Source organism: Devosia beringensis (assembly GCF_014926585.1).
Taxonomy (GTDB): domain Bacteria; phylum Pseudomonadota; class Alphaproteobacteria; order Rhizobiales; family Devosiaceae; genus Devosia; species Devosia beringensis.
Map to the genome: position 1 here is coordinate 2,312,947 of NZ_CP045422.1, position 56,599 is coordinate 2,369,545.

52 protein-coding genes and 1 pseudogene (2 of these 53 running past the window's edge) are annotated in these 56,599 nt (G+C 64.0%); 33 read left to right on the forward strand and 20 right to left on the reverse strand.

Annotated features, from left to right (window positions below; all coding sequences use genetic code 11):
* From GDR53_RS11320 to GDR53_RS11355, 8 genes are all read left to right on the forward strand, one after another.
* On the forward strand, positions 1–1,721 hold the 3' portion of the coding sequence (locus GDR53_RS11320; protein WP_193334607.1) for a 3-hydroxyacyl-CoA dehydrogenase NAD-binding domain-containing protein. The gene continues 241 nt to the left of window position 1, outside the view; only the last 1,721 of its 1,962 coding nucleotides appear in the window; its start codon lies off the left edge, out of view; the stop codon is at positions 1,719–1,721.
* A 36-nt stretch (positions 1,722–1,757) separates the two neighbouring features.
* Entirely contained in the window at positions 1,758–3,041 is a 1,284-nt protein-coding gene (locus GDR53_RS11325; protein WP_193334608.1) for an acetyl-CoA C-acetyltransferase, read from the forward strand.
* On the forward strand, positions 3,038–3,202 hold the full coding sequence (locus GDR53_RS11330; RefSeq protein ID WP_193334609.1) for a hypothetical protein: 165 nt from the start codon (positions 3,038–3,040) through the stop codon (positions 3,200–3,202). Before GDR53_RS11325 ends, GDR53_RS11330 begins: the two co-directional genes overlap by 4 nt.
* A 249-nt stretch (positions 3,203–3,451) precedes the next feature.
* Positions 3,452–5,068 (forward strand): peptide ABC transporter substrate-binding protein, encoded by a 1,617-nt coding sequence (locus GDR53_RS11335; RefSeq protein WP_193334610.1) that lies wholly within the window; start codon positions 3,452–3,454, stop codon positions 5,066–5,068.
* A 109-nt stretch (positions 5,069–5,177) separates the two neighbouring features.
* Positions 5,178–6,101: an ABC transporter permease gene (locus tag GDR53_RS11340; RefSeq protein ID WP_193334611.1), complete on the forward strand. Its 924-nt coding sequence runs from the start codon at positions 5,178–5,180 to the stop codon at positions 6,099–6,101.
* Complete coding sequence (locus GDR53_RS11345) at positions 6,101–7,021, forward strand: ABC transporter permease (RefSeq protein WP_193334612.1); 921 nt, start codon at positions 6,101–6,103, stop codon at positions 7,019–7,021. The genes GDR53_RS11340 and GDR53_RS11345 overlap by 1 nt, the downstream gene beginning before the upstream one ends.
* A 1-nt stretch (position 7,022) precedes the next feature.
* Positions 7,023–8,006, forward strand: coding sequence for an ABC transporter ATP-binding protein (locus tag GDR53_RS11350; protein ID WP_193334613.1), 984 nt, complete (start codon positions 7,023–7,025; stop codon positions 8,004–8,006).
* On the forward strand, positions 8,003–9,025 hold the full coding sequence (locus GDR53_RS11355; protein WP_210321319.1) for an ABC transporter ATP-binding protein: 1,023 nt from the start codon (positions 8,003–8,005) through the stop codon (positions 9,023–9,025). The genes GDR53_RS11350 and GDR53_RS11355 overlap by 4 nt, the downstream gene beginning before the upstream one ends.
* On the opposite strand, the gene GDR53_RS11360 is transcribed toward GDR53_RS11355, so the two are convergent.
* Together GDR53_RS11360 and GDR53_RS11365 are read right to left on the reverse strand one after the other, a co-directional pair.
* Entirely contained in the window at positions 9,022–9,519 is a 498-nt protein-coding gene (locus tag GDR53_RS11360) for an HIT family protein (protein ID WP_232846606.1), read from the reverse strand. The genes GDR53_RS11355 and GDR53_RS11360 overlap by 4 nt on opposite strands.
* A complete protein-coding gene (locus tag GDR53_RS11365) occupies positions 9,516–10,025 on the reverse strand; it encodes a response regulator (protein ID WP_193334614.1) in 510 nt (169 codons plus the stop codon). The genes GDR53_RS11360 and GDR53_RS11365 overlap by 4 nt, the downstream gene beginning before the upstream one ends.
* Positions 10,026–10,237: 212 nt before the next feature.
* Between GDR53_RS11365 and ykgO the strand changes: the two genes are divergently transcribed.
* The 3 genes from ykgO (at position 10,238) to GDR53_RS11380 (ending at position 11,439) form a co-directional block, all read left to right on the forward strand.
* On the forward strand, positions 10,238–10,363 hold the full coding sequence (ykgO, locus tag GDR53_RS11370) for a type B 50S ribosomal protein L36 (RefSeq protein WP_046105532.1): 126 nt from the start codon (positions 10,238–10,240) through the stop codon (positions 10,361–10,363).
* Between the two features lie 271 nt (positions 10,364–10,634).
* Positions 10,635–11,033 (forward strand): SRPBCC family protein, encoded by a 399-nt coding sequence (locus GDR53_RS11375; RefSeq protein ID WP_193334615.1) that lies wholly within the window; start codon positions 10,635–10,637, stop codon positions 11,031–11,033.
* A 97-nt stretch (positions 11,034–11,130) separates the two neighbouring features.
* Complete coding sequence (locus tag GDR53_RS11380) at positions 11,131–11,439, forward strand: TM2 domain-containing protein (protein WP_193334616.1); 309 nt, start codon at positions 11,131–11,133, stop codon at positions 11,437–11,439.
* Between the two features lie 80 nt (positions 11,440–11,519).
* Here GDR53_RS11380 and GDR53_RS11385 read toward each other — a convergent pair whose 3' ends face one another.
* The 4 genes from GDR53_RS11385 to GDR53_RS11400 are packed head-to-tail and all read right to left on the reverse strand — an operon-like array spanning position 11,520 to position 15,694.
* A complete protein-coding gene (locus tag GDR53_RS11385; protein ID WP_232846607.1) occupies positions 11,520–12,656 on the reverse strand; it encodes an iron-containing alcohol dehydrogenase in 1,137 nt (378 codons plus the stop codon).
* Positions 12,649–13,578 carry a dihydrodipicolinate synthase family protein gene (locus GDR53_RS11390; protein ID WP_193334617.1) on the reverse strand — a complete coding sequence of 310 codons (930 nt, stop codon included), beginning with the start codon at positions 13,576–13,578 and terminating at the stop codon, positions 12,649–12,651. Before GDR53_RS11390 ends, GDR53_RS11385 begins: the two co-directional genes overlap by 8 nt.
* Positions 13,575–14,525: a 4-hydroxythreonine-4-phosphate dehydrogenase PdxA gene (pdxA, locus tag GDR53_RS11395; RefSeq protein WP_193334618.1), complete on the reverse strand. Its 951-nt coding sequence runs from the start codon at positions 14,523–14,525 to the stop codon at positions 13,575–13,577. The genes GDR53_RS11390 and pdxA overlap by 4 nt, the downstream gene beginning before the upstream one ends.
* Positions 14,522–15,694, reverse strand: coding sequence for a sialidase family protein (locus tag GDR53_RS11400; protein ID WP_193334619.1), 1,173 nt, complete (start codon positions 15,692–15,694; stop codon positions 14,522–14,524). Before GDR53_RS11400 ends, pdxA begins: the two co-directional genes overlap by 4 nt.
* Before the next feature lie 364 nt (positions 15,695–16,058).
* On the opposite strand from GDR53_RS11400, the gene GDR53_RS11405 reads away from it, so the two are divergent.
* The 6 genes from GDR53_RS11405 to GDR53_RS11430 all read left to right on the forward strand — a co-directional run bounded on the left by GDR53_RS11405 (position 16,059) and on the right by GDR53_RS11430 (position 22,775).
* A complete protein-coding gene (locus GDR53_RS11405; protein WP_232846810.1) occupies positions 16,059–17,504 on the forward strand; it encodes an ABC transporter substrate-binding protein in 1,446 nt (481 codons plus the stop codon).
* Between the two features lie 76 nt (positions 17,505–17,580).
* Entirely contained in the window at positions 17,581–18,495 is a 915-nt protein-coding gene (locus GDR53_RS11410) for an ABC transporter permease (protein ID WP_193334621.1), read from the forward strand.
* A gap of 81 nt (positions 18,496–18,576) precedes the next feature.
* Positions 18,577–19,434 (forward strand): ABC transporter permease, encoded by an 858-nt coding sequence (locus tag GDR53_RS11415; protein ID WP_232846811.1) that lies wholly within the window; start codon positions 18,577–18,579, stop codon positions 19,432–19,434.
* The gene (locus GDR53_RS11420) at positions 19,427–21,040 is read left to right on the forward strand and encodes an ABC transporter ATP-binding protein (protein ID WP_193334623.1); all 1,614 of its coding nucleotides are present in this window, start codon (positions 19,427–19,429) and stop codon (positions 21,038–21,040) included. Before GDR53_RS11415 ends, GDR53_RS11420 begins: the two co-directional genes overlap by 8 nt.
* On the forward strand, positions 21,037–22,074 hold the full coding sequence (locus tag GDR53_RS11425; RefSeq protein ID WP_193334624.1) for a four-carbon acid sugar kinase family protein: 1,038 nt from the start codon (positions 21,037–21,039) through the stop codon (positions 22,072–22,074). The genes GDR53_RS11420 and GDR53_RS11425 overlap by 4 nt, the downstream gene beginning before the upstream one ends.
* Before the next feature lie 2 nt (positions 22,075–22,076).
* Positions 22,077–22,775 carry a FadR/GntR family transcriptional regulator gene (locus GDR53_RS11430; protein WP_193334625.1) on the forward strand — a complete coding sequence of 233 codons (699 nt, stop codon included), beginning with the start codon at positions 22,077–22,079 and terminating at the stop codon, positions 22,773–22,775.
* 8 nt (positions 22,776–22,783) lie between these two features.
* Here GDR53_RS11430 and GDR53_RS11435 read toward each other — a convergent pair whose 3' ends face one another.
* The 4 genes from GDR53_RS11435 to dctP all read right to left on the reverse strand — a co-directional run bounded on the left by GDR53_RS11435 (position 22,784) and on the right by dctP (position 26,102).
* Positions 22,784–23,218 carry a type II 3-dehydroquinate dehydratase gene (locus GDR53_RS11435; RefSeq protein ID WP_193334626.1) on the reverse strand — a complete coding sequence of 145 codons (435 nt, stop codon included), beginning with the start codon at positions 23,216–23,218 and terminating at the stop codon, positions 22,784–22,786.
* A gap of 16 nt (positions 23,219–23,234) precedes the next feature.
* A complete protein-coding gene (locus tag GDR53_RS11440; RefSeq protein ID WP_193334627.1) occupies positions 23,235–24,536 on the reverse strand; it encodes a TRAP transporter large permease in 1,302 nt (433 codons plus the stop codon).
* Positions 24,533–25,048 carry a TRAP transporter small permease gene (locus tag GDR53_RS11445; protein ID WP_193334628.1) on the reverse strand — a complete coding sequence of 172 codons (516 nt, stop codon included), beginning with the start codon at positions 25,046–25,048 and terminating at the stop codon, positions 24,533–24,535. Before GDR53_RS11445 ends, GDR53_RS11440 begins: the two co-directional genes overlap by 4 nt.
* A gap of 73 nt (positions 25,049–25,121) precedes the next feature.
* Positions 25,122–26,102 (reverse strand): TRAP transporter substrate-binding protein DctP, encoded by a 981-nt coding sequence (gene dctP / locus GDR53_RS11450; RefSeq protein WP_193334629.1) that lies wholly within the window; start codon positions 26,100–26,102, stop codon positions 25,122–25,124.
* A gap of 225 nt (positions 26,103–26,327) precedes the next feature.
* On the opposite strand from dctP, the gene GDR53_RS11455 reads away from it, so the two are divergent.
* A complete protein-coding gene (locus GDR53_RS11455) occupies positions 26,328–27,017 on the forward strand; it encodes a GntR family transcriptional regulator (RefSeq protein ID WP_193338060.1) in 690 nt (229 codons plus the stop codon).
* On the opposite strand, the gene GDR53_RS11460 is transcribed toward GDR53_RS11455, so the two are convergent.
* A complete protein-coding gene (locus GDR53_RS11460) occupies positions 27,014–27,931 on the reverse strand; it encodes a shikimate dehydrogenase (RefSeq protein WP_232846608.1) in 918 nt (305 codons plus the stop codon). The two genes, GDR53_RS11455 and GDR53_RS11460, sit on opposite strands and share 4 nt — an antisense overlap.
* A gap of 149 nt (positions 27,932–28,080) precedes the next feature.
* Between GDR53_RS11460 and GDR53_RS11465 the strand changes: the two genes are divergently transcribed.
* Positions 28,081–28,767, forward strand: a complete 687-nt coding sequence (locus GDR53_RS11465; protein WP_193334630.1) for a TetR/AcrR family transcriptional regulator — start codon at positions 28,081–28,083, stop codon at positions 28,765–28,767.
* 163 nt (positions 28,768–28,930) lie between these two features.
* Entirely contained in the window at positions 28,931–30,823 is a 1,893-nt protein-coding gene (locus GDR53_RS11470) for a bifunctional sugar phosphate isomerase/epimerase/4-hydroxyphenylpyruvate dioxygenase family protein (protein ID WP_193334631.1), read from the forward strand.
* Positions 30,824–30,877: 54 nt separating this feature from the next.
* Here GDR53_RS11470 and pyk read toward each other — a convergent pair whose 3' ends face one another.
* Positions 30,878–32,317: a pyruvate kinase gene (gene pyk, locus GDR53_RS11475; protein WP_193334632.1), complete on the reverse strand. Its 1,440-nt coding sequence runs from the start codon at positions 32,315–32,317 to the stop codon at positions 30,878–30,880.
* Positions 32,314–32,859 (reverse strand): DUF1036 domain-containing protein, encoded by a 546-nt coding sequence (locus GDR53_RS11480; RefSeq protein WP_232846609.1) that lies wholly within the window; start codon positions 32,857–32,859, stop codon positions 32,314–32,316. The genes pyk and GDR53_RS11480 overlap by 4 nt, the downstream gene beginning before the upstream one ends.
* Positions 32,860–33,051: 192 nt before the next feature.
* Here GDR53_RS11480 and GDR53_RS11485 point away from each other — a divergent pair, with 192 nt between their 5' ends.
* Positions 33,052–33,309 carry a DUF2312 domain-containing protein gene (locus GDR53_RS11485; RefSeq protein WP_193334634.1) on the forward strand — a complete coding sequence of 86 codons (258 nt, stop codon included), beginning with the start codon at positions 33,052–33,054 and terminating at the stop codon, positions 33,307–33,309.
* A 62-nt stretch (positions 33,310–33,371) separates the two neighbouring features.
* Here GDR53_RS11485 and GDR53_RS11490 read toward each other — a convergent pair whose 3' ends face one another.
* Positions 33,372–33,599, reverse strand: coding sequence for a flagellar basal body rod C-terminal domain-containing protein (locus GDR53_RS11490; protein WP_193334635.1), 228 nt, complete (start codon positions 33,597–33,599; stop codon positions 33,372–33,374).
* 229 nt (positions 33,600–33,828) lie between these two features.
* On the opposite strand from GDR53_RS11490, the gene GDR53_RS11495 reads away from it, so the two are divergent.
* Positions 33,829–35,181: a DUF1800 domain-containing protein gene (locus GDR53_RS11495; RefSeq protein WP_193334636.1), complete on the forward strand. Its 1,353-nt coding sequence runs from the start codon at positions 33,829–33,831 to the stop codon at positions 35,179–35,181.
* 2 nt (positions 35,182–35,183) lie between these two features.
* Positions 35,184–36,413 carry a DUF1501 domain-containing protein gene (locus tag GDR53_RS11500; protein WP_232846610.1) on the forward strand — a complete coding sequence of 410 codons (1,230 nt, stop codon included), beginning with the start codon at positions 35,184–35,186 and terminating at the stop codon, positions 36,411–36,413.
* Here the strand turns inward: GDR53_RS11500 and dxs are convergent.
* The 3 genes from dxs to GDR53_RS11515 form a co-directional block, all read right to left on the reverse strand.
* Positions 36,410–38,335, reverse strand: a complete 1,926-nt coding sequence (dxs, locus tag GDR53_RS11505) for a 1-deoxy-D-xylulose-5-phosphate synthase (protein ID WP_193334637.1) — start codon at positions 38,333–38,335, stop codon at positions 36,410–36,412. The genes GDR53_RS11500 and dxs overlap by 4 nt on opposite strands.
* A gap of 138 nt (positions 38,336–38,473) precedes the next feature.
* Positions 38,474–40,168 (reverse strand): DUF882 domain-containing protein, encoded by a 1,695-nt coding sequence (locus GDR53_RS11510; RefSeq protein ID WP_408639757.1) that lies wholly within the window; start codon positions 40,166–40,168, stop codon positions 38,474–38,476.
* Positions 40,169–40,385: 217 nt separating this feature from the next.
* Positions 40,386–42,080, reverse strand: coding sequence for a L,D-transpeptidase family protein (locus GDR53_RS11515; protein WP_193334638.1), 1,695 nt, complete (start codon positions 42,078–42,080; stop codon positions 40,386–40,388).
* Between the two features lie 298 nt (positions 42,081–42,378).
* Here GDR53_RS11515 and GDR53_RS11520 point away from each other — a divergent pair, with 298 nt between their 5' ends.
* The 3 genes from GDR53_RS11520 to GDR53_RS11530 all read left to right on the forward strand — a co-directional run bounded on the left by GDR53_RS11520 (position 42,379) and on the right by GDR53_RS11530 (position 46,484).
* On the forward strand, positions 42,379–44,322 hold the full coding sequence (locus GDR53_RS11520) for a putative bifunctional diguanylate cyclase/phosphodiesterase (protein WP_210321320.1): 1,944 nt from the start codon (positions 42,379–42,381) through the stop codon (positions 44,320–44,322).
* Positions 44,323–44,376: 54 nt separating this feature from the next.
* Positions 44,377–45,918, forward strand: coding sequence for a tryptophan halogenase family protein (locus GDR53_RS11525; protein WP_193334639.1), 1,542 nt, complete (start codon positions 44,377–44,379; stop codon positions 45,916–45,918).
* A gap of 332 nt (positions 45,919–46,250) precedes the next feature.
* Positions 46,251–46,484 carry a hypothetical protein gene (locus GDR53_RS11530; RefSeq protein WP_193334640.1) on the forward strand — a complete coding sequence of 78 codons (234 nt, stop codon included), beginning with the start codon at positions 46,251–46,253 and terminating at the stop codon, positions 46,482–46,484.
* 134 nt (positions 46,485–46,618) lie between these two features.
* On the opposite strand, the gene GDR53_RS11535 is transcribed toward GDR53_RS11530, so the two are convergent.
* On the reverse strand, positions 46,619–48,103 hold the full coding sequence (locus GDR53_RS11535) for a sigma-54-dependent transcriptional regulator (RefSeq protein ID WP_193334641.1): 1,485 nt from the start codon (positions 48,101–48,103) through the stop codon (positions 46,619–46,621).
* A gap of 379 nt (positions 48,104–48,482) precedes the next feature.
* Here GDR53_RS11535 and GDR53_RS11540 point away from each other — a divergent pair, with 379 nt between their 5' ends.
* The 6 genes and pseudogenes from GDR53_RS11540 (at position 48,483) to GDR53_RS11565 (ending at position 55,800) form a co-directional block, all read left to right on the forward strand.
* Positions 48,483–50,285: a M3 family oligoendopeptidase gene (locus GDR53_RS11540; RefSeq protein ID WP_332872316.1), complete on the forward strand. Its 1,803-nt coding sequence runs from the start codon at positions 48,483–48,485 to the stop codon at positions 50,283–50,285.
* A gap of 79 nt (positions 50,286–50,364) precedes the next feature.
* The gene (locus GDR53_RS11545) at positions 50,365–50,532 is read left to right on the forward strand and encodes an aa3-type cytochrome c oxidase subunit IV (RefSeq protein ID WP_193334643.1); all 168 of its coding nucleotides are present in this window, start codon (positions 50,365–50,367) and stop codon (positions 50,530–50,532) included.
* 65 nt (positions 50,533–50,597) lie between these two features.
* Positions 50,598–51,884 (forward strand): annotated as a pseudogene (locus tag GDR53_RS11550) (Re/Si-specific NAD(P)(+) transhydrogenase subunit alpha); the annotation flags it as partial.
* 333 nt (positions 51,885–52,217) lie between these two features.
* Positions 52,218–52,520 carry a proton-translocating transhydrogenase family protein gene (locus GDR53_RS11555; protein ID WP_193334645.1) on the forward strand — a complete coding sequence of 101 codons (303 nt, stop codon included), beginning with the start codon at positions 52,218–52,220 and terminating at the stop codon, positions 52,518–52,520.
* Positions 52,521–52,524: 4 nt separating this feature from the next.
* Positions 52,525–53,955 (forward strand): NAD(P)(+) transhydrogenase (Re/Si-specific) subunit beta, encoded by a 1,431-nt coding sequence (locus GDR53_RS11560; RefSeq protein WP_408639758.1) that lies wholly within the window; start codon positions 52,525–52,527, stop codon positions 53,953–53,955.
* Between the two features lie 102 nt (positions 53,956–54,057).
* Positions 54,058–55,800, forward strand: coding sequence for a hypothetical protein (locus GDR53_RS11565; RefSeq protein WP_210321321.1), 1,743 nt, complete (start codon positions 54,058–54,060; stop codon positions 55,798–55,800).
* Between the two features lie 16 nt (positions 55,801–55,816).
* On the opposite strand, the gene GDR53_RS11570 is transcribed toward GDR53_RS11565, so the two are convergent.
* Together GDR53_RS11570 and soxR are read right to left on the reverse strand one after the other, a co-directional pair.
* Positions 55,817–56,023: a SlyX family protein gene (locus tag GDR53_RS11570; protein WP_193334647.1), complete on the reverse strand. Its 207-nt coding sequence runs from the start codon at positions 56,021–56,023 to the stop codon at positions 55,817–55,819.
* On the reverse strand, positions 56,020–56,466 hold the full coding sequence (soxR, locus tag GDR53_RS11575; RefSeq protein WP_193334648.1) for a redox-sensitive transcriptional activator SoxR: 447 nt from the start codon (positions 56,464–56,466) through the stop codon (positions 56,020–56,022). The genes GDR53_RS11570 and soxR overlap by 4 nt, the downstream gene beginning before the upstream one ends.
* 91 nt (positions 56,467–56,557) lie before the next feature.
* Between soxR and GDR53_RS11580 the strand changes: the two genes are divergently transcribed.
* On the forward strand, positions 56,558–56,599 hold the start of the coding sequence (locus GDR53_RS11580; protein WP_193334649.1) for a hypothetical protein. 351 nt of this gene lie beyond the right edge of the window; the window shows 42 of its 393 coding nt (coding positions 1–42); the start codon lies at positions 56,558–56,560; the stop codon falls past the right edge of the window.

Consider the following 56,599-nt stretch of genomic DNA (forward strand, 5'->3'; position numbering starts at 1 on the left):
AATTCGACGCGATGAGCGATTTCACCGTTCTGCCGGGAGCGCTGCAGCGCACGCATGCGCTGCTGAGCCGGATCGAGGCGCTGAAAATCCCGGTGGTGGCCGGCATCCACGGCTTCTGCCTGGGCGGTGGGCTCGAACTGGCGCTGGCCTGCCACTATCGCGTGGCGGTCAATAACGACAAGACGCGGATCGGCTTTCCCGAGGTCAATCTGGGGATCTTTCCCGGCTTTGGTGGCACCGGGCGCTCGATCCGCCAGGCCGGGCCGGTCGATGCCATGGGCATCATGCTGACCGGCCGCATGCTCAAGGCGGGAGCGGCGCGGGGGTTGAACCTGGTCGACAAGCTGGTGCGGCATCGCGACAATCTGCGCTGGGAAGCGCGCAAGGCCGTGTTGCAGAACCGCAAATCCAGCGAAGCGGGCTTTGTCAAAAAGGTGATGGCGATGGGACCGCTGCGCGGCTATGTCGCCAACAAGATGCGGGCCGAGGCGGGCAAGAAGGCGCGCAAGGAACATTATCCAGCGCCCTATGCGCTGATCGACCTGTTCGAGGCGCATGGCAATAACTGGCAGGCCATGAGCCATGGTGAGATCGAGCGCTTCGTGCCGCTGATGGGCAGCGCTACGGCGAAAAACCTGCGCCGGGTGTTCTTTGCCTCGGAGGCCCTCAAGAAGCAGGGCGCCAAGGGCGTCAAGTTCGCCCGGGTGCATGTGATCGGCGCCGGGGTGATGGGCGGCGATATTGCCGCCTGGTGCGCGTTGCGCGGGATGAGCGTGACGCTGCAGGACCTCGACATGGCCCGCATCCAGCCGGCGCTGGATCGCGGCAAGAAACTGTTCAAAAAGCGGCTGAAGAAAAAGCACGAGGTCGATGCGGCCGTGCTGCGGCTCGAGGCCGATCCGACCGGCAAGGGCGTTTCGCGCGCCGATGTGATCATCGAGGCGGTGGTGGAAAAGCTTGAGGTCAAGCAGGCCATTTTCGGCGGGCTGGAAGACCGGCTCAAGCCCGGCGCGATCCTGGCCACCAATACCAGTTCCATCGAGCTCGAACGCATTGCCGAAAAGCTCAAGGATCCGGCGCGGCTGATCGGGCTGCACTTCTTCAATCCGGTAGCGCAGCTGCCGCTGGTCGAGGTGATCCGCTCGAGCTTCAATACCGATGCGGAAATCGGCAAGGGCGCGGCCTTTGCGCTGGCCATCGGCAAGAGCCCGGTCGTGGTCAAGTCGGCGCCCGGCTTTCTCGTGAACCGGGTGCTGATGCCCTATATGCTGGGCGCGGTGGAGCGGGTGGAACGCGGCGAAAGCAAGGAATTGCTCGACGCTGCCGCGGTGGCCTTCGGCATGCCGATGGGGCCGATCGAGCTGATGGATACGGTGGGGCTCGATGTCGGCAAGTCGGTGGCGACCGAACTGGGGCATGCCGTCGCCGAGGGCAGCAATTTCGACACACTGGTCAAGGCCGGCAAGCTGGGTCGCAAGAGCGGCGAGGGCTTTTACAAGTGGGTCGACGGCAAGGCGGTCAAGGGCGACGTCCCGGCGCATGCCGATCTGGCCGGGCTGGGCCGCGAACTGGTCAAGCCTTTGGTCGACATGACCGAGGTGGTGCTGGCCGAAGGCGTGGTGGCCAATGCCGGGCTGGCGGATATCGGCGTGATCATGGGCACCGGCTTTGCGCCGTTCCTGGGCGGGCCGTTGCAGGCACGCCAGGATGGCAAGGCCTGATGGGCACTGCATTTAAGATTGGCGGAGACCAACAACATGACTGAACTTCGCAGAGTGGCCATTGTCGGGTCGGCGCGCATTCCGTTTGCGCGGGGCAATACCGCCTATGCCGAGGAAACCAACCTGTCCATGCTGGGCACGGTACTGACCGGGCTCGTCGACAAGTTCGGCCTCAAGGGGGTCAAGATCGACGAGGTGGTGGCCGGGTCGGTGATCGCCCATAGCCGCGATTTCAACATTGCCCGCGAGGCAAGCCTTGATGCCGGCCTGTCGCCGCGCACGCCCGGCACGACCATGCAGATCGCCTGCGGCACGAGCCTGCAGGCCGCTTTGATGCTCGGGGCCAAGATTGCCAGTGGCGAGATCGACAGCGGCATTGCCGCCGGCTCGGACACGGTGAGCGACAGCCCGATCGTCTTTGGCGACAAATTCCAGCACCGGCTGCTCAATGTGAACAAGGCGCGCTCGACGGGCGAGAAGTTCAAGGCGTTCAAGGGCTTTTCCTTTGGCGAGCTGACACCAGTGGCGCCATCGGTGAACGAGCCGCGCACGGGTATGTCGATGGGCCAGCATTGCGAACTGATGGCGCGGGAATGGGGCATTACCCGGCAGGCACAGGATGCGCTGGCGGTGGCCAGCCATGTCAACGCCGCCAAGGCCTATGACGAGGGTTTTCACGACGACCTGCTGGTGCCCTGTGCGGGACTGGTGCGCGACAACAATGTGCGCGCCGACGCCAATGTCGAGAAGATGGCGACGCTGAAGCCCGCCTTCGACAAGGCGAGTGGCCTGGGCACGCTGACGGCGGGCAATTCGACGCCGCTGACCGATGGCGCCTCGGCGGTGCTGCTGGCCAGCGAAGACTGGGCAAAAGAGCGCGGTCTGCCGATCCTGGCCTATTTGACCATGGGCCGGGTGGCGGGCAATGACTTTGCTCATGGCGAGGGCCTGCTGATGGCGCCCACCATCGCGGTGAGCGAGCTCTTGGCGCGGGCCGGGCTGGGCTTTGCCGATATCGACTATTTCGAGCTGCATGAGGCCTTTGCGGCGCAGGTGCTGTCGACGCTCAAGGCCTGGGAAGATGCCGATTATTGCCGGAACGTGCTGGGTCGGGATGTGCCGCTGGGGCCGATCGACCCAGCCAAGATCAACGTCAAGGGATCCAGCCTGGCCTATGGGCACCCCTTCGCCGCGACGGGTGCCCGTATCCTGGGGCTGACGGCCAAGCTATTGTCGGCTGAACCGGGCAAGAGAGCGCTGATCTCGGTATGCACCGCGGGCGGGCAGGGGGTAACGGCGCTGGTGGAGAGTGCAGCATGAGCGACAATGTCGTCAGATTCCGGCAGCCGGAAAAGAAAAAGCCTGAACCACCGGTGAAGAAGCCGCGCGGGCCGATGCCCGGCTGGGTGCCCTTTGCCGGATTGATCGTGCTGGCGCTGGTCATCTATGCGGCGCAGAATGCCGGTTTGCTGGGCGGCTAGCCTAAATTTCTGTCATTGTTAAATTCTGCGCAAAGATTTTGCGTGCCGACATCGCTTTGCGCAGTGAAGAAAGTGCAAAAGGCATGCCGTTTACGTCAATCTTTTGCTTGTCAGTGGACGGATTTGCGTAATAGCGTCCATCAATCTTGGCGGGGGGGACGGTGTTCCCGGCCACAGAGTACGGTAATCCGCGGCATTTCGATCGCGGGAATAAGACTTTTCAGGATTCCACAAGGAGATGGGACGAGCATGAAAATCACTCAAACCCTCACAGCGGTAGCGACCGCCAGCGTCATGGCGCTGATGATGAGCACGGCTGCTTCGGCCGTGACGCTCAATATGATGAACGGCTCTGAGCCCGGCTCGATCGACCCGCACCAGGCGTCGGGCGATTGGGAAAACCGCATCATCGGCGATTATATTGAAGGCCTGATGACGGAAGATGCCAATGCCGAGGCCATTCCCGGCCAGGCCGAGAGCTTCACCGTCTCCGATGACGGCCTGGTCTACACATTCAAGCTGCGTGACGGCATCCAGTGGAGCGATGGCGAGCCCGTGACGGCAGAAGATTTCGTCTTCGCCTTCCAGCGCCTGTTCAACCCGGCGACGGCTTCTGATTATGCCTATCTGCAGTTCCCGATCCTCAATGGCTCGGAAATCGCCGAAGGCACCGTGACCGATTTCAACGAACTCGGCGTCAAGGCAATCGACGACAAGACCGTCGAGATCACCCTTGAAGGCCCGACGCCGTTCTTCCTGCAGGCGCTGACCCACTATACCGCCTATCCCGTGCCAAAGCATGTGATCGACGAAGTGGGCAATGACTGGACCAAGGTCGAGAACATCGTTTCGAATGGCGCCTATACCCCCACCGAATGGGTGCCGGGCAGCTATATCAAGTCGGTCAAGTCCGAGACCTACTGGGATGCCGCCAATGTCCAGATCGACGAAGTAAACTACTTCGTGCAGGACGACCTGGCCGCCGCCCTGTCGCGCTATCGCGCCGGCGAATATGACATCCTGGTCGACATTCCATCGGACCAGGCCGAGTGGATCAAGACCAATCTGCCTGGCCAGGACTATTTCGCCCCGTTCCTGGGCATCTACTACTACGTGATCAACCAGGAAAAGGCGCCCTTCGACAATCCGGAAGTGCGCAAGGCGCTGTCGATGGCGATCAATCGCGACGTGATCGGTCCGGACGTGCTGGGCACGGGCGAACTGCCGGCCTATGGCTGGGTGCCTGACGGTACCGCCAATTATGAAGGCGTCGAGCCCTACCAGCCCGAATGGATCGGGCTTGATTATGGTGCGCGCGTGGCGGAAGCCAAGGCGATCATGGAAGGCCTGGGCTATACGGCGGAATCGCCACTGCCCGTCCAGCTCAAGTACAATACCAATGACAACCACCAGCGCATCGCCGTGGCGATCAGCTCGATGTGGGAACAGATCGGCGTCAAGACCGAACTGTTCAACTCCGAGACCGCGGTGCATTACGATGCCCTGCGTGCCGGCGACTTCGAGGTTGGCCGTGCCGGCTGGCTGCTCGATTATTCCGATCCGTCCAACACGCTTGACCTGCTGCGTCAGGGCATCGAGCAGGAAGGCACGATGAACTGGGGCAACAATTACGGCCGCTATTCGAACGACGAGTTCGATGCCCTGATGGACCAGGCCACGACCGAGCAGGATCTGGTGGCGCGCGCTGCTCTGCTCGCCCAGGCCGAAAAGATCGCCATGGATGAAACCGGCGCGATCCCGATCTACTGGTACATTGCCCAGAACGTGGTTGCCCCGTCGGTGACCGGTTTTGTCAGCAATGCGTCCGACATCCATCGCACGCGCTGGCTGACCAAGGCCGAGTAAGCTTGTAGAACCCGGCGGCGCCGCTCTTTACCGGAGCGACGCCGCTATTTTTATCCACCCGATGACGCCTGACGATCAAGGCGCGGTGGATGTGAAAGGTCCCTAATCCATGTTTGGATATGTAACGCGGCGCGTGCTGTCGGCCATCCCGATAGCACTGATTGCCGTTACAGCCTGTTTCTTCATTCTGCGGCTGGCGCCTGGCGGTCCGTTTGACGGGGAACGCGCGCTGCCGCCGACGACGCTGGCCAATCTGCGCGCCCACTACAATCTGGACCTGCCGCTGATCCAGCAATATTTCATCTATGTCGGCCGGCTGCTGCAGGGCGATTTCGGCCCGTCCATGGTCTATAACGACTTTACCGTCGCCCAGATGCTGTGGATCGGCCTGCCCTTCACCCTGATGCTGGGCTTTTCGGCCTTCATCATCGGCACCGCCATCGGGCTGGTGGCTGGCGCGCTCAGCGCCGTCAACCAGAACAAGTGGCCCGATTATGTGCTGGTCATGCTGGTGATGATCGGGTTGGTCATTCCCAATTTCCTGATGGCCGCGGTGCTGCAGCTGGTATTCGGGGTCTATCTGGACTGGTTCCCGGCGGGCGGCTGGCAGAATGGCTCGATCGCCCATCTGGTGCTGCCTATTACCGTGCTGGTGCTGCCCCATGCCGGGCGCACGGCGCGGCTGATGCGCGGCTCGATGATCGAGGTGCTGGGCACCAATTACGTGCGCACGGCGCGCTCCAAGGGGCTCGGCCAAAGGCTGATCCTGGCGCGGCATGCCATCAAGCCGGCGCTGCTGCCGGTTGTCTCTTATCTGGGGCCTGGCCTGAGCTATCTGCTGACCGGTTCGCTGGTGGTGGAGCAGGTGTTCGCCCTGCCCGGTATCGGCAAATATTTCATCAGCGCCGCGCTCAATCGTGACTATGGCCTCGTGCTGGGAACGACCATTTTGTACATGTTCATCATCCTGGCGGTGAACCTGCTGGTCGACGTCCTCTATGCCTGGCTCGACCCCAAGGTGAGGTACAACTGATGGTCGGCTTTACTGGCAAGGACGCGCTGCTCACCGAATATGCGCAGCGGCTCGAAACCCTCGACGCCCCCAAGGGGCGCTCGCTGACCCAGGATGCCGTGCGGCGCCTGGTGCGCAATACGGCGGCCGTCGTCTCGGTGTTCGTGGTTATCGCCATCGTGCTGTTCGCCTTTGCAGGTCCCTATCTGCTGCCCTGGACCTATGGCGAAATCGACTGGACCAATATCCGCAAGCCGCCCAATTTCGAGGCCGGCCATTTTGCCGGCACCGACCAGAACGGCCGTGACATGCTGGCCCGCATCATGCAGGGCACGCAGATGAGCCTGATCGTGGCGGGCGTTGCCACGCTGGTCTCGGTGATCATCGGGGTGGTCTATGGCGCCGTCGCCGGCTATTTCGGCGGCAAGGTCGATGCGGTGATGATGCGCTTTGTCGATATCATGTATGCGCTGCCCTATATCCTGTTCGTCATCATCCTCGTGGTGATCTTCGGGCGCAATCCGGTGCTGCTGTTCGTGGGTATCGGGTGCCTGGAATGGCTGACCATGGCGCGCATCGTGCGCGGGCAGACACTGTCGATCAAGGAACGCGAGTTCATCGAGGCAGCAAAGGCCGGCGGGGCCAAGCCCTGGACCATCATCATGCGACATATCGTGCCCAACCTGACCGGTCCCGTGGTGATCTATGCCACGCTGACGGTACCTGAAATCATCCTCACCGAGAGCTTCCTCTCCTATCTGGGTCTGGGCGTGCAGGAGCCGCAGACGTCATTGGGCACGCTGATCAGCTTTGGTGCGCCAGTGGCCGAGACGCTGCCCTGGATGCTGATCGGACCGGCCGTGGTGCTGGTCAGTCTGCTGCTGTGCCTGACCTATATCGGGGACGGGCTGCGTGACGCACTGGACCCCAAGGATCGCTAATATGAAACAAGTCCTCAAAGTCGAAGACATGTCGGTCACGTTCGATCTGCACCAGAGCGAGGTGCAGGCGGTGCGGGAGATGAACTTCACGCTGTCGGCGGGGGAAACCCTGGCCGTGGTGGGCGAATCGGGTTCTGGCAAGAGCCAGGCATTCCTCGCCATTATGGGCCTGTTGGCCCGCAATGGCCGCGCCGGTGGCCGCGCCATGATGGGCGACATCAACCTGATCGGCATGGCGCCCAAGCAGCTCGATGCCTATCGCGGCAAGGACATCGCCATGATCTTCCAGGATCCGATGACCTCGCTGAACCCGACGCTGCGGGTCAAGACGCAGCTGGCCGAAGTGCTGGTCAAGCATCGCGGCTTCAACCAGTCCGATGCGGTCAAGACCTCGATCGAGATGCTGGAGCGGGTGGGCATTCCCGAACCGGTCAAGCGGGCCAATGCCTATCCGCATGAGCTCAGCGGCGGCATGCGGCAGCGGGTGATGATCGCCATGGCGCTGCTGTGCCAGCCCAAGATTCTGATCGCGGACGAGCCCACCACGGCGCTCGACGTGACGGTGCAGGCGCAGATGCTGGACCTGTTCAAGTCGCTGACCGAGGATTTCGGCACCGCGCTGGTGCTGATCACGCATGATCTGGGCGTGGTGGCCGGCGTCGCCGACCGGATGATGGTGATGTATGGCGGACGGGCGGTGGAAACGGGCGGGGTCGACGACCTGTTCTACGATCCGCGCCATCCCTATACGCTGGGGCTGCTGCATTCGACGCCCCATATCGCCAAGCGCGCGGCGCGGCTGGACCCGATCCAGGGTCTGCCGCCGAGTTTCGAACACCTGCCCAAGGGCTGTTCGTTCAACCCGCGCTGCGCCTTTGCCTTTGACCGGTGCCTCGTCGAGCGGCCGCCGCTGACCGATGCCGGTAATGGCCGCGAAAAAGCGTGTTTCTATGAAGGCCCGATGGCCTATGGCGAGGTCGCATGATGAACCAGGCTCCCATCGACTTGCTCGAAATCCGCAATCTCAAGAAGACCTTTTCCATCTCTGGCGGCCTGTTCAGCCGACCGCTGACGCTGACGGCGCTGGAAGACATCAACTTTTCCATCCGCCAGGGCGAGACGCTGGGCATTGTGGGGGAAAGCGGCTGTGGCAAGTCCACTTTGGGCCGCTGCATCCTGCAGCTGCTGGCGCCCGACGAGGGCCAGGTGCTGTGGCTGGGTCAGGATCTGACCCGACTGCCGGCCGAGGAAATGCGGATGCGGCGGCAGGACCTGCAGATCATCTTCCAGGATCCGCTGGCCTCGCTCAATCCGCGCATGACGGTGGGCGAGATCATTGCCGATCCACTGCGCACGCTGCGGCCGGAGCTCAACAAGACCGAGCGCCGGGCCCGCGTGCTCAAGACCATGGAATCGGTCGGGCTGCTGCCCGAAATGATCAACCGCTACCCGCATGAATTTTCCGGCGGGCAGGCGCAGCGCATCGGCATTGCCCGGGCGCTGATCACCGAGCCCAAGCTCATCGTCTGCGACGAGCCGGTATCGGCGCTGGACGTCTCGATCCAGGCGCAGATCCTCAACCTCCTAGCTGACCTCAAGGACGAGTTCGGGCTGACGCTGATCTTCATCAGCCATAATCTGAGCGTGGTGCGGCATGTGTCGGACCGTATCCTCGTGCTCTATCTGGGGCGCATCGTCGAACTGGCCGAGGGTGACGAAATCTACCACGATCCCAAGCACCCCTATACACGGGCGCTGCTGACGGCCGTGCCGATCCCCGACCCGAAACTGGCGCGGCAGCGCAATATCGACGCGTTGAAGGGGGAAATTCCCTCGCCGATCAATCCGCCATCGGGCTGTACCTTCCGGACGCGCTGCCGGTTTGCCATGCCCTATTGCGCCGAAACGCGTCCGCCATTGGAGCGGATCGAAGGTGACCGGCTGGTGGCGTGCCATCGTTGGCGCGAAATCGAAGTGCCCAAAGAGGCGGTGATCGCCGGCTAGACCTCCAGCGCCGCATAGGCCGCCGCGATCATCGCGGCGGTTGCTGCCATTTCCGTCTCGGTGAATTCGAGCACGCCGTGCTCGGCCATCAGGGCGTGATATTGCTGGCGCTCATAGGGCACGCCGCGGGGCAGGGGCACGACGTGCCAGTGCAGATGGCTGTTACCCTGCTGGCTGCCCAGCGAGAGCACATAGATGCGCTCGGCGTCAAAGACCTGCTTGAGCGCCCGCGCCAGGCGGTGGACCACGGCGTGCAGCGCCAGATACTGCGCCGGGGAGATATCCTCGGCCAGATCCTCGACATGGGCGGTGGGGCAGACCAGGGCATAGCCGGGCTGGGTGGGGAACTTGCTCAGAAAGGCGATGCTGTCACCGTCCCGGGCGATGACGTGGTGCGCATAGTCCGGATTGCCGGCAATCATCTCGCAGATGAAGCAGGGGCCATTGCGGCTGCGCTCGACATGGCCAGCCAGGTCAAACGGTTGACGGCTCACGTGGCGGGCTGGTCCGGATCGGCCTCGCTGCGACGGTCATTGGCGCCGACATCGACGGTCTTGCGGCGGCGGTCGGGGCCCTTGAACTGGGGAGCCTCGATGAAGCTGCGCGGATTGGCCTCGATGCTGTCGAGGCGGGTCTGCAGGTGATTGGCGGCAAAGGGCTTGCGCAGGAATTCGGTGACGCCGGCGTCGCGGGCGGCGGCAATGCGCTCGGCATCGGGGGCGGCGCTGATCATGATGATGGGCACCAGCCGGTTGGGGCATTCGGCATGGGCGCGCAGCTTTCTGGTAAAGGCCACGCCATCCATGCCGCCGAGCACGTCATTGATGATGACCACGTCAAAGCTGCGGCGCATCAGTTCGATCATGGCCTTGCTGGCGTCATTGACCTCACGGATGTCCTTGCGACCCAGGCCACGCAGCATGGTGGTGACCAGGCCGGCCATATAGGCGGAAGGATCGGCGACGAGCACGCCGCGCTTGGTGATTTCCTCATTGGCCATGTCGGCGTCCCGTCAGAAAGTTTGGGGGCCAGCTTAGCGCGGCTTTGCCTATGAGGCGTTAATAGGCTAAGCGGATGCATGCCGATGGCTTGACGACATTTGCATGAAAACACCGGCCAAGCCGCGTTGACAGGGGGGGGCATTTTCCCTATGTATGCCGGCAAGTTTCCGGGCGCCAAGGCGCCCCTTTTGTTTGACCAAGGAATCATCTGATGAAGATCCGCAACTCGCTGAAGGCGCTGATGACTCGCCACCGCGCGAACAAGCTCGTCCGCCGTCGCGGCCGGGTTTACATCATCAACAAGGTAGACAAGCGCTTCAAGGCCCGCCAAGGCTGAGCTTTCGCCTGATATCGACTTGACTGACAAGGCCCGCGCAAGCGGGCCTTGTTGCGTTTGGGGCCAGCCAGTCCGCTAGCAGAGCGTTAGGGATGACATGCGGCCGTGCTTCACCTCGCCCCGCCTGTGGTGCTAAGGGCTTTTTGCTTGCCACCGTTCACACCACTCCACTGCCAATAAATACAATTTTATCAATAGCTTGTGTTGTCCCCGGCCGCAGATGGCCGTTTTTTTATGTGCTGTCTTCCAGCGTTTTTCGCGAGGTTGGACCATGCTGAAGACCCGGACGCTGACTGTCCTTATCAATCGGTCCGTCGACGATGTTTATGGCTTTCTGACCAACCCGGCCAATCTGGCGCGCTGGACCTTGCTGGGTGAGGGGCGGGCCGAACCGGCAGAAGGCCCGCTCGTCTGGTCCTATGTCGGCGCGGACGGGCATGTGCTGGTGCGGTTCAGCCCGCCCAATCCCTATCATGTGCTGGACTATTCGCTGCAGTCGGGGGTGCATGTGTGGCAGTCGTCAAGCGTGCGGCTGATCCGTAATGGCAATGGCTGCGTGCTGGTGCATACCTCGGTCCAGCAGCCGCTGGTGTCGGACGCGGCCTTCGATTCCGAGGCAGAATGGATGCAGGCCGACCTGCTGGTGCTCAAGACACTGATGGAGCGCTGAAATCGGTGATGCGGCCGGGGTGATCGTGCCTTGCCGCGGGTCCGGTCTTGAAACGGGGGCGAACCATCCCATCTTGGCTGGGAATGGAGACCCTGCAATGACCACAGACCGCGTTTCGGCCCAATATGACATCGAGAAGAAGTCGCTCGTCGTTGCCTATGTGCTGTGGTTCTTCCTGGGCTATGTGGGGGCGCATCGCTTCTATCTGGGCCGGCCGCTCAGCGGCGTCATCATGCTGGCCCTGTCGGCGGTGACCCTGCTGCTAACGCTGGTCTCGTTCGGCGTGCTGAGCTTTTTGTGGTTCGTGGTCGGCCTGTGGTGGCTGATCGACGCGCTGCTGATCCCCGGCATGGCCGCAGGCCGCAACAGCCGCATTGCCGACCGGGTATTTGGCCGCCGGTACTGACCGCGTGAACGGGCGCCCGAGCACAGCATAGCCCAGTCACCTTGATGCGGGGACAGCTGTCCCGGCATCAGGTGACTTGGTCAGAACGCTGCCTGGTAGATCGAGAGAATATCGGCAATGCCCAGCGGGCGGGGGTTGTTGTCGATCAGGCGCTTGATGGCAAAGGCCTCCTCGGCCCAGGCGGAAAGATCGGCCTGCTGCGCGCCATGACTGGATAGCTGCATGTCGATGCCCAGGCCCTGGCAATAGGCGAGGCTGCCGGCCAGGATGCTGGCGACGTCGGCCGTGCCGGTGAGGCCCAGCGCGCTCGCGACGGCGCCGGTCTTTTCCGGTCGGACTTCGGCGTTGAAGGCCAAGACATGGGGAAAGATGATGGCATTGGCCAGGCCGTGCGGCAGCTTGAGGCGCGTGCCGAGCGGATAGGCCAAAGCATGGCCACCGGCGGTATTGACCGGCCCCAGGCAGATGCCGCCGTAATAGGAGGCCAGCATCATGCCGGAACGCGCCTCGGTATCGGTGCCGTCGGCCACGGCGCGGGCAAGATAGCGCCCGACCAGGGCAATGCCCTGGCTGGCATAGCCATCGATCAGCGGATGCGCCTTGATATTGGTGAAGGCCTCGACGCAATGGGCCAGGGCATCGACACCGGTAGCGGCGGTGACGGCGGCGGGGACCGAATAGGTGAGTTCCGGATCGAGCACGGCGATGTCGGCCAGCATGAACGGGCTTTCGACCGCCAGCTTGGCCAAGGTATCGGGATTGGTCACCAGCGCGCGGATGCCGGCTTCAGAACCGGTGCCCGAGGTGGTGGGCACCTGGGCCAGGGCGGTGCGGCGGCCGTTGACCTTGCCGGAGCCGACAATGTCGATCACCGATTGCTCGCTGTCCCACAGCACGGCAATGAGCTTGGCCACGTCCATGACCGATCCCCCACCAAGGCCGATCACCAGATCGGGGCGGAAGGCGCGGGCGGCGGCCAGCACGGCAGCCACGGCCGGCAGATCGGGCTCGGGCGGCAGGTCGATGAAGGTCTCGACCGTGCCGGAAAGGCCGATGCGCTCAACAAAGCCCATAGTGGGCGCCATGGCGACGACGAAGACGCGGCTATAGGGGGCAGCCCATTGGGCAATGCGGGCGACAGCGCCGGCGCCGATTTCGAGCCGCGCCGGTTGCAGCAGGGTGATGGGGCGGGCCATGGACAGCGTGGGCTCAGACATTTTCCTGCGCCTCAAGTGCGGCCATCTGGACCCAGACATTGTCGATTTCGGCCTGGCCGAGTTCAACCAGCGGCGGGCGGACGCGGGTCCAGCCGGGATGGTTGCGGCGGCGGGCCAGCATGGCCTTGATGGTGGGCAGCTGGACATAGGCGTTGGAGAGGTCGCGCCAGGCATTGATGCGCGCCTGGGCGGCGTCCACCCTGGCGTCCTGCGCGGGATCAAAAAAGTTGTCGAAGACGACGCGCAGATGCGCCCCGATGAGGTTGGAGCTCGACGTGATGCAGCCGGCGCCGCCGGAACGCAGCAGTGGCAGCATGAAGGGATCGGCCCCGGCCAGGACCGGAAAATTGGCAAAGCTGCTGGCAAAGGTCTGCATGCTGTCGAGCTTGCCCGAACTGTCCTTGATGCCGACGACAATGCCGGGAAAGGCTTCGAGCAGTCGGCCGACCAGTTCCACCGACAGCCCGACCTGGGCGATGGGGGGGATGTGGTAGAGCACCACGCGCAGATCATTGCTGCCGACCGCCTCGATCACCTCGGCATAGAAGCGGAACAGGCCCTCATCGCTGACGCCCTTGTAGTAGAACGGCGGCAGCACGACGGCTGCCTTGACGCCGGCGTCGACGGCATGGCGCACCAGGGTCACGGTATCAGGAACATTGGTCTGGGACGTGCCGGGCAGCAGGCGCTGCGGATCGATGCCGGCGGCGATGACCTGGTCGAGCAGGGCCTGGCGGTGGGCGATGGAAAAGGAATTGGCCTCGCCGGTGGTGCCGAGCATGGCGATGCCGTCACAGCCTTCCTGCAGCAGCGCCTGGCAATGGGTGGCAAAGGCGGCGTGGTCGGGCGTGCCATCGGCGAGCACGGGGGTGGCGGCGGCGCAGAAGACGCCGTGAATGGGCAGGCTGGCAGCGGGGTTCATGGCTTTTTTCCTGCAACCAGGCGCCTTGCATAGGCGATGGCTTCATTCATGTTGGTGTGGTTGGCCTTGCCGGAACCGGCAATGTCGAAGGCGGTACCGTGATCGACCGAAGTGCGGTCGATGGGCAGGCCGAGCGAGACGTTGACGGCGGTGTCGAAGGCGACGAGTTTGATGGGGATGTGGCCCTGGTCGTGATACTGGGCGATGACCAGGTCGAAGGCGCCGTTATAGGCGCGATAGTAGAGCGTATCGGCCGAGATGGGGCCCTGCACGTCGATGCCCTCGGCGCGGGCCATGGCCACGGCCGGCACGACCTGGACATCGTCTTCGCTGCCGAAAAGGCCATTCTCGCCGCAATGGGGATTGATGCCGGCCACGGCGATGCGGGGTGCCGCATAGCCGATGCGCTTGAGGTGATCATTGCCGGCGCGGATGGTGGCGAGGATCCGTTCGGGCGTGGCCCGGTCGATGGCGGTCTTGAGCGAAACATGGGTCGAGACGTGGATGACCTTGAGGCGCTCGGAAGCGAGCAGCATGAAGGCTGATTTCTGTCCCGTCAGCGCGGTCAGCATGCCGGTATGGCCATCATAGTGATGGCCGGCCAGGTTGAGCGCTTCCTTGTTGATGGGGGCGGTGACGATGCAGCCGATGCGGCCGGCTTCGGCATCGCGGACGGCCCTTTCGATGAAGCGGAAGGCGGCGTCGCCGCCGCGCGGGTCAAGCTTGCCCCAGGGCAGGGGCCCGCCTTCGATGGGCAGGTCCTCCACCATGCCATCGAGATCGACGTTGGCGCCGGTGGCGGCAACTGCCAGGTCCAGGGTGGCGCGGTTGCCATAGATGCGGGCGCGAGCGCGGTCGGTGGGGCTCATATCCGCCAAGGCGCGGACCGCGATCTCGGGGCCGACGCCGGCCGGGTCGCCCATGGTGATGCCGATAAGGTCGCTCAACTGTGTTCTCCGTCGATCCATCCCCGGGGGAGGCGGACATATTTGATGGCCCGCCGGAAATAGGTGTAGGCGACATGCAGCGCGCCGTCCGGCCCTTCCAGCAGATAGGGATAGGATAGTTCCTGGTTGCGGCCGTCGACCGAATTGTTCGACAGGCATTTGCCGGAGCTGTCGTCGATGATGCGGCGCAGTGGAAAGCTCAAGCCGCCATCGGTGGAGATGCAGAGCGAAAGCGGCGCGCGGGGCACGCCCCAGACCGGGGCACAGCCGCCCGATGCGTCGGGCCGGTCATCGCCGGCCTCGATCTCGTCATAGAGCGAGACACGGCGATCGGCAGAGGTCGCGGCGGAGGCCGGGTTGCAGACCATGGCCAGGCGCCCGTCGGCGAGGCGGATGACATTGATGGAGGAATTGTTGTTGGGCACGTCGGTGGGCTGGGGCGCCGACCAGGTGACGCCGCCATCAAGGCTCTCCGAGCGATGCACGAAGTCGGACTGGCGGCGGCGATAGTAGGCCACCATGTGCCCGCCATCGAGCGGCACGATGGTCATATGCACCGAACCGATGGAGCCGGGCACTTCGCTCAGCGACCAGGTGGCGCCATCGTCATGGCTGACGGCGACGCCTGCAGTATCGTGGCTGCCGTTCCAGCGCTCGCCGGGGCGGGAGATGCAGCGGAAGACCGGCATCATCCAGGCGCCATCGGTGCGGCGCACGAAACGGCCGCGCACGAAGGTGCCGAGCGGCAGATCGACAAGGCGCGGTTCGGCGCCGGTCAGCGTCGCGCCATCGACGCTGATGTCGCGGACGCGCAACAGGCATTCGTCCTGATTGCCGGAGGGCTGGGCGGTGTGGAACAGCTGCCAGCCGCCCTGTCCGTTTTTGGTCAGGACCGGATTCTGCTCGGACCGTTCGGGATCGTTGCTGAGCTGGATGGCCGGGCTCCAGCGCTCGGCGCCGGGCGCCAGGGTGGACGCATAGATAGAGATATCGGACTTGCCCTCGAGCGTGCCGCCGAACCACAGGCAGGCCAGGGTGCCGTCGTCCAGTAGTTCGATGAAGGCGGCATGATTCTGCACCATGGGGGAGGGCAGATAGGCCTCGACACGCCCGGCCGGCACCGCAGCCAGCTGGCCGGTCATGCGGGCTTCGATCTCTTGCGGAGTCATGCTTCCCCCTCGCTTGTTGGTGGTGCCAAACTTTACAGTGATGCCAATGTTGTCAAGTTATTATTTTGCCATTTCAAGCGTCGGCGACGATCTAAAGCGGCGTTATAATGTTTATTATCAGCTGCTTAGATTGATATTGAGCGGGGCTGCGGGTGATGGTGCTGAATTATGTTTGACAACTATGGGTTGTAACATGATAGTGCAGGCCATGGCCGGGCCCGTTCGAGGCCTGCCTGGAGGAATTGCGCGAACGCCCCTGCAGCGTCGTTCACGCCACCGAACAAGCTGCAAAGGGAGGAAGAACTTGACCATCAAACACATTCTGATCGGCGCACTCCTGGCGTCGACGTCCATCGGGCCAGTAATGGCCCAGGACAATACCGCCATCACCGTAGTGCTGAGCGAAGAGCTCGACCTGGTGGAGCCCTGCATGGCGACCCGCTCCAATATCGGGCGCGTCATTCTGCAGAATATCAGCGAGACGCTGACCGAACTCGACGTGCGCGGCGACAAGGGCCTGATGCCCCGCCTGGCCGATAGCTGGGAAGACAAGGGCGATGGCACCTGGCAGTTCAAGCTGCATCCGGGTGTCACCTTCTCGGACGGCACCACGCTCGACGCCGCCGATGTCAAGCACTCGTTCGACCGCGTGTTCAGCGACCAGCTGACCTGCGAGAGCGCCCGCTATTTTGCCGATACCGCGCTCAGCTTCAATATCGTTGATGACACCACCATCGACATCACGGCGGTGCCGGCGCAGCCGATCCTGCCGCTGCTGATGAGTCTCGTCACCATCGTGCCGTCGGAAACGCCGATGGAATTCGTGCGCGATCCGATCGGCACCGGCCCCTATGTGATGACCGAATGGACCGCCGGCCAGCAGATCGTGCTCGACCGTCGCGAAGACTATTGGGGTGCCCAGCCCGAGGTGAGCAAGGCCACCTACCTGTTCCGCTCCGAGCCGGCCGTGCGTGCCGGCATGGTGGCCGCAGGCGAAGCCGATATCGCGCCGCAGATCACGGCCGAAGTCGCCGACAATACCGCTACCGATTTCAGCTATCTCAATTCGGAAACGGTCTATCTGCGTGTCGACGGCCAGGATGCCCCGACCAGCGATATCCGCATTCGCCAGGCGCTGAATGCCGCCATCGACCGCGAGGCCTTTATCGGCACCGTGCTGCCCACCGGCACCGAACTGGCCGTGGCCATGGTGCCGCCGACGACGCTGGGCTGGAACCCGGACGTGGCGGTGCCGGCCTATGATCCCGAGCTGGCCAAGAAGCTGATCGCCGAAGCCCAGGCCGATGGCGTCGATACCAGCCTGCCCATCGAGGTCGTCGCCCGTACCGAGAACTTCCCCAATGTCACCGAGGTCGCCGAGGCCCTGGTGCAGATGTTCAACGAAGTCGGCTTCACGGCAACGCTGCGCATGGTCGAAGTGGCCGAGCACGAGCAGTATTACTCCAAGCCCTATCCGGAGAGCGAAGGCACCCGTCTCGTGCTGGCGCAGCATGACAATAGCCGTGGCGACCCGGCCTTCTCGATGTTCTTCAAGTATGACAGCGAGGGCACCCAGTCGGGCGTCAACGATCCCAAGGTCGATGACCTGATCGCCCGCGCGTCGGCGGCGACCGGCGACGAGCGTGCCGCGCTCTGGTCCGAGCTGTTTGCCTATGTGCATGACGAGATCGTGGCCGATGTCCTGCTATTCCACATGGTTGGTCTCAGCCGCGTCAGCGAGCGCCTCGACTTCACCCCGACCATTGCCACCAACCAGCAGTTGCAGCTGTCGGAAATCGGCTTCAAGTAGGCGCCGACCTAATCCACTCTCGACGGTGCCGGGCTTCTTGCCCGGCACCGCTTCCTTAAAAACCGGGTGAAGAGCAATGATCAAACTGATCGGTCAGCGAGCCATCGCCAGTGTGCTCTCCCTGCTGGGCCTGATGGTCCTGGTATTCTTTCTGTCGCGCCTCACCGGCGATCCGGCCGTGCTGTTTCTGCCCATTGATGCCAGCGAGGCGATGAAGGCGCAGTTCCGCGCCCTGCATGGGCTGGACGCGCCGCTGATCGAGCAGTTCGGTCGCTATGTGCTGGACCTGCTGCAGTTCGATTTCGGCGACTCGCTGCGCAAGGCGCGGCCGGCAATCGACGTGGTCATGGAGGCCTATGCCTGGACCCTGCCGCTGGCGCTGATCACGCTGTGCCTGGTGGTGGTTGCCGCCGTGGTGCTGGGCTCGCTGGCGGCCTTCAATGTCGGCGGCTTTTTTGACCGGATGGTGTCGATCGTGTCGCTGATCGGCGCCTCGGCACCCGATTTCTGGATCGCCATTGTCGCCATCGTGCTGTTCTCGATCAATCTGGGCTGGCTGCCGACCTCGGGCGTCGGCACGCCGCTGCACTGGGTGCTGCCGATCGCGGTGCTGTTCATCCGGCCGTTTGGGCTGATCGTCCAGGTGGTGCGCGGCTCGATGTTGTCGGCGCTGTCGGCCCCCTATGTGAAGACGGCCCGGGCCAAGGGCGTCAAGAACCTGCCCATCATCTTCATCCATACGCTGCGCAATGCCATGCTGCCGGTCATCACCGTGATCGGCGACCAGGCGGCGGCCATGCTCAATGGCGCGGTGATCGTGGAAACCATTTTCGGCTTTCCCGGCATCGGCAAGCTGATGATCGATTCCATCCTGCAGCGCGACTTCAACGTCGTGCTCGCCGCCATCATGGTCACGGCCGTGGCCATCTTCATCATGAACATGCTGATCGACGTCGCCTATGGGCTGCTCGATCCGCGAATCCGGCACTAGGGAGCGCTGCAGATGACCGACTTGTCGCTCGCCAAGCCAGACCACAATGCGCCACGCAGCGGCCTGTCCGTGCTGCTGTCCATGCTGTGGCGGGACAAGCTGGCCTTTGTCTCGGCGCTGGTGCTGATCCTGATCGTGCTCTGCGCGCTGCTGGGGCCAACCCTGCTGGGTGATCTGGCGACCAGCCAGAACCTGCGCGGCCGCAACAGCCCGCCCTTTGACCTGTCGCGCGGCTGGGCCTTCATCCTGGGCGGCGACTCGCTGGGCCGGCCCATGCTGGCGCGGCTGATCGTGGCGGCGCGCAGCACCATGATGGTGGCGGCCGGTGCGGTTGCCGTGGCGCTGCTGGTCGGCGCGACGCTGGGGCTGATTGCCGGCTATCTGGGCAAGAATGTCAGCCAGGCGATCATGCGCCTGGCCGATGTGATCATGTCGTTTCCCTCGCTGCTGCTGGCAGTGGTGGTGCTCTATGTTATGGGGCCCTCGATCCCCAACATGATCCTGGTGCTGGCCATTACCCGCATTCCGATCTACCTGCGCACGACGCGGGCCGAAGTGCTCGAAGTGCGCGAGCGCATGTTCGTGCAGGCCGCCGTGGTGATGGGCGCCTCGCATGGCCGCATCATCCTGCGGCATGTGCTGCCGGTGGTGGCGCCGACGCTGGTGACCATTGCCACGCTCGACTTTGCCTTCGTCATGCTGGCCGAGAGCTCGCTGTCCTTCCTCGGTATCGGCATCCAGCCGCCCGACATTACCTGGGGCCTGATGGTCAGCCAGGGCCGACCCTACCTGACCACCGCCTGGTGGCTGGCGCTGTGGCCGGGCGTCTGCATCGTCATCACCACGCTGGCGCTCAACCTGTTGAGCAACTGGATGCGCATTGCCCTCGACCCCGCCCAGCGCTGGCGGCTGGAAGCCCGGAGCACGACCGATGAATGAAGCCCTGCTCGACGTGCGCAACCTGTCGGTGGATTTCCACACCGCGCGCGGCACCGTGCATGCGGTCAAGAATGTCTCGTGGAGTATCAATCGGGGCGAGACGCTGGCCATTCTGGGCGAGAGCGGCTCGGGCAAGTCGGTCTCTGCCGCGGCGGTGATGAACATTCTCGACGTGCCGCCGGCGCAGATCGTGGGTGGGGAGATCCTGTTCGAAGGCCAGGACCTGCTCAAGGTCAGCTACGAAACCCATCGTGCCCTCAACGGCAAGAAGATCGCCATGATCTTCCAGGATCCGCTAAGCCATCTCAATCCGGTCTATTCGGTGGGCTGGCAGATTATCGAAATGATGACCGCGCATGGGCGACCGGCCGACATGGCGCGGGAGCGGGCGCTCGAACTGATCAGGCGCGTCGGCATTGCCGATGCGGAAGCGGCGCTGCACAAATATCCGCACCAGTTTTCCGGCGGCCAGCGGCAGCGGCTGATGATCGCCATGGCGCTGATGCTCAAACCCGACATCCTGATCGCCGACGAGCCGACCACGGCGCTGGATGTGACCATCCAGGCCGAGGTGCTGGCGCTGCTCAAGGAGCTGCAGGCGGAAACCGGCATGGGCCTGGTGCTGATCACCCATGACCTGGGCGTGGTGGCCGAGATCGCCGATCGCGTCGTGGTGATGAGCGGCGGCGAGATCGTCGAGCAGGGCACGCCGCGCGACGTCTATCACAACGCCCAGCACCCCTATACGCGCCAGCTTATCGGCGCGGCGCCCGGCAAGGGCGAGATCCGGCTGCATGACGAAGCGGCGCCGGTGCTGCTGGAAACGCGCAAGCTGACCAAGACCTATGGCGAATTCACCGCGCTCAGAGATGTGTCGCTGGTGCTGCATCGCGGGCAGACCTTGGCCGTGGTGGGCGAAAGCGGCTCGGGCAAGTCAACGCTGGCGCGGGCCATCCTGCGGCTCGAACAGGCCGATAGCGGGGAGGCCCTGTGGAAGGGCCAGGACCTTCTGGGCCTTAACGCGCGCGACCTGCTCGGCGTGCGGCGGCAGATCCAGATGGTGTTCCAGGACCCCACGCAATCGCTCAATCCGCGCATGTCGGTCTATCAGCTGATCTCGGAGGGCTGGGACATTCATCGCCTGATGCCCGACAAGGCGGCGCGACAGCTGCGGGTGGCCGAGCTGCTTGAGCAGGTCGGGCTGGCGCCGGAAATGGCGCAGCGCTATCCGCACCAGTTTTCCGGCGGCCAGCGGCAACGCATCGCCATTGCCCGGGCACTGGCGCTGGAGCCCGAACTGATCATCTGCGACGAGGCCGTCTCGGCGCTCGACGTCTCCATCCAGGCGCAGGTGATCGCCCTGCTTGACGGCTTGCGGGCGCGGCTGGGGATTTCCTTCCTGTTCATCGCCCATGATCTGGGCGTGGTGCGCGACTTTGCTGATACGGTGATCGTCATGCAGGCCGGGCAGATCGTCGAGCGCGGCCCGACGGCGCAGATTTTCGAGGCACCGCAGCACGACTATACGCGGCGCCTGCTGGAAGCCAATCTCGACCCCGATCCCGATATCCAGGCGCAGCGCCGACGGGCTGGCGCGCATCCATGACACGCCTGGGCGTGGTCGCCGATGACCTCACCGGCGCACTCGACGCCGCCGCGCCTTTTGCGGCGCGCGGCATTGCCACGGTGGTGGCTCTGGGGCCGGAAGGCCTCGTGGCAGCACTGGCCAGCGGCGCCGATGTGGTCGGCGTCTCGAGCAATAGCCGGGAGGCATCGCCCGACGACGCCGGACGGGCCGTGGCGCAATGTCTCGAAAACCTTCCGGCGGGTCTGCCGCTCTTCAAGAAGGTGGATTCCCGCCTCAAGGGCAATATCGCGGCCGAGCTCGACGCCATCCCGTTCAACCGTGCGCTGGTGGTTCCCGCCATTCCGGCCTTTGACCGCTGGGTGCGGGACGGCAGGCTGGGCGGGTTCGGTGTGGACCAGCCGATCGATATCGCGGCGCGGCTCGGCCGCCATGCCGGCAAGGCCAGCATTCCCGATATCGTCACGCAGGCCGATATCGAGCAGGCGCTGGAAACGGGCGGGCATGACCTGCTTGTGGGGGCGCGGGGCTTGGCCGAGGCGCTGGCGGTGCAGTGGGCGCCTGAGGCGGTGGCTCTGGTGCCGCCGCTTGGGGCGCCGGTATACTGCGTCATCGGCTCGACCGATGCTATTACCCTGACGCAGGTCGCGCGGCTGCGTGACGCCTGCCCGGGGCTGACCCATATTGCTGCGCCCGATGGGCAGATGCCTGAGGGGGCCTCGTCCACGGCGCGGCTGACCGTGCTGCAGGCCACAGCGGGCGAGACCCGGGCTGATGGTGCCACCGTGGCGCAGCGCCTGGGGGAGGGGCTGCAGCGCCTGCAGCCGCCGCGGGGTGCAGTGCTGGTGATCTCGGGCGGGGCGACCGCGCAGGTGGTGCTGGGGGCGCTGGGCATCACGGTGCTGCGGCTGGACGGCGAGGCGCTGCCGGGCCTGCCCCTTGCCCATGCCGGCGGCTTCACGATAATCACCAAGTCGGGCGGCTTCGGCGATGCCGATACTTTGCTGACATTGCTCGGCCATCTTGGTGGGCCGGGCCTGGAGAGCGACGGATAGACATGTCGGAAATTCTCAATGTAAGGCGCAGCCTTTCTGACGCGGTGTTCGACCGCATCCAGCGGGCCATCAAGTCTGGTGCCTATGGCGTGGACGAACGCCTGCCGACCGAGCATGCCATGGCCGCCGAATTCCAGGTGTCCCGGCCGGTGGTGCGCGATGCGCTGCAGCGGCTGCGCGACCAAGGGCTGATCTATTCGCGCCGTGGCGCCGGCAGCTTCGTGCGCGAACAGGGGCTGCGCGAGCCGCTCGGCTTCGGGCAGATGGAAAACCTGTCCGACCTGCAGCATTGCTACGATTTCCGCCTCACCATCGAGCCGGAGGGGGCCGCCATGGCGGCCACGCGTCGCTCGCCGGAGGCCCTGCAGAAGATCAAGACGGCGCTGAGCCTGCTGCGCGACGCCACCAATAGGCAGGCGCACCGGGCCGATGCCGATTTCATGTTTCACCTGAGCATTGCCCAGGCCTCGGCCAATCCCTATTTCGCCACGGCAATGCAGGCGCTGGAAGATCATATTGCCGTGGGCATGCGGTTTCATGGCCTGTCGCTGCGCAGCACCAGCGACGGGCTGCAGCATGTGTTTGTCGAGCATACGGCGGTGTTCGAGGCCATTGCGGCCGGCGATGCCGAGGCGGCGCGCCAGCGGATGAAGGCGCATCTCTCAGGCTCGCGCGATCGCCTGTTTGAACCCAAGCGCTAAACCGCCCGTCAGCGCGCCGCGATCATTTCCAGCATGGACCGCATAGCGGTGGCGTAGCCCCTGGCACCCAGGCCCGCCATGACCGCATCGGCGCGCATGGAGACATAAGAGCGGTGGTAGATCGGCTCGCGCTTGTGGATGTTGGAGATGTGGAACTCGATCACCGGACCCTCGAACATCTTGAGCGCATCGAGCAGCGCCAGCGAGGTGAAGGTGAAGGCGGCGGGGTTGATGATGATCCCGGCGCCCTCGTCGATGGCCTCATGCACCAGCTCGACCAGCTTTTCCTCGCTATTGGTCTGGTGGAAGACGATGGGCGTGTCGCCGGCGGTGGACCGGCAGAGCTCTTCGACCTCGGCCAGCGTCGTGGTGCCATAGATGGTGGGTTCGCGCTTGCCCAGGCGGTTGAGATTGGGGCCGTTGAGCACATAGATCGGTTTCATTGTCGCTTTCATGGGCCTAGCCGCCATAGCCGAAGGTGCGGGGGAGCCAGAGCACGGTCTCGGGCACAAAGGTGAACAGCAGCAGCGCTCCGATCAGCGCGAGGAGGAAAGGGAAGACGTCAGTGACCAGCTCGCGCATCGAGGCCCCCGATATGCGGGTCATGATGAACAGCAGCAGGCCGAAGGGCGGGGTGATGAGGCCGAGCATGATATTGACCACCACCACGACGCCGAAATGCACCATGTCGATGCCGAGCGCCTGCGCGGTGGGGATGAAGATGGGCACGATGACGAGGAGGATGGTGGTGCCTTCAAGCAGGCAGCCGAGCACGATCAGCAGGATGTTGACGGCTATCAGGAAGGTGATCGGGTCGAGGTCCCAGGCGATCAGCATGGTGCTGAGGCTGCGCGGGATGTTCTCGACGGTCACCACATAGTTGAACACCAGGGCCCCGGCGATCAGCATGCCGATCGAGGCGGTGGTCTTGGCGCTGGTCAGCAGCGAGGCGTAGAATTCGCGGGCGCTGACGCTGCGGTAGATAACGACGGACACGATCAGCGCATAGAAGGCGGCGATGGCGGCGGCTTCGGTCGGGGTGGTGATGCCGCCATAGATGCCGAACATCAGCACGGCCGGCATCAGCAGGACCGGCAAAGCGTGCCAGGTCATGCGCGGCAGTTCACGCAGCGGGGTTGGCGGTTCAACGGGAAAATTCTTGAGCCGGGCAGTGATTGCGATGAGCACCATCATGGCGCCGGCCATCAGCAGGCCGGGAATGATGCCGGCGAGAAACAGGTAGCCGATCGAGGCGTCCGAGATCAGGGCATAGAGCACCATGGGAATGGACGGGGGAATGATCGGGCCGATCACCGCGGTCACCGCCGTCAGCGCGGCCGCGTAGCTCGGGGTATACTTGCCGTCCTTGGTCATCATGAATTGCATCATCTTGCCGCTGCCGGCCGCATCGGCGACGGCCGAGCCGGACATACCGGCAAAGACGATGGATTGCAGTACATTGACCTGGGCCAGGCCGCCGCGGAACCGGCCGACAATGGCGTCGCACCATTTCAGCAGCCGTTCCGACAGCGAGCCGGAATTCATGATCTCGGCGGCAAGGATGAACAGTGGCACGGCCAGCATGATGTAGTTGGAATACATGCCGTTGAGCAGCTGCTCGGCGACGATGCCCATGTCCTGGCCGCGGATCAGCAGATAAAGGATCGAGCCGCAGATCATGGACAGCCCCATGGGCAGGCCCAGCACGGCAGTCACGATGATGGTGATCAGCGCGGCATTGAAGGCTAGCGACAGGGTCATACGCCCGAACTCACTTTGGTGGGATCGACTTCACGCGCCTGCTCGCCCCAGATGGCGCGGCATCCGGCCCAGAACTGGCGGACAATGACGGCCACGGCAAAGATCGGGTAGATGGCGTAGAGGTAGTCGAACCGGATATCGAGATAGGCGGTGGACTGCACCTTCATGAAGGTCACGTAGTCGACGACCGCCGGCAGCGAGATGGCGAACAGCCCGATGACGATGATGGCGGTCAACACCACCATGACGCGGAAGACACGGTTGCTGGCGGTGCCATAGATCAGATCGAAGCGGATTTCCTCGTGGTCGCGGACGACGAAGGCGGTGCCGAACAGCACCAGCCAGACCCAGAGCACGACGCTGATTTCATGGGTCCAGCCGATGGGCAGGTTCAGCACATAGCGGAACACGATCTGCAGGATGAACACGGCAAACATCACGGCAAGCATGGCGGCGAGGATGTTTTCAGCACGCGCATGCAACCACGCGCCGAGGCCGGCCAGTCGTATCATCAGCAGTCTCCGCAGCAGAGGTTTGGCCAGGGTGGTGGCGCCCATTCGGGCGCCACCACGATCCGGGACAGGTCTAGAGCGCGTTGATGCGATCAACCACGCCTTCCGGCCAATCCTTGGCCAGATCGGAGTCGAGATATTTCTGCTGGGCGGTGCTGCGGAAGGCTTCCAGATCGGGTTCGTAGATCTTGAGGCCGGCTGACTCGAACTGGGTCAGCAGTTCGGCTTCGCGGTCGAGATGGGCCTGCTGGCTGAAGTCGATGGCGGCGGTGGCTGCTGCCTGGACGCTCTGCTGCTGCTCAGGCGTCATGGCATCCCAGGACGGCTTGGCGATGACCAAGAGGTCATAACCCACCAGATGGGAGGTCAGCACGATCTGCTGCATCACTTCGTAGAACTTCATGTTCTCGACGTTGGGCAGGGGATTGTCCTGGCCATCAATGGCGCCGGTCTGGAGGCCCGTATAGACCTCGGCATAGGCCATCGGCGTCGGGTTGGCGCCCAGCGCTTCGCCGAGGAACTGCCAGGCGTCGCCACCGGGCATGCGCAGCTTGATACCAGCCATGTCGGCCGGGGTCTTGATTTCCTTGTCGATGCGCAGGCCCACCTGACGGGCGCCGAAATAGGTTGGCCCCAGAATGTGGATGCCCAGCTGTTCTTCGGCCATCTGCTTGAATTCGGTGCCGACATCGCTGTCAAAGAAGGTGCGCAGATGGGCGGCGTCGCGGAACAGATAGGCCGAGGTCAGCACCGACCAGGCCGGGATCTGGTTGGAGATATCCTGGGGCGCAATATTGCCCATTTCCAGATTGCCGCGCTGCAGGGCGACCAGTTCGGTGCCCTGCTTGAACAGGTTGCCGCCGTAATAGGGCTCGAGCGTAAAGCCGTCCGTGATCTGGCCGGCAAACAGGCCCATCATCTCGGCGCGGATATCCTGCTCCGAGAATACAGCGGAGAATCGCAGCACAGGCTTGTCCTGTGCCAGGGTCGGCACGGCTGCTGCCAGGAGCAGGCTGCCAAGCAGCACCGCACGGCGCGTGAATCCAAAACGCATTTTCATCCTCCCAATTGTTACCCGCCGCAGGCGGGCATCATCTCCGGACGCGCGGCTTGAAGCCGCCGTTTTCCGTCCTGACGCACAATGTACGAAACAGTTCGTTCAAGTCAATGCCTCGTTATGCCCTGCTGGCAACATAACTGCGTAAAGCAGTTTCGTCATGTATTTCTATTTTTATATGATATTATGGATGGAGCGGTCGATGCCTTGACCGCAACGAAGATGGATGTGGAGACGGTGGTGCAGGAACAACGGCAGGACGGCGAAGACGGCGTGGCGGCGGTCGCGTTCAAGCGCATCCGGGGCGACATCATCGCCGGCATCCTGCCGCCGACAAGAAAGCTCAAGCTCGAACAGCTCAAGGCGCAGTACGGCACCAGCGTCAGCACGCTGCGCGAAATCCTCAACCGGCTGGCCAGCGAAAGCCTGGTGGTGGCGGAAGGGCAACGCGGCTTCGAGGTCGCTGCGGCGACCCCGGCCAATCTGCGGGAAGTGGCTGATTTGCGACTTTTGCTGGAGAGCCACGCGCTGCGCCTGTCGCTAAGCGCGGGTGACCTCGATTGGGAGGGCAGAGTGGTCGCGGCCCGGCACAAGCTCTCGGTGGTGGAAACGCAATTGCTCAAGGGCGATATGGGTCGCACGCTGCAATGGGTGCACTATGACTTCGCCTTCCACAATGCGCTCATCTCGGCCTGTGGTTCGCAGACGCTGCTCGATCTGCACGCGTCGGTGTTCGACAGGTTCATCCGCTATCACCTGCTGGCCGCCACATTTCGCGGCGCCGCCGTGATGGACGATCACCGGGCGCTGTTCGACCTGGCAATGGCGCGCGACATCGAGCCCTGCGTGATCAAGCTGACCAGCCATATCAGGGCCGGCGTCGAGCATGTGCTCGGTTCGGGCCGGATCTAGAAGCCGGCCGCGATAGCCGTGCGGAACGTGTCGGCCATGGCATCGGCTTGCGGCTTGATGCCGGCGAAGAGCTCGAAGGCGCGTACCGCCTGGTAGACCGCCATGCCGCCACCGGGCAGGACGCGACAGCCCTTGTCGCGCGAAAGCGCCATCAGTTCGGTTTCGAGCGGGAAGTAGACCACGTCGGCGACCCAGTGGCGGGCCTCGATGCGGTCGGCTGCCAGGGGCAGGCCCGGCATCTTGGTCATGCCCACCGGGGTTGTATTGACGATGCCGTCGGCAATCGCTGCGGCGGCTGTCACGTCATCGATAGCCTCGGCCTCGGCGCCGAGCCGGTCACGCAGGCGCGCTGCCAGCGCGTGGGCCCGGCCAGGGTCGGTGTCATAAATGGCCAGCCGCTCGACGCCCGCCTGCAGCAGGGCCCAGGCGACGGCGGCACCCGCGCCACCCGAGCCGAGCTGGAGAACCTGACCGAGCGGAACGCCGGGCAGGCCCTGGCGGAAGCTTTCGCCAAAGCCCCAGCAATCGGTATTGTGGCCAATGGTGCGGGCGCCCAGCACCACGGTATTGACCGCGCCGATGGCTGCGGCATCGGGCGCCAGATCGTCGAGCAGCGGCAGCATTGCCTGCTTGAACGGGTAGGTGACGTTCAGGCCGGAAAAGCCGAGCGCGCGTGCCTCGGCCAGGATTGCCGGCAGGGCGGCATCGTCGAGATCCAGTCGGTCGAAGTCGATCAGGTGATAGTGGTAGTCGAGCCCCAGGCGTTCGCCCTCGCGCTCGTGCATCAGCGGGGAGAGCGAAGCGGCAATGCCCCGGCCAAGCAGCCCCACCGTTTTGGCGCCCGGGCGCGGCAGACGGCCCTGCAGAATGGCGCTGAACAGCGGCGATTCCCGCGGCGTGCTGGCAATATGCAAGTCCCGTCTCCCTGCCGCCCTGTTGCGCGATACGCAGTGGCGGACTTGTGTTTGGCACGCTGCACCCGATAAATGGCTGACAGACGATTTGGGCAAAATGTACGAACTGGTTAGTTTAGTCAATTGCCGCCGAGGAAGGCTCCGACCGAATGAACATTCCGGTTTCATCATCCCGATCCAAGGCCCGCGACGGGGCGACGCGCGTACAGGATCCGGAAGGGACGCGGCAGAACATCATCGAGGTCGCGGCGCAGGAATTTGCGCTCAATGGCCTGTCGGGCGCCCGCATCGACGAGATCGCCGCCAAGACGCGGTCGTCCAAGCGGATGATCTACTATTATTTCGGCAACAAGGAGGGCCTGTATGTCAGCGCCCTCGAGAATGCCTATCGCCAGGTCCGCGATGGCGAGGCCAAGCTCGATATCGACGGCCTGCCGCCGCTCGACGCGCTGCGGCGGCTGGTTGAATTTACCTTCGACCACCATCACCAGCATGAAGAGTTCATCCGCATGGTGATGATCGAGAATATCCACCATGCCGAATTCCTGGCCCGCTCGGACGTCATCGCCGACCTCAATGTCACCGCCATCGGCCATATCGAGGCCATCTATGCCAAGGGCTTGGCCGAAGTGGTGTTTCGCCCCGGGCTGGATCCGCTGGAAATCCACTGGCAGATCAGCGCCCTGTGCTTTTTCAACGTCTCCAATCGCGCGACCTTTTCCAAGATATTCGGCAAGGATGTCGGCAGCCCCGCCTATCAGGAATCGCTGCGCCGGCAGACGGTGGAGATGGTGCTGCGCTTCGTCGTTCGCGCCGAAAAACTGGCGGAACTGTAGTCGAAGGCCATTTGTGGGCCTGCCCGTGCGGCGCTGGGAACGCCGAGAACCTGGCTTCTTGTGCCCGAAATCGGCGATCCTGGCGGGTTGTCACTAGGTGGGTGGACGCTTCTTGCAAATGTACTAACTAGTTCGTACTCTCCCGGGAAAAGGGAGCGCGACCTTGAAAACCTCGATTGCCACAGTGTCGATCAGCGGCGATCTGCCGGAGAAACTCGAGGCCATCGCCGCGGCGGGCTTTGACGGGGTCGAGATCTTCGAGACCGATTTCCTCGCCTATGACCAGTCGCCCCGCGACGTTGCCGCCCGGGTCGCCGATCTGGGTCTCACCATCACCCTGTTCCAGCCGTTCCGCGATTTTGAGGGCCTGCCCGAGCCGCAGCGCGGGCAGGCCTTCGAACGGGCCGAGCGCAAGTTCGACCTGATGGGCGAGCTGGGGACCGAGCTGATCCTGGTGTGCTCCAATGTCTCGCCGCTGGCGCTGGGTGGCATCGACCGGGCCGCGGCCGATCTGCGGGCGCTGGGCGAACGGGCCGCAAAACGGGGATTGCGGATCGGCTATGAGGCGCTGGCCTGGGGAAGGCATGTCAATGACCATCGCGACGCCTGGGAAATCGTGCGGCGGGCCGACCATGCCAGTGTCGGGCTGATCCTGGACAGTTTCCACACGCTGTCGCGGGACATCGACCCCGATTCCATCCGCGGGATTCCGGGCGACAAGATTTTCATCGTGCAGCTCGCCGACGCGCCGCGGATCGACATGGACCTGCTCTATTGGAGCCGTCACTTCCGCAATATGCCGGGGGAAGGCGACCTGCCGGTGACCGACTTCATGCGGGCGGTAGCGGCAACCGGCTATAATGGTCCGGTATCGCTGGAAATCTTCAACGACCAGTTCCGCAGCGGCTCGCCCCGCGCCATCGCGGCCGATGGACATCGCTCGCTGGTCTATCTAATGGACCAGGTGCGCCAGGCCGAGCCCGATATTGCCATCGAGGTACCGGTGCTGCCGCCCCGGGTGGAAGTGCAGGGCGTCGCCTTTGTCGAATTTGCGGCCGACGAGGCGGAAGCAACGGCGCTTGCGGGGCATCTGCGCCAGCTCGGTTTCCGCCTGACCGGTAGACATCGCAGCAAGGCTGTCGAGCGCTTCAGCCAGGGCGGCATCAACATCGTCGTCAATACCGAGCGCGAGGGCATTGCCCATGCCGCCTATCTCACGCATGGCACTTCGGCCTATGCGCTGGGCCTGCAGGTCGAGGACGCGGCGGCGACCGTTGCGCGTGCCCAGGCCATGGGCGCCCAGCTGTTCAGCCAGCGCGTTGGGCCTGATCAACTGAGCATTCCGGCCATCCGCGGCATTGGCGGCGGCGTCATCTATTTCCTCGACGAGAGGAGCCCGCTGGGTCGGGTGTGGGACATCGAGTTCGACGCCGTCGATGATCCGCTGGCCGGGAGAGATGCGGGCCTCAAACGCGTGGACCATGTGGCGCAGACCATGAACTATGAGGAAATGCTGACCTGGATCCTGTTCTACCGCTCGATCTTCGTGGCAGAGAAGAGTCCGATGGTCGATGTCGTCGATCCGTCCGGTCTGATCCGCAGCCAGGTCATCGAAAATGCGGCGGGCACGCTGCGCCTTACCCTCAACGGCGCCGAAAGCCACCGCACGCTGGCCGGGCGCTTCATCGCCGAAACCTTCGGCTCAAGCATCCAGCACCTGGCCTTTGCCAGCGATGACATCCTGGCCACGGCCGCGGCCCTGCGCGCCAATGGCATGAAGACGCTGGAGATCTCGCCCAATTATTACGATGATCTGCAGGCCCGGCTGGGCCTGCCGCAGGAGACGGTGGACGCGCTCAAACGCGCCAACGTGCTCTATGATCGCGATGCAAATGGCGAATTCTTCCAGCTCTATTCGACCAATATCGGCGAAGGCTTCTTCTTCGAAATCGTGCAGCGCTCGCCAGGCTATCGCGGCTATGGCGCCATCAATGCGCCGTTCCGGATTGCGGCGCAGAAACGCGAATTGCCCAATGCGAGCATGCCGCGCAAATGAAAAGGGCCCGCGTGAACGGGCCCCTTCCTATTGCGATATAGAGATTGCCGAGCGTCAGCTGGAGCCGGCGCCGTCCTGGCGGACGAAGGCGATACGCAGCATATTGGTGGCGCCCGGCGTGCCCAGGGGAATGCCGGCGGTGATGGCGATGCGGTCGCCGGGGCGGGCAAAGCCCTCCTGATAGGCGATGACGCAGGCGCGATCGACCATGTCTTCGAGACTCACCGCGTCTTCGGTCTGCACGCAATGGACGCCCCAGACCACCGACATGCGGCGGATGGTGCGCTGGTTGGGCGAGAGCACGATGATGGGCTTGCTGGGACGCTCGCGGGCGGCTCGGATGCCGGTCGAGCCCGAGGCGGTATAGGTGACGATGGCGGCCAGATCGAGAGTTTCGGCGACCTGGCGAGTGGCGGCCGAGATGGCGTCGGCGGCGGTAGCCTCCGGCTCGGTCTGGGCAGCGCGGATGATGCCGCGATAGTTGGCATCGCCCTCGACGGCCACGGCGACCTTGTTCATGGTGGCGACGGCTTCGACGGGATAGGCGCCCGAAGCCGACTCGGCCGAGAGCATGATGGCGTCGGCGCCTTCAAACACGGCGATCGAGACGTCCGAGACTTCGGCGCGGGTCGGGACCGGCGCGGTGATCATGGATTCAAGCATCTGGGTGGCCACGACCACCGGCTTGCCATAGCGGCGGGCCATGCGGATCATGCGTTTCTGCAGGCCGGGGACCTGCTCGAGCGGCAGTTCGACACCCAGATCACCACGGGCGACCATGATGGCGTCGGAGAGCTTGATGATCTCTTCGAGACGTTCGATGGCCTGGGGCTTTTCAATCTTGGCCATGACGCCGGCGCGCCCCTGGACGATCTTGCGCACGTCGATGATGTCTTCGGGGCGCTGGACGAAGGAGAGGGCAATCCAGTCGGCATCGGCAGCGAGGCCGGCGAGCAGATCGGCGTGGTCCTTCTCGGTCAGTGCGCCGGTGGGCAGCAGCGTGTCGGGCAGGGAGACGCCCTTCTTGTCGCTGAGCTTGCCGCCATAGACCACTTCGGTCTCGATGGCGCCATTGCCGACCTTGGTGGCCTTGAGCGAGAGCTTGCCGTCGTCGAGCAGCAGGCGATCGCCGACCGAGACGCTTTCGATGATTTCGGGATGAGGCAGGTAGACGCGCTCGGCATTGCCCTGGTCGTCATTGTTGCTGTCGAGGGTGAACTTCTGGCCGGCGACCAGCTCCACCGAGCCGCCGATGAACTTCCACACGCGCAGCTTTGGACCCTGCAGATCGACCAGGATGCCGAGCGGGTGGTTGAGGCGCTTTTCGACATTGCGAATGCGCTCGACCGTGGTGCGCAGCACGTCGTGGCTGGCATGGCTCATATTGATGCGGAACACGTCCGCGCCGGCCTTGGCCAGTTCCTCGATCATCTTTTCCTCGTGGCTGGCTGGCCCGAGAGTGGCGACGATCTTTGCGCGTCTCATGCGTCTCATTGCGTGTCCGTTTCTTGCGTCGTTATGTCGTCCTGCGGTGCATCCACATCGGCGGGATCGACAAGGAAAGTGGGGTCTTCGAGTTCTTCGCTTCCGTCCGGACCGACGATTGCCGGGTCGGCACCATTCTCGCTGAGCTGCAGCGTCCAGTCGGAACGGTTCTGGGTATCGATTTCAAAGAAACCGGTGCGCTCATAGCCGCGGGCCAAGCAATCCTCAACCCCGAATATAGTGAAGGTTTCGTCACGCGTACACATGAACACCGCGCCGTCCCAGGCGCCGCCTGCCACATCATCGGCTGCGAAGATGTAATAAAAACGACGCTGCAGATCGCCCTGGTAGAGCACGCGGCAATCGCCGGGGGGCGCCTGCCACCAGCCTTCGCTCATCCAGCCGCGCTCGGCGCGATAGCCAAGCGCTACCGAGACCAGATTGGCGGTTTCGTTGCAGATGCGCAGGTCGGCTCTCGCCGGCGTGGCAAAGAACGCCAGGCTGGCCAGAACTGCGCCGATCAGGGTCGTGCCGAGACGGATGGTTTGCAAAAGCGAGCCGGAAATCATCGGGAAAACGTGCCTTCTTTGAGCCCATGGTAATGCATTGGTCAATGGCTAATGCCCGGTTTTGGCGGAATTGGGGGCAGGGAGCGACACGGTGATGGGGATTGGATCACAAAGGGGTTGAACCGGGGGCGAGTCTGGGGTTCAAGCAGCGCTTGATACAACGAGGTAAGACCCATGGCTGAAGAGAGCGTTGCCCAGGACCAACTCCGGGCATTCATCGAGCGCATCGAGCGCATGGAAGAAGAAAAGGCGGCGATCGCCAACGACATCAAGGAGATCTATGCCGAGGCCAAGGGCAATGGCTTCGATACCAAGATCCTGCGCAAGATCGTGGCCATCCGCAAGCAGGACGCCAATGAGCGCATGGAGCAGGAAGCCCTGCTCGAGCTCTATATGAGCGCGCTGGGCATGGTGGCGTCCTCGGACGACTGAACGCAACCCGACCATTGATGCCGATCTGTTCGCCCGGTTGCCACAGCAGCCGGGCGGATTTGTCAGGCGAGGATGTCGATGGTGGATTTGAGCATGCGGTCGGCGGCGCGCACCACGGTTACCGAGGCCTCGAAGTCGTGCTGGGCCAGCATGGTCTCGACCATTTCGGTGCCCAGGTCGACATCAGCCAGGCCGGTGCCGAAGCGGGCGACACGGCCGGCGCTGCTCTCCAGACGGTCGGCGGCGCGCTGCATGCCGAGTGTGCCTGAGGCGATGGCGGATAGGGTCATGTCAAAAGCCTGAGCGGAAGCAGAATGGACCGCCATCAGAGGGGCAAGTGCTTGACGTCGCGTTAGCGAGGGCCAGGCAAACTGCTTCAAAGGCGGTCGGACGGGCCATGCTCACGAAATTCTGATCCGGCGCCCGCGCGCAGTAACCATCTGGGCATGTTTCGGGCGCATTGTGGGCGGACAAGACAGCGTTCTCGCGGGCCACGCGATGAGCGATGGATCCCGCACAATGACCACCATGCAGGCCTTCACGGCCTATTCCAGATTCGGCCTGGGCGCGCGCAAGGGTGATCTGGCGCTGATCGGCGACCCGGTCAGTGCGCTGATTGCCGAGATCAGCGATCCGGCGCAGGGGGCCGTCGTGGAGCCGCGGCTGGACGATCACGCCGCCATCATCACCACCATCAACAAACACCAGAAGGACCGGGCGCAGGCGCGCGATTCCGGCAAGGCCAAGGGCGCCTATCGCGATCCCATCAAGGTCTGGCTGGACCGGCAGGGGCCGCTGGAGCGCGGTGTCAGAGTATCGCAGGCGCTGGCAGCACCGGTTGGCTATACCGAGCGGCTGGTGGCGTTCTGGAGCAATCACTTCGCCATCCAGGGCGATATGAACGAGATGTCGCGCGCCCTGGCGGGCGCGTTTGAGCGCGAGGCGATCCGGCCGCATGTGCTGGGCTCGTTTGCCGACATGCTGCTGGCGGTGACGACCCATCCGGCCATGCTGCGCTATCTCAACAATGCCGTGTCGGTGGGACCGCATTCGCCGCAGGGCAGCAAGCTAGGCCTTGGCCTCAACGAAAATCATGCTCGCGAGCTGCTCGAGCTGCATACGCTGGGTGTCGATGGCGGCTATAGCCAGGCCGATGTGACGGCGTTGGCGGCGGTGCTGACCGGCTGGACCGTCCATTACCGCGGCGACAGCGCTGGGCAGTTCGTGTTCCGGCTGGAGGCGCATGAGCCGGGGCCGCAAAGCGTGGCCGGCAAGCTCTATGACCAGGCGGGGTTCGAACAGGGCCGGGCCGTGTTGGCCGATCTGGCCGCCAGCCCGATCACGGCACAGCACCTTGCCGATAAATTCGTTCGCCATTTCATGGGCGATGCGCCCGATCCCGCGCTGGTTGCCAGCCTGGCGGGGCAGTTGCACGACACAGGCGGCAATCTGGCTGCGCTGGCAGCGGGCCTGGTGCTGTCGGACGCCGCCTGGAGCACGCCACCCAACCGGCTCAAATCACCGCAGGAATTCCTGTGGTCGGCCATTCGCGCGCTGGGCGTCGCGCCCGATGGCACGCAGGTGCAGGATCTGCTCGAGGGCATGGGACAGCCGCTGTGGAATCCAAGCTCGCCGGCCGGCTTTCCCGATGCGGCGATGAGCTGGCTGGGGCCCGAGGCCATTACGGCCCGGATCGACGCCGCGCAGACCCTGGCACTGGCGGCGACCGGGCCGGACGATCCGGTCGTCGTGGCACAGGCCGTGCTGGGGCCAGCACTGCAGCCCGCCACGCAAGAGGCGATGGAACGCGCCGAGAGTCGCACACAGGCTCTGGTGCTGATGCTGATGAGCCCCGAGTTTCAACGGAGATAGCCATGGACAGCAGCTGCGCCGATTTCCGCCGCGCCCAGATGAGCCGGCGCCTGTTCCTGGCCTCGGCCGGGGCTTTTGTTGCCTGGGCCGGCATGCCGCGGCAGGGCTTTGCCGCGACACGGCAGCCACGGCTGCTGACCGTGGTGCTGCGCGGCGCGATGGACGGGCTGGCCGTGGTGCCGCCGGTGGGTGACGGGCAGTACGAATCCCTGCGCGGCGAGTTTGCCATCGGCGTGTCGGGGCGGCAGGGGGTGCTGCCGCTTGACGGGTTCTTCGGGCTCAATGCGGCGCTGCCGGGATTGCACGGGCTTTATGCTGCGGGGGACGCGCTGATCATTCACGCGGCCGCGACGCCCTATCGTGATCGCTCGCATTTTGACGGCCAGGATGTGCTGGAATCGGGCATGGCGGGGCCGCGTGGTTCCGCGAGTGGCTGGATGAACCGGCTGGCCGAGGCCATGCCGCGGGGCGAGGCGGTGGGGCCGGTCAGCGGGCTGGCGGCATCGCAGACGGTGCCGCTGATCCTGCGTGGCGCCGCGCCAACCCTGACCTGGGCGCCGCCGCTGCTGCCGCCGGTGAGCGGCGACACTGCGCAGCGCCTGCTCGCCCTCTATCAGGCCAGCGATCCCGATCTGGCGCAGGCGCTGGCGTCGGGCATTGCGGTCGACCTGCAGGCGGCCGGCAGCGATGCCGAAATCCGCCGCGCGCGCAGCATGGCCGAGGCGTTCAGCAATCTGGCGGCGGGCTCGGCGCGCCTCGTCGCGGCCGAAGACGGGCCGCGCATCGCCGTGCTCAGCTATGACGGCTGGGATACCCATATCAGCGAGGGCGCCGAGGAGGGCCGGCTGGCCAATCTGCTGACGGCGCTCGATAGCGGCTTGATGGCACTGCGCGAGGAGCTCGACCCGGTATGGGACGATACCGTCATCGCCGTGGTCACCGAGTTCGGCCGTACGGCCCGCATCAATGGCAGCGACGGCACGGACCATGGTACCGCCACGGCGGCCTTTCTGCTGGGCGGGGCGGTCAAGGGCGGACGGGTGCTGGCCGACTGGCCAGGCCTGGGCGATGGCCAACTGCTCGATGGGCGCGACCTGGCGCCGACCATCGACCTGCGTTCGGTGTTCAAGGGCATTGCTCGGGACCATCTGGGCGTGGATGAACGCACCCTCGCCAGCGCGGTGTTTCCCGACAGCCTGGGCATCAGGCCGCTGGACGGGCTGGTCGGCTAGCCCTTGAGCGCTGCCGCCATGGCGGCGGCATCATAGCCCAGCGTCGCCAGCGCGGTGGCGACAATGCCGGCGCGATCGAGGCCGGCATCGGCATACATGTCGGCCTGGCTGGCATGCTCGACGAAACGATCGGGGATCATCAGCGGACGGAAGCGCAGCTTGCCGTCGAGTAGGCCATTGCTGGCGAGGAAGGTGGCGACATGGCTGCCAAAGCCGCCAAGGCCACCCTCTTCGACACTCAACAAGACGTCATGGCTGCCGGCCAGACGGGCAATGAGTTCCTCGTCGAGCGGCTTCATGAAGCGGGCGTCGGCAATGGTGGGATTGAGGCCCAGGGCCGCCAGCTTGTCGGCGGCAGCGAGCACTTCGGCCAGCCTGGCGCCATAGCTCAGGATGGCAATGGTGGCGCCCTGGCGGACGATGCGGCCCTTGCCGATGGGCAGGATCTGGCCCCGGGCGGGCAGGTCGACGCCCATGCCGTCGCCACGCGGGTAGCGGAAGGCGATGGGGCCGCTGTCGTAATGGGTGGCGGTGGTCACCATGTGACGCAGCTCTGCCTCGTCGGCGGCGGCCATCTGCACGATGCCGGGAATGGCGCCCAGATAAGCCGCGTCGTAATTGCCGGCATGGGTAGGGCCGTCGGCGCCGACATAGCCGGCCCGGTCGATGGCAAAGCGCACCGGCAGTTGCTGGATGGCCACGTCATGAATGACCTGGTCATAGGCGCGCTGCAGGAAGGTCGAATAGATGGCGCAGAAGGGGCGCATGCCCTCGCTGGCCAAGCCCGCGGCAAAGGTCACCGCATGCTGTTCGGCAATGCCGACATCGAAAATGCGGCTGGGATGGATCTCGGCGAACTTGTCGAGCCCGGTGCCCGAGGGCATGGCCGCGGTGACGGCGACGACGCGGGGGTCGTCACTGGCCTCGGCGATCAGGGTATCGGCAAAGACCGATGTGTAGGATGGCGCGTTGGAGGGCGTCTTGGTCTGGGCGCCGGTGATGACGTTGAACTTGGAGACGCCGTGATACTTGTCGTCGGAATCTTCGGCCGGGCCGTAGCCCTTGCCCTTCTTGGTCACGACATGGACGAGGATCGGGCCCTGGGCGGCGTCGCGCACGTTGTCGAGGATGGGCAGCAGGTGGTCGAGATTGTGCCCGTCGATCGGGCCGACATAGTAAAAGCCCAGCTCTTCAAACAGCGTGCCGCCGGTAAAGAACGAGCGGGCGAATTCCTCGGTGCGGCGGGCTGGTTCGTGCAGGAATTGCGGCAGCTTGCTGACCACCGACTTGGCGGCTTCGCGGGCGCCGCGATAGACGGGCCCCGAGACCAGGCGCGCCAGATAGGCGCTCATGGCGCCGGTGGGCGGGGCGATGGACATATCATTGTCGTTGAGCACGACGATGAGCCGGGCATCCATAGCGCCGGCATTGTTCATGGCCTCATAGGCCATGCCGGCCGACATGGCGCCATCGCCGATGACTGCAATGACATTGCGCGGCTGGTCGAGCAGTTCGCTGGCCACGGCCATGCCGAGGCCCGCCGAAATCGAGGTGGAGGAATGGCCGGCGCCAAAGGGGTCGTATTCGCTTTCGGCGCGGCGGGTGAAGCCGGACAGGCCGTGCTTCTGGCGCAGCGTGCGCATGCGGTCGCGGCGGCCGGTGAGGATTTTGTGCGGATAGGCTTGGTGGCCGACATCCCAGATGATGCGATCATGCGGGGTATCGAACACGGCATGCAGGGCCACGGTCAGCTCCACCACGCCCAGGCCCGCACCCAGATGGCCACCGGTTACCGAGACGGCGTCAATCATCTCGGCGCGCAGTTCGTCGGCGAGCTGCCGCAGGTCCTCGCGCGGCAGAGTGCGGAGGTCAGCCGGAGAGTTGACGGTGTCAAGGAGCGGGGTGGAGGGCTTGTCGGCCAATCGGGCAGTCCTTTGCCTATAGGGGCACTATGGCAGTTGTTTAGGCGTGCGGGCGGCGCATTGCAACAATAGCGGACCGCCTGCGCACAACTGCGCAGGAAGTGGAATGGACTGCAAACATGCCTGAATTGGGGCCGCTCAGTTGCTCACGGGTGCAGCCGGGCGGGTGCCGACAAAGCGGGTCGAGGACAGGCCTTCGGGGAAATCGCCGACGCGGAGGATCGTGACATAGGGCCCCATTTCGGTGGTGGGGCTGAAGTCGGCCTCGTCATGATCCCAGATTTCGGCAAAGTGGTCCGAACTCATCGCGGTGGGGGTGGTGAAGACGTCAGCGACGTGCTCGAGGTCGGGTGCCACCAGATCGGGGCGGCGCATGGCGCCGGCATCGGGGCGCTTGGCCAGGTGTTCGGCCAGCGCTTGAGCAACAGGTTCATCCTGACGCGGTGCGGCAAAGGTGCCGCGGAACAGGTCGGAGATGGCGCCGGTGACGATGGTGTCATTGCCCAGCGACGCGGTGCGCAGGGCGGTCACCCCGGGCAGGGCTGGCAGGCGCGACACGGGCATTACCGGCGTTGCGGCGGGCGCGGTTTCGCGTGCGATGATGGCTTCGAGCGCGTTTTGCGCTGTCGGATCCTGCTCCATGGGCGAGAGATAGGCGGTCATCATGTCGGGCTGCGGATCGGAGGTGATCAGGCGCGGCTGCGGCACGGGGGCAGTCAGGGCGGCAATGGCCGTCACGGCGTCGCCCGATGGCAGGGTGGAGGCGGTCGCCAATTGCAGGGCTTCGGACTTGCGCAGCGGCATGGGGGCGCTGGCCAGCGTGGTGATTTCAGCGGCATCGAGCGGCGCGCTGCCAGATGTGGCGAAGGGCAGGGAGGCCGGTGCCAGGCTCGCCAGGGCGACGCCGCCCAGATTGGTCGGCCGCGGCGCCGGAATGGGGGCGTTGGCCGTCGCCTGCGGGGCAAGGGAGGCCATCTGCACCGTTGCAGGCGGGATAGCGGGAATGGGTGCCGGAGTCGGCGCAGACGCCGTGGCTGTTGCGGGGGCCGAGGCTGCAGCGCTTGACGAGCTCGATGAACCGCCGAACAGCAGATCGACCAAAGTGCGGCCGCTGCCGGCGGAGGCGACCTGGGTGCCGGAGGAACTGCCGTTGCAGGGCACTGCGTGGCAGGTTTTCCACTCGGCCATGGCCACCTGATAACCCTGCTGGGACAGCGGCTTGCCATCGGTGGGCAGGTGCATGGTCTTGCCGTCGGGGAAGATTTCCTGCAGCTGGGCACGGGTCATGCGCGGCCAGGCGCGCACCGAGCCTGTGTCGAGATGGACAAAGGGGCTGCCTGATGTCGGGTAATAGCCGACGCCGCCGACCTGCTTTTTCATGGCAGCGGCGCGCAGCCGCGGCAGGGACACGCCGGGGATGAAGAAATCCATGGCATTGCCCTTGGTGTGCTGGCTGTTTTCAGCCACACCAGAAGAGGTTTCGCGCAGCATTTCATTGGTCTTGGGCGACCGGTAGGCCGAGACCACGTTAATCGGCTGGCTGGCGCCGACTTCCTGATAGACTTCCCAGACGAGGTCGAACAGCCGGGGGTCCATCTTGGTGGGCTCGTTGCGGCGCCAGTCGCGCAGGAAATAATTGAGATCGTTGAGACCGGACTGGACGTATTGTCCATTGCGCTTGAAGACGATGCGCGCGGTCTCCTTGGTGTGGGTATAATAGAGATAGATGGCGCGTTCCGAGGCCGCCGCCGCCGGGATAACGGAGGTCGGCAGGATGAGCGAAATGCTGATCAAGGCGGCGAGCAGAAACTGCCCAAAACGATGCCGTTGCAAATTGGAAGTCCCCGTCACGCGATACTCAGCCAGGTTATTGCCAGTCTATCGGTGGACGATAGCGTAAAATCCGCTGGATTTTGTTAACGTCCGCCGCCTGTGAGCCATTTCTCCGAGCCGCTCACGGATATGTCATTACAGACAGAAACTGGCGCAACCATGGCCATTTTGTCAATGAAAGCTTAACAGGGGCTCAAGCCCGGCCCCTGCATCCAGCTCAGGGGGAGATGGTGCCGTCATCGGCTTCGGCGACGATGTCGATGGGCTTGGGCGGGGTCGCCAGGCCCATGGCGGCGATCAGATTGGCGTTGTGGCCATAGATGTCGTCGAAGGACTGCAGGCTGCCATCGGCGGCGACGCGCACGGTGAAATAGGCGATGTGCACGGGGATCTGCTGCTCCGGGTTCACCCAGCGCTCGGCCGCGCCAAACATGCCTTCCAGCGAGGCCCGGCTGAGCGTGGGCTCATTGGCCAGCAGGGCATCGGCAAATTCCATGGGGTTCTGCACCCGGACACAGCCATGGCTATAGGCGCGGAAGTCGCGCTCGAAGAGCGATTTGGACGGGGTGTCGTGCAGGTAGACATCGTGCTTGTTGGGGAACAGGAACTTGATCTGGCCCAGGGCATTGCTGGTGCCGGGGCGCTGGCGGATGCGGAAGGGGAAATTGGTGGCGCTGACCTGGTTCCAGTCGACCTGCCAGGGGCTGACCGGATTGCCCTGGTACAGCAGGTCATAATTGTGGCTGTCGATATAGCCGGGATTGGCCATGACGGCTGGCGCGATCTCGGCCTTGACGATCGAGCTGGGCACATTCCAGTACGGATTGACCACGATGTGGCGGATGGATTCCGAGAAGATCGGGGTCTGGTGCTTGGTGGTGCCGACGACGACGCGGGTGGTGTATTCTTCCTGGTTGTCGCGATTGATCGACAGCCGGAATTCGGGAATGTTGACCAGCACGTTGAAGGCGCCGAGGTCGCGCGGCATCCAGCGCCAGCGTTCCATATTGGCCAGGATGTCGGCCTTGGTCAGCGGTGCGCCGCCATTGAGGGCGGCCAGCGTGGCCGGGCCCATGACGCCATCGACATAGAGGTTGCGGGTCTGCTGGAAGGCCTTGACCGCTTCGACCACGCTGTCGTCATAGACCGTATCGACGGCCTCGGGCAGCTCGAAGCGCTGGCGCAGCACGGGGACGCGGGCGTCGCTCATGCCGGGCTTGAGGGTGGCGCCGGCCGCGATCTGCAGCGGGCGGTCGGTCTGGTTCTGCTCGAAATTGGCAAGCGCTGCCTTGAGGGCGAGGAATTCTGGATGGGTCGGCTCGAGCGCCGCGAGGACCTTGACCGGGTCGGCGCTGGTAGCCAGTTGCACCAGCAGCCCGGCCTCATCGAGCTTTTTGGGCGCCACGTCGAGGTTTTCGCTGACCGAGCCGGGTACGATGCGGCCGGTATAGATATGGGTGGCGTAGCGCATAGTGGCGCGCGAGAACGCGGTTTCCAGCGTGGCCATCTTGATGGGATCGCTGCCGACGGCGGTCACGTCCAGGGCCGGGGTGAGATAGTCGGCGGGCCGCAGGCCCTCGGTTTCGGCTGCGGCAAAAAGCTTGAGGATTTTCTGGGCGGGCGGCGAGAAGGCGACGGCGCCGTCGGGCGTTTCGTCGAGCCAGATCGGCGCAAAATGGCGCGCGCCATAGAAGAAATAGAGTTTCTGCGCCTCGGCATAGGCGGCGCTGTCCTTGGCGGCGCCGTAATAGGCGGCAGACAGGCCAGCCTTGATGGTCTGGGCCAGCGGCGTCTGCGGCGGCGCGATATAGACCGGGCCGATGCTGGCACTGGCCACGGCCTGCGCCGATGCCGGCACAATGGGTGCGACGCCGGCAAGGGCAACAATCAGGCAGACCAGGAACTTGTTCATGCGGACTCCAGCAGGCGGTGTCGTGTCGTGGCGTCACCGGGATCCGGGGTGGATTCAACAGCCGCGCCGGACAAAATCATTAGCTAAAAATCCTTAACAGGAACAATTGCTCGCAGTTTTGTGAGGGCAATTTTTGCGGTGGGCGGCGGACCTGTGCAGCCCGAAAGCGCAATGCAAACAGGTCGACGGATCGTCCTCAGGATTTATTAGACAATATTGTGCCAAATTGCTTTCAGGGAGGGCGGGTTTTTGACTGGTCAGGAGCCGTAAAACCTTGCCGCGACGGGAATCAAGGCAGATGTTCAGGGCTGCAATCAAGAATCTGGCGTGGCAAGATTCCGCGAAACAACAGGCCCTGGCGGACGCTTACCTGCCGATCGTCAGAGGTTTTCTGCTGCCGGCCAGCCTTTACTACGCTTTTGTCACCTGGGCGCATTTTCAGGATGAGACCGGCCGCGATCTGATCCTGCTGGCGGGCGCCAGCGCGATTACGGCAATTGCCTACTGGCTGATCCGCCAGTATGCGCTGGCCAAGCGCCCGGTGTCGCTGGGCCGGCTGGAACTGCTCGGCGTGAGCGCCAATGGCCTGATGTATGGCAATGTCGTGCTCTACATGCTGTTGCACTATACCGAAAGCAAGCTGATCTACTTCTCGCTGATGGCAGTGGTTTTTTCCACCACCGGGGTGACGCTGCGCGGCACGGTGCTCAGCATCGTGGTGTCGATCGGCTCGCTCTATCTGTTCGCCAATGCGGCCGGCACGGCCATTGTCGGGCAATATGTGTTTATCGGCGTGGCGACGGCCTTTGCCTCGCTGGGCATGGCGAGCCTGTTGCGCAAGGCCATGGTGCAGCAGGTCGATGCGCGCCTGCTGGCGGACGATCTGGCGGCCAAGGCGCAGAACCTGGCGCGGACCGATCCGCTGACCGGGTTGCCCAACCGGCGGGCAGTGTTTCAGGAACTCGATGCTCTGGTGGCGGCGCGTTGCCCGTTCTGGGCGGGCATCATCGATCTGGATGGCTTTAAATCGGTCAACGATGTCTATGGCCATGTGATCGGCGATCGCCTGCTTTGTGCGGTGGTTGAACAGGCCAGGTCGATCGATCTGGGCGAGGGGCTGTTCGGCCGCATCGGCGGAGACGAGTTCATCTTCGTGCTGCCCGGAAGCCTGCCCGATGACGCGCTGTTGGCGCTGGGCGAGCGGATCATTGCGGCGATGGGTGTGCGCCACCAGATCGGCTTGTTGCAGCTGACGGTGGGGGCCTCGGCCGGTTTTGCGCATTTTCCCAGCATGGGGGTCTCGAGCGCGCAGATCTATGAACATGCCGATTTCGCCCTCTACCGCGCCAAGACCACGCAGCGGGGCCGTACGGTGCTGTTCGACGCCAGTGAAAACCAGGCAATGCAGGATACGCTGGCGATCGAGCGCGCGCTGCGCGAAGGCGATCTGGAGCGCGAGCTCGATCTGCAGTTCCAGCCGCAATATTCAATTTCCAGCGGCGCAATTGTGAGCTTTGAGGCGCTGGCTCGATGGAACAGTCCGACGCTGGGCTCGGTCCGCCCGGACCTGTTCATCGGGGTGGCGGAACGGTGCGGGCTGATCGGCCGGGTGACGCCGATCCTGTTCCGGAAGTGTCTCGATGGTCTGGCGCAACTGCCCGACGAGATCGGCGTGTCGTTCAATCTGTCGGCCAAGGATATCGGCAGCCCGGAGGTCATTGCGGCGCTGCTCGACATGGTGGCGTCGTCGGGACTGGCGCATGAGCGTATCGAGTTCGAGATCACCGAGACGGCCGTGATGACCGATCTGGCGGTGGCGGGCCAGTTGCTGGCGGACCTGTCGGCAGCCGGCTACCGGATTGCGCTGGACGATTTCGGCTCGGGCTATTCGAGCTTCCAGTACATCGACCAGTTGCCGCTGGACAAGGTGAAGCTCGACAAGAGCTTCGTGCGCCGCGTGCCGCATAATGTGAAATCGCGCGAGATCATCGCCAGCATCATCGCGCTATGCTGCCGGCTGGGGCTGCGCTGCGTGCTCGAAGGGGTGGAGACCGAGGACGAGATGGTTGCCCTGACCCCGCTCGGCCCGGACCTGATCCAGGGCTATCTGTTCGGCAGGCCGATGCCACTGGCCCAGGCCATTGCGGCGGTGGCCGACGAGCGCGCGGCCCGGCTGCGGGCAGAGGCGCTGACCGCCCGCGCCGCTGGTCCGAAAAAGCAACGGAAAGCTGCGGCTTCCTAAGACCGGCTTGCGTGGCGCCGGGCGGGACCATAGCGTCTTGGCCGGAGGATCATCATGGACCGGCAAAGCCATTTCGTGGTTGTGGGCGGCGGCACTGCCGGCTGGATCGCGGCGTTCATCATTGGGGATGCGGCGCGCCGCAAGGGGTTGAACGCGCGGATCAGCGTCATCGAACCGTCGAGCATTCCGACCGTGGGGGTGGGCGAGGCGACGACGGCGGCGTTTCGCGTGCTGCTCAAGCATTTCGGCATCGACGAGTTCGAGTTCTTCCGCAAAACCGAGGCGACGTTCAAGCTGGGCATCCGGCACGAGGACTGGCGCCGCAAGGGCTTTACCTATTATGGGCCGATCGATGACCCCCACCAGGTGATCCAGGCGCCGGCCGGGGCGCCGAGCGATTATCTCAATGTCTATGCGATCGCGGCCGGGCGGCCGATCACTGACATGCATCTGTTCGGGCCGCTGCTGGAGCAGAAGAAGGCGCCCTATGCCCGCAAGGCCGACGGCTCGCTGGTCCCGCTGGGACCGTTCCACCACGCCTATCATTTCGATCAGGCCAAGGTCGGGCGGTTCTTCGCCGGCAAATCCAAGGGCGTCGAGATCGTCGATGCGGTGGTGTCCGGGATTGAGCGTAACCCCGAGACCGGCGACGTCACCGGGTTGCAGCTCGACAATGGGCAGCTGCTGGAAGCCGATTTCTTCATCGATGCCACCGGTTTTCGCAAGCAGCTGATCGTCAAGGAAATGGCGGCGGACTGGGTCTCTTATGCCCATGAACTGCCCGTCAACCGGGCGCTGCCGTTCTGGCTCGATATCAAGCCGGGCGAGGAGATCGCCAATTATACCCGCGCCTGGGCGCAGGATGCCGGCTGGATGTGGCAGATCCCGACGCAGACCCGCTATGGCTGCGGCTATGTCTATTCGGACGAATTTTCGACGCCCGAGCAGGCCAAGGCGGAAGTCGAGCGCGTGCTCGGCCGCGAAATCGAGGTGCGCAGCGATATCCGCTTTTCGATCGGCCGGCTGGAAAATGCCTGGGTGGGCAATGTCGTGGCGGTGGGGCTGAGTTCGAGCTTTCTCGAGCCGCTGGAATCCACCTCGATCCACGGCACGATCGTGCAGATGATGCTGTTTGCCGATCGCTTCCTCAAGCATCCGGCAGAGATGACCTCGGGGGAGCGCAAGGATTACAATGCCCGGGTCGGCCGGCAGGTCGACGATTTCCGCACCTTCGTGAACACCCATTACATGGTGGAGCGCGACGACACGCCGTTCTGGCGCGAGGTGCGCGCCAACCGCATTCATCCCGAGACCAAGGCTCAGCTGGCGCGCTGGCAGAGCCAGATGCCGCGGCACGAGCAGTTTGCCGATACTCTCTTCGGCCTGCCGCATATCCAGACCCAGCTCTACTATCCGGTGCTGGCCGGGCTGGGCCTGCTCAGCCAGGACCTGGCGCGGCGGGAAATGGACAAGGACCCCAAGCTGCGGCAGTTCGCCCGGGAGGCATATGAGGGCTTGGTGAAGGAATATCGTGCCGCGGCCAGCGTGGCGCTGGGGCATGCGGAATTTCTGGAGATTGTGCGGGGGATGGGGTGAGGGGCGTAGATCGGCTGGCAAGACATTATCTGCGCCAGTCTGATTTCTGGCGCTGCCCCCCATACAAGACATCCAGCCATCAAGGCGCCTGCCCCGTAGGCGGTCTTCATTTGATTAGGCTGAGCGCATAACTCACATTGTGGGACGGGTTGTGGCGGGCGATCCATTCAACGCGGTGCATCGCATTCTACAGAGAATTTGAACCTATTATCGAAGTTGAGGTTTCAGGTGTTGCCTTGCATAACGCGGAGCCATTGATCGAGTTTTGAGGTAATTTGGTGCTTGTACACTTTGCAAGTTGGCTACTAGGTCTCTCGATCTTCAGCTTGATCATGGGTTTCTTCGTTTCAGAGTACCGGATTAATACGCGATCACCGTATGCGGGCAAATTGACGGGGACGCTAACGCCCTTTCAGAAAGCCGATCAGCGCCGTCAGTGGAAGAAAGCTCTCAATGACCCTGCTCATCGGCCCTACAAATGGGCTTTTTACGTACTGGTTGCCATGGTCGTCGTTTCGATGACCGCAGGGTTTGCATTGATCATTGCTGCGCTGCTGCTGCGCTAAGAATGCTGTGGCACTAAGACCGTCACGACGTCTGTTGTTGGCAGTGCATCGATCAATATCGATGCGCCAGTTTCCCGGCGCGGCAATATTGACAAATGAACTTCGCAACCCACGCTATAGCGGCCACAAGCGCCCTAGGCCGCGTCGCTGAGCAGTTCTTCGGCCAGGCCGTATTCGTGCAGTTTGCGGTAGAGGGTCGAGCGGCCGATCTTGAGGGCGCGGGCGACGCGGGACATGCGGCCGCCATGATGCTCGATGGCAAAGACGATGGCAGCGCGTTCGATCTCGGCCAGGGCGGCGACTTCGCCGGCGGGGTCGAGGAAGCGATCGGGCAAAGCCGGCATGCTGACATGGAGGCGCTGGCGGGCCGTGGCGGTGTCGATATGGGTCGGCGCTGACGCTACCGGGGCCGCCTCGATTTCCCTGATGGCGCGCTCGCGGCCATTGGCCTGGGCGATGATCTGGGGGAAGTCGATGGTCTCGAGGAAAGCCCCATCGCTGAGGATGACGGCGCGATAGACGGCGTTTTCCAGCTGGCGGACATTGCCGGGCCAGTCATAGGCGGCCAGCAGGTCAAGGGCGACCGGGGAAATGCCCAGGATGCGCTTGCCGGATTCGGCGGCGAAGCGGGCGATGAACATGGCGACCATGGCCGGGAGGTCTTCCATGCGCTCGCGCAAGGGCGGGGTATAGATGGGGAAGACGTTGAGCCGGTAATAGAGATCCTCGCGGAACTCGCCGGATTTGGCCAGGTTCAGCAGGCGCCGGTTGGTGGCCGAAATGATGCGCACGTTGACGCGCTCGGTGCGGGAGGAGCCAACGGGCTCGATCTCGCCTTCCTGCAAAGCGCGCAGCAGCTTTACTTGGATATCGAGCGGCAGCTCGCCGACCTCATCGAGAAACAGGGTGCCGTTATGGGCCTCGGCAAACTTGCCGGGCTGATCGGCGATGGCGCCGGTAAAGGCGCCCTTCTTGTGCCCGAACAGCACCGATTCAACCAGATTGGGCGGGATGGCGCCGCAGTTGACGGTGATGAAGGGTTTTCCCGCGCGGTCGCCGGAGCCCTGGATGATGCGGGCGATGAGTTCCTTGCCGACGCCGGTCTCGCCCTCGATGAGGACGGGAATGGTCGACTTGGCGGCCTTGGCGCAGAGGCTGATGACGCGGGCCATGGAGGGCGCCCGGGCAATCATGTCGGCGGCGGTGAAGGTGCCGGTCTTGCGGGCGCGTTCGGCGCGGATGGTGGCTTCGAGTGCGTCCAGCTTCATGGCATTGCGCAGCGAGATGACCAGGCGCTCGGGCGCCACGGGCTTGACGAAATAGTCGGCGGCGCCATTGCGCATGGCCGAGATCACGGTTTCGAGCGAGGCATTGGCGGTTTGGATGATGACGGGGGTGGTCAGGCCCTCGCGGCGCATGGCCTCCATCACGCCCATGCCGTCCAGATCGGGCATGACCAGATCGAGGATCATGGCGCCGATATTGCGGTCGTCGCGCAGGATGGCCAAAGCCTGTTCGCCGCCGGTAGCGGTGAGCGGCTTGAAGCCGGCCCGGTTGGCGACCTCGGCGGTCAGACGCAACTGAACCGGATCATCATCAACTACCAGAATGCGCGTCATTCAAACTCCGGTCTTCTTGCTGCGGCATCGATTCGTGTGCCGTTTTGGGAACAAGTTGAGCGGATGGGGTTAAGGGGCGATTAATCATGGAGAATTTGGCGGGGTGAGGGGAGGGGTCTCCTCTCCCGTTTACGGGAGAGGGGGACCACGCGGAGCGTGGTGGAGAGGGGAGCTACAGGCGCGAACGCTAGTTCGACCCCCGCGGACCAGCGGCGCCATCCTGCTCGCGGCACCCCCCTCCACCGCCTGACGGCGGTGCCCCTCCCCCGCTCGCGGGGGAGGAAATCCCGTTGCCGGCATCGCGCGCGGGGCGCACCCTTCCCAAGCCATTCCCCGCTGGGTAAGGTCCGCGCCAAATCAGATGTGCCGGAGACTTGCCATGAATGCGCCCGCCCAGAAGAGCCACAATCAGTTCGGCAATCTGCCGGTCTGGGATCTCAGCGACCTCTATCCGGGTGGCGACAGCGCCGAATTCAAGGCGGACCTGGAAAAGGCCAAGGCCGATGCCGCGCGCTTTGAGGTGGACTACAAGGGCAAGCTGATTGCGCTGACCCAGGCGGGCGATCTGATCAAGGCTATCAAGGACAGTGAGGCGCTGGGTGACCTCACCGGCCGGATCGGCTCATTCGCCTTCCTGCAATATGCGCAGAAATCGACCGATCCGGACCGCGCCAAGTTCATGGGCGACACCAATGAGGCGCTGACCAACCTCTCCACCCGCGTGCTGTTTTTCGAGCTTGAGCTCAACCGCATCGAGGACGCGGACCTCGAAGCTGCCTTTGCCAGCGACACAGAGCTGGCGCGCTACCGCACCTGGTTTGCCGAGCTGCGCAAGGCCAAGCCCTATCAGCTCGACGACAAGCTCGAAGAGCTGTTCCACGACAAGTCGACCACCTCGTTTTCGGCGTGGAACCGGCTGTTCGACGAGACGCTGAGCAGCCTTGAATTCGAGGTCAATGGCGAGGTGCTGACCCTTGAAGCCACGCTGCACCTGCTGAGCGAGAAGGACGAGACCAAGCGGGAAGGCGCGTTCAAGGCCTTGGGCAAAACCCTCAAAGCCAATGGGCGGCTGTTCACCCACATCACCAATGTGCTGGCCAAGGACAAGGAAATCTCCGATCGCTGGCGCGGCTACCAGGACATTGCCGACAGCCGGCACATGGCCAATTCGGTCGAGCGCGAAGTGGTCGATGCGCTGCAGCAGGCGGTGGAGGCGGCCTATCCGCGGCTCAGCCATCGCTATTACAAGATGAAGGCCAAGTGGTTCGGCAAGGACAAGCTCAATGCCTGGGACCGCAATGCCCCGCTGCCGACCAGCGACGAGCGCGTCTGGGACTGGGACAGTGCCGTGAGCACGGTGATGGAGGCCTATGGCCAGTTCTCGCCCGAACTGGCCGCCTGCGCCGCGCCCTTCTTCAATTCGGGCTGGATCGATGCGCCGAGCGGGGACGGGAAGCTGTCGGGCGCCTTTGCGCATCCCACCGTGCCGAGCGCGCATCCTTTTCTGATGCTCAACTATATGGGCCGCTCGCGCGATATCATGACGCTGGCCCATGAGCTGGGCCATGGCGTGCATCAGCGGCTGGCGGCGGCGCAGGGGCCGATCCTGGCCAACACCCCGCTGACCCTGGCCGAGACGGCCTCGGTGTTCGGGGAAATGCTGACGTTTCGGTCGCTGTTGAACAAGACCACCGACCCGACGCAGCGCTTTGCTTTGCTGTCGAGCAAGGTCGAGGACATGCTCAATACGGTGGTGCGGCAGATCGCCTTTTACACCTTCGAGCGCCGGGTGCACACGGCGCGGCGGCTGGGCGAGCTCAAGACCGAGCAGATCAACCAGATCTGGCTCGATGTGCAGCAGGAATCACTGGGCGACGCGATCATCGCCAATGATGGCTATGAGAGCTTCTGGGCCTATATTCCGCACTTCATCCACTCCCCCTTCTATGTCTACGCCTATGCCTTTGGTGACTGTCTTGTGAACTCGCTCTACGCACAGTATGAGAAGTCGAGTGATGGCTTCGCCGAGCGCTATTTCGAGCTGCTCAAGGCCGGGGGAAGCAAGCACCATACCGAACTGCTCGCGCCGTTCGGGCTGGATGCCAAGGATCCCCAATTCTGGTCGCTGGGTCTCTCCATGATCGAGGGGCTGATCGACGAGCTGGAGGCAACGGCGCCCTGATGCAAGGTCAAGCGGGGCCAAGCCGGTCACCGACTTTGGACGCATAGACTTTACCAAACCCTGGACTTACGAGGACGACATGGCCACCAAACACCGCCCCGAACACCATTCCGAGCTGCAGGCTGAATCCCCGATGGATTATGCCCAGCACGAAGCGACCTATGAGGGCTTCCTCACGGCCGTCAAATGGTCCGTCATCGGCTTGGCGGCGACAGCAGTGATCCTCTACTTCCTGATCCAGCCCTGATTTTCAGCGCAGGTACGGGCATTTCATTCTAGCCTGTCCACCGGGCAGGCGGGCAGGAGAATTTCATGAAGATTGCCATCGTTCGCGAGCGTCTCGACGGGGAGAACCGCGTTGCGGCCACCCCCGAGACGGTCGGCAAGCTCATTGCGCTGGGTGCCAGCGTCGCGGTCGAAAAAGGCGCCGGGCTCGGCTCGCGCATTCTTGACGCCGACTATGAAACAGCCGGCGCCGTAATCGGCGCGACGGCAGCAGTGACGCTCAAGGGCGCCGATGTCGTGCTGACCGTGCGGCGGCCCGAGGCGGCCGCGCTGGCGGGCGTCAACAAGGGCGCGCTGCTGATCGGCGCGCTCGACCCCTATGGCAATGACAAGGACGTGGCGGCGCTGGCCAAGGCCGGAGTCACCGCCATGGTGATGGAATTCATGCCGCGCATTACCCGTGCGCAGGTGATGGACATTCTCTCCAGCCAGGCCAATCTGGCCGGCTATCAGGGCGTGATCGAAGCGGCTGCCGCCTTCGACCGGGCCTTCCCCATGATGATGACCGCTGCCGGTACGGTTCGGCCGGCCAAGGTCTTCGTGATGGGCGCCGGTGTGGCGGGCCTGCAGGCCATTGCCACGGCCAAGCGCCTGGGCGCGGTGGTTTCGGCCACCGATGTGCGGCCTGCGGCCAAGGAACAGGTCGAAAGCCTGGGCGGCAAGTTCGTCGCCGTCGAGGATGACGAGTTCAAGCAGGCCGAAACGGCCGGCGGCTATGCCAAGCAGATGTCAGCGGAATACCAGGCCAAGCAGGCCGAGCTGACCGCGCAGCACATTGCCAAGCAGGATATCGTGATCACCACCGCGCTGATCCCGGGGCGCCCGGCGCCGCGGCTGATCACCAAGGCCATGGTGGAATCCATGGCGCCCGGTTCGGTGATCGTGGATCTGGCGGCCGAGCGCGGCGGCAATGTCGAGCTGACGGTGCCCGGCAAGGTGATCGAGCACAAGGGTGTGACGATCATCGGCTATACCAATATGCAGGGTCGCATCCCGACCACGGCCAGCCAGCTTTATGCGCGTAACCTCCTGGCTTTCCTCACCACGCTGATCGATGCCAAGGGCAAGACCCTGGCGATCAACTGGGATGACGAACTGGTCAAGGCGACGGTGCTGACACGCGATGGCGCGGTGGTGCATCCGAACTTTGTCGGTGCCGCGATTGCCGACGAGGCCAAGCCGGTTGCCGTGGTCAAGGCGGCGCCAAAGCCCGCCGGCAAGAGTGTCGAGGCCAAGGCAAGCCTGGCCAAGACCGGCGCAGCATCGGCCGCCCCGGCCAAGCCGGAAGCAGCCAAAAAGCCTGTTGCGGCCAAGCCGGTGATTGCCGCCATGGCCGATACGCCCAAGCAGGCCGCGCCAGGGGTGGAGCAATCCATTCCGGCCGCTGCCGAGGCGCCGGCGACGCCGGCCAAGCGCGCCGCGACCAGGAAGGCGGCCGCGGTGATGGACAGTGCCGCCAAGGCGGCCACCGTACCAACAGCCAAGGCGCCGACAATACCCAAGAAGCCGGCTAGTGCGCCGGCAAAGGCCAAGGCTGCAGCGAGCAAGCCTGCCGCCAAGGCCAAGGCGCCTGCCGCCGCCAAGCCCGCTGCCCCCAAGAAGACCGCAGCACCCAAGAAGCCCGCAGCCCCAAAGGGAGCCCAGTAAATGGAAGCGATCGACCCCTTCACCTTCCGCCTGGCCATCTTCGTGCTGGCGATCTTTGTCGGCTATTTCGTCGTCTGGTCGGTGACCCCGGCGCTGCATACACCACTGATGAGCGTGACCAATGCGATTTCCTCGGTGATCGTGGTGGGCGCGCTGCTCGCCGTGGGCGTGCATCTGGCGACCGATGCGAGCTGGGTTTCCAAGCTCTTCGGCTTTATCGCCCTGGTTTTTGCCAGCGTGAATATCTTTGGCGGGTTCCTCGTCACCCAGCGGATGCTGGCCATGTACAAGAAGAAGGGCTGACGCCATGATTTCTGCAGATATTGCAGCCCTTCTCTATCTCGTTTCGGGCGTGCTGTTCATCATGGCGCTGCGCGGCCTGTCGAGCCCGCGCACGGCAAGGCAGGGCAATACCTACGGCATGGTCGGCATGGGTATTGCCATTGTCACCACGCTGGCTGTGGCGGCGCCGAGCGATGTCATCAGCTGGGCGCTGATCATCGGCGGCATCGGGCTGGGCGGCGGCATCGGCGCCTATATGGCGCGGACGGTCAAGATGACCGACATGCCGCAACTGGTTGCCGCCTTCCACTCGCTGGTGGGTCTGGCGGCGGTGTTCGTGGCCGCAGCGGCGCTTTATGCGCCCGAAGCTTTCCACATTGTCGATATCGATCCTGCCACCGGTCTTGCCGTCGGGCTGATCCATGCCCAGGCGCTGGTGGAAATGAGCATTGGCGTGGCGATCGGCGCTTTCACCTTTACCGGCTCGGTCATCGCCTTTGCCAAGCTCAACGGCAATATGAGCGGCAAGCCGATCCTGCTGCCGATGCGCCATGTCATCCACATCGCCATGGCGGCGGTGCTGCTGGGCCTGGTCTGGGCCTTTACCACCTCGGCCGACCCGATGCTGTTCTGGATGATTACCCTGGTGGCACTGGTGCTGGGCGGGCTGATGATCATTCCGATCGGCGGCGCGGACATGCCGGTGGTGGTCTCCATGCTCAATTCCTATTCGGGTTGGGCGGCGGCGGGCATCGGCTTCACGCTGGGTAATACGGCGCTCATCATTACCGGCGCGCTGGTGGGCAGCTCGGGCGCGATCCTGAGCTACATCATGTGCAAGGCGATGAACCGCAGCTTCATCTCGGTGATCCTGGGCGGCTTTGGCGGCGATAGTGGCGCTGTTGCCGGCGGCGCCGAAGAGGAGCGTCCGGTCAAGCAGGGTGCGGCCGACGACGCGGCCTTCCTGATGAAGAATGCCAGCAAGGTCATCATCGTGCCCGGCTATGGCATGGCGGTGGCGCAGGCCCAGCACGCTTTGCGTGAAATGGCCGACCTGCTCAAGAAGGAAGGCGTCACGGTCAAATATGCCATCCATCCGGTGGCCGGCCGCATGCCCGGGCATATGAACGTGCTGCTGGCGGAAGCCAATGTGCCCTATGACGAGGTATTCGAGCTCGAGGATATCAATTCCGAGTTTGCCCAGTCCGACGTGGCCTTCGTCATCGGCGCCAATGACGTGACCAATCCGGCGGCCAAGACCGACAAGACCAGCCCGATCTATGGCATGCCGGTGCTCAATGTCGAAGATGCCGGCACCGTGCTGTTCATCAAGCGCGGCATGGCCGCGGGCTATGCCGGCGTGCAGAACGAGCTGTTCTTCCGCGACAATACCATGATGCTGTTCGGCGACGCCAAGAAGATGACCGAGGACATCGTCAAGGCATTAGGACATTGACGGATTTGCTGACTGTCGTTGTGTAATATAGGGTCGCCTTCGGGCGGCCCTTTTACTTTTCAGGATCTGTTTGTTCTTCCGGGGCCAGGGGAGGATGAGATGGTGACAAGCAAGCGTGTGGTGAGCAGGCCAAAGGCGGCCGCGCAGCCGGCGCCACCGGCACCGGCGCCGGGCAAGACGGCGGTGGTCGTCATTCACGGTATCGGCGAGCAGACCCCGCTGGAGACGCTGCGGGGCTTTGTCGAGACCGTCTATCAACGGGACAGGGCCCTCGCGAGCCTGCCCGTCGACAAGACCGGCCTGCTCAACATTGCCATTGTCCCCGATGACGTGACCGGCTCGGCCGAGTTGCGTCGCATCACCACGCTCAAGGACGGTCCGCAGAAGCGGACGGATTTTTTCGAGTTCTACTGGGCCGACATCATGGACGGCACGCCGCTCGATATGGTGACAGGCTGGATAAGGACGCTGCTGCTGCGTTCCCCGCTGCAGCTGCCGCGCTCAGCCAAGGTTCGCTGGGCCTGGGCCATTATGTGGGTGTTCGCCATCATTATCCTGGGAGCTGGGCTGGTCACGGCCTATCCGGAGTCACTGCAGTCCATCGAGGCATGGGGCCCCCTGCCGCAGATCGGTGACAGGCTGGCCGCGGCCCGCCCTTTGATTGCCGCGGGCGTCGTAGGCCTGGCCATCCTGCTGCGCCTGCTGCGGGTGGTGAAGCTGAAGGGCCTACTGGTCGTGGCGGGGCTCGGCGTCGCCCTGTTCCTGGTGCCCGCGCCCCTGGCGGATTCCTTGCGTTTCTGGGCGGCGGCATTGACCGCGCTGGTCGGCTGGAGCCTGCATGCCGTGGTGACCCCCTTTGCAGGCGACGTTGTGCGCTATGTGCGGGCAACGCCGAGCACGGTTGAACGCCGCCGGCTGGTGCGCGAGCGCGGTTTGGCGCTGCTGGAGGCGCTGCACCAGAAGCGCCGCAATGGTCCGCCGCTCGAAGCATTTGCCACGGTGCCTGCGGACAATCCGCCGCTTTATGATCGCATCGTCATTGTCGGCCACAGCCTGGGGACCATCATCGGCTATGACATCCTGCAGCTGTTCTGGGACAAGCACGGGCCTACGCACCATCAGAGCTGGAACCCCGCGGCAGAGGGCGTGCAGGACGCCCTCAAGGCCTGCGACGCCTATGTGCAAGCGGCCTGGCCCGATCGGGGCGCAGCGTTCGACAGGGCGGGCTTCGCCGCAGCGCAGGCCCGGCTCCTGGCTGTGCTGGCAAAGCAAAGTCCGGGCTGGCGGATCAGCGACTTCATCACGCTGGGTAGTCCGCTGGCGCATGCCGAATTCCTGCTCGTGGACAATGCAGACCAGGTCAGACAAGCAGCCGAGGAGCGACGGTTCGCCACGGCGCCACCGCATCCCGACCCTTTACAGCTGGGCAGCATGCTGTTCTCGCGAACCGGCCTGGCGCAAAGAGCGGACGGCAGCGAGGAACCGCTTTATCCTCATTTCGCGGCCCAGTTTGCCGCCGTCAAATGGACCAATATCTTTGACGAGGCGACCAATCCGCTGCTCGGCGATCTGATCTCGGGGTCTCTGAAAACAGACTTCGGATCGGGGATCGAGGAGCATGGAGTTTCGATAACGCGTCCCGGCTGGCCGGGTTTTCTCGGTCGCATCTTCACCCACACGCGCTATTGGAGCTGGGACCCCGGCTATGAGCCCAGTGCCGCCAATGTGGAAGCTGCTGCCGTGGCCATGGCCAAGCCGGACGAGGCAGCGCGCCGCGAATTGCTCTGGCACAATGTGCCCGAACACATTCGCCAGCTGCGCCTGGCGCTTCGCCTCGAGAGCTGATGGTGGGCCGGGCGGCTCAGTAATGCGGCGGGGGCGGCTCGTTGGCGGGGTCGGCGATATGGACGCCGGAGCGCACCTGCTGCTCGATGGTCTCGAGCTTGCGGGTGAGCAGGTCAATCTGCTGCCACTGGGCGGTGATGGTGGCATTGAGCTCGTCGATGGTCTGATCCTGGAAGGCGATGCGGGTCTCGAGCGCCTCGAGTCGGTCGGCAATATCGATCATGACGTCTCTCCGAGCAGGATACGTGGTCCGCTGCCGTTGCGGCCGAGCCGATCACCGCCATTGCGCATGGGGCACTGGCCAGTGGTCAGGCATCCGCAGCCGATACAGAGGGTGAGGCCATCACGCAAGCGCTGCAGCGCGGCGATGCGGGCATCAAGCTCGGCCGCCCACTGCGCCGAGAGGCGCGCCCAGTCATCCGGGCCGGGTGCGGCGTCGGGCGGCAGCGTCGCCAGGGCCTCGGCAATACGGGCCAGCGACAGGCCCAGATCCTGGGCCACGCGGATGACGGCGACGCGGCGCAGCACGTCGCGACTATAGCGACGCTGGTTGCCGGCGCTGCGATGGCTGCGAATGAGGCCCCTGGCCTCGTAGAAGTGCAGGGTAGACACCGCGACGCCGCTGCGCCGGGCCACCGCACCGACCGTGAGAAAGGACTGCAACATGGCACTTGACCTCAACTTAGGTTGAGGTTGTAGCAAGGAAGGCGATCTTGCAAGTCGGGTGCGCGGCATCCGATGCCAATAGGGGGGCGCCATGTCCATTGTCTTCAATCTGCTGCTGTTCATCCATCTGGTT

Bases quoted from the DNA above. Each gene is read 5' to 3' on its own strand.
- GDR53_RS11325 (WP_193334608.1), top strand. From the start codon at position 1,758: ATGACTGAACTTCGCAGAGTGGCCATTGTCGGGTCGGCGCGCATTCCG.
- GDR53_RS11330 (WP_193334609.1), top strand. From the start codon at position 3,038: ATGAGCGACAATGTCGTCAGATTCCGGCAGCCGGAAAAGAAAAAGCCT.
- GDR53_RS11335 (WP_193334610.1), top strand. From the start codon at position 3,452: ATGAAAATCACTCAAACCCTCACAGCGGTAGCGACCGCCAGCGTCATG.
- GDR53_RS11340 (WP_193334611.1), top strand. From the start codon at position 5,178: ATGTTTGGATATGTAACGCGGCGCGTGCTGTCGGCCATCCCGATAGCA.
- GDR53_RS11345 (WP_193334612.1), top strand. From the start codon at position 6,101: ATGGTCGGCTTTACTGGCAAGGACGCGCTGCTCACCGAATATGCGCAG.
- GDR53_RS11350 (WP_193334613.1), top strand. From the start codon at position 7,023: ATGAAACAAGTCCTCAAAGTCGAAGACATGTCGGTCACGTTCGATCTG.
- GDR53_RS11355 (WP_210321319.1), top strand. From the start codon at position 8,003: ATGATGAACCAGGCTCCCATCGACTTGCTCGAAATCCGCAATCTCAAG.
- GDR53_RS11365 (WP_193334614.1), bottom strand. From the start codon at position 10,025: ATGGCCAATGAGGAAATCACCAAGCGCGGCGTGCTCGTCGCCGATCCT.
- ykgO (WP_046105532.1), top strand. From the start codon at position 10,238: ATGAAGATCCGCAACTCGCTGAAGGCGCTGATGACTCGCCACCGCGCG.
- GDR53_RS11375 (WP_193334615.1), top strand. From the start codon at position 10,635: ATGCTGAAGACCCGGACGCTGACTGTCCTTATCAATCGGTCCGTCGAC.
- GDR53_RS11380 (WP_193334616.1), top strand. From the start codon at position 11,131: ATGACCACAGACCGCGTTTCGGCCCAATATGACATCGAGAAGAAGTCG.
- GDR53_RS11385 (WP_232846607.1), bottom strand. From the start codon at position 12,656: ATGTCTGAGCCCACGCTGTCCATGGCCCGCCCCATCACCCTGCTGCAA.
- GDR53_RS11390 (WP_193334617.1), bottom strand. From the start codon at position 13,578: ATGAACCCCGCTGCCAGCCTGCCCATTCACGGCGTCTTCTGCGCCGCC.
- GDR53_RS11400 (WP_193334619.1), bottom strand. From the start codon at position 15,694: ATGACTCCGCAAGAGATCGAAGCCCGCATGACCGGCCAGCTGGCTGCG.
- GDR53_RS11405 (WP_232846810.1), top strand. From the start codon at position 16,059: ATGGCCCAGGACAATACCGCCATCACCGTAGTGCTGAGCGAAGAGCTC.
- GDR53_RS11410 (WP_193334621.1), top strand. From the start codon at position 17,581: ATGATCAAACTGATCGGTCAGCGAGCCATCGCCAGTGTGCTCTCCCTG.
- GDR53_RS11415 (WP_232846811.1), top strand. From the start codon at position 18,577: ATGCTGTGGCGGGACAAGCTGGCCTTTGTCTCGGCGCTGGTGCTGATC.
- GDR53_RS11420 (WP_193334623.1), top strand. From the start codon at position 19,427: ATGAATGAAGCCCTGCTCGACGTGCGCAACCTGTCGGTGGATTTCCAC.
- GDR53_RS11425 (WP_193334624.1), top strand. From the start codon at position 21,037: ATGACACGCCTGGGCGTGGTCGCCGATGACCTCACCGGCGCACTCGAC.
- GDR53_RS11430 (WP_193334625.1), top strand. From the start codon at position 22,077: ATGTCGGAAATTCTCAATGTAAGGCGCAGCCTTTCTGACGCGGTGTTC.
- GDR53_RS11435 (WP_193334626.1), bottom strand. From the start codon at position 23,218: ATGAAACCGATCTATGTGCTCAACGGCCCCAATCTCAACCGCCTGGGC.
- GDR53_RS11440 (WP_193334627.1), bottom strand. From the start codon at position 24,536: ATGACCCTGTCGCTAGCCTTCAATGCCGCGCTGATCACCATCATCGTG.
- GDR53_RS11445 (WP_193334628.1), bottom strand. From the start codon at position 25,048: ATGATACGACTGGCCGGCCTCGGCGCGTGGTTGCATGCGCGTGCTGAA.
- dctP (WP_193334629.1), bottom strand. From the start codon at position 26,102: ATGCGTTTTGGATTCACGCGCCGTGCGGTGCTGCTTGGCAGCCTGCTC.
- GDR53_RS11455 (WP_193338060.1), top strand. From the start codon at position 26,328: ATGGATGTGGAGACGGTGGTGCAGGAACAACGGCAGGACGGCGAAGAC.
- GDR53_RS11465 (WP_193334630.1), top strand. From the start codon at position 28,081: ATGAACATTCCGGTTTCATCATCCCGATCCAAGGCCCGCGACGGGGCG.
- pyk (WP_193334632.1), bottom strand. From the start codon at position 32,317: ATGAGACGCATGAGACGCGCAAAGATCGTCGCCACTCTCGGGCCAGCC.
- GDR53_RS11485 (WP_193334634.1), top strand. From the start codon at position 33,052: ATGGCTGAAGAGAGCGTTGCCCAGGACCAACTCCGGGCATTCATCGAG.
- GDR53_RS11490 (WP_193334635.1), bottom strand. From the start codon at position 33,599: ATGACCCTATCCGCCATCGCCTCAGGCACACTCGGCATGCAGCGCGCC.
- GDR53_RS11495 (WP_193334636.1), top strand. From the start codon at position 33,829: ATGACCACCATGCAGGCCTTCACGGCCTATTCCAGATTCGGCCTGGGC.
- GDR53_RS11500 (WP_232846610.1), top strand. From the start codon at position 35,184: ATGGACAGCAGCTGCGCCGATTTCCGCCGCGCCCAGATGAGCCGGCGC.
- GDR53_RS11515 (WP_193334638.1), bottom strand. From the start codon at position 42,080: ATGAACAAGTTCCTGGTCTGCCTGATTGTTGCCCTTGCCGGCGTCGCA.
- GDR53_RS11520 (WP_210321320.1), top strand. From the start codon at position 42,379: ATGTTCAGGGCTGCAATCAAGAATCTGGCGTGGCAAGATTCCGCGAAA.
- GDR53_RS11525 (WP_193334639.1), top strand. From the start codon at position 44,377: ATGGACCGGCAAAGCCATTTCGTGGTTGTGGGCGGCGGCACTGCCGGC.
- GDR53_RS11530 (WP_193334640.1), top strand. From the start codon at position 46,251: ATGGGTTTCTTCGTTTCAGAGTACCGGATTAATACGCGATCACCGTAT.
- GDR53_RS11535 (WP_193334641.1), bottom strand. From the start codon at position 48,103: ATGACGCGCATTCTGGTAGTTGATGATGATCCGGTTCAGTTGCGTCTG.
- GDR53_RS11540 (WP_332872316.1), top strand. From the start codon at position 48,483: ATGAATGCGCCCGCCCAGAAGAGCCACAATCAGTTCGGCAATCTGCCG.
- GDR53_RS11545 (WP_193334643.1), top strand. From the start codon at position 50,365: ATGGCCACCAAACACCGCCCCGAACACCATTCCGAGCTGCAGGCTGAA.
- GDR53_RS11555 (WP_193334645.1), top strand. From the start codon at position 52,218: ATGGAAGCGATCGACCCCTTCACCTTCCGCCTGGCCATCTTCGTGCTG.
- GDR53_RS11560 (WP_408639758.1), top strand. From the start codon at position 52,525: ATGATTTCTGCAGATATTGCAGCCCTTCTCTATCTCGTTTCGGGCGTG.
- GDR53_RS11570 (WP_193334647.1), bottom strand. From the start codon at position 56,023: ATGATCGATATTGCCGACCGACTCGAGGCGCTCGAGACCCGCATCGCC.
- soxR (WP_193334648.1), bottom strand. From the start codon at position 56,466: ATGTTGCAGTCCTTTCTCACGGTCGGTGCGGTGGCCCGGCGCAGCGGC.